Origin of the sequence: Haloarcula sp. DT43, from assembly GCF_037078405.1 — an archaeon.
GTDB lineage: Archaea > Halobacteriota > Halobacteria > Halobacteriales > Haloarculaceae > Haloarcula > Haloarcula brevis.
In genome coordinates this window covers 774555-827915 of sequence record NZ_JAYMGZ010000002.1, presented here as the reverse complement: position 1 = coordinate 827915, position 53361 = coordinate 774555, and the positions used below count along the sequence as shown (strand labels likewise).

The 53361-nt window shown below is 68.4% G+C and carries 60 protein-coding genes and 2 tRNA genes (2 of these 62 running past the window's edge); 32 read left to right on the top strand and 30 right to left on the bottom strand.

Annotated elements, in window-relative coordinates:
* Together VI123_RS11700 and VI123_RS11695 are read left to right on the top strand one after the other, a co-directional pair.
* Window positions 1–25 carry the 3' portion of a metal-dependent transcriptional regulator gene (locus VI123_RS11700; protein WP_336338220.1) on the top strand. It extends 668 nt beyond the left edge of the window, so 25 of the gene's 693 nt are visible here — the last part of the coding sequence; its start codon lies off the left edge, out of view; its stop codon occupies window positions 23–25.
* Entirely contained in the window at window positions 22–726 is a 705-nt protein-coding gene (locus VI123_RS11695; protein WP_336338219.1) for a TMEM165/GDT1 family protein, read from the top strand. Before VI123_RS11700 ends, VI123_RS11695 begins: the two co-directional genes overlap by 4 nt.
* A 296-nt stretch (window positions 727–1022) precedes the next feature.
* On the opposite strand, the gene VI123_RS11690 is transcribed toward VI123_RS11695, so the two are convergent.
* Genes VI123_RS11690 through VI123_RS11680 form a run of 3 tightly spaced genes read right to left on the bottom strand, consistent with a single transcriptional unit; the run spans window position 1023 to window position 3855 of the window.
* Entirely contained in the window at window positions 1023–1994 is a 972-nt protein-coding gene (locus VI123_RS11690; protein ID WP_336338218.1) for a metal ABC transporter permease, read from the bottom strand.
* Window positions 1991–2785: a metal ABC transporter ATP-binding protein gene (locus VI123_RS11685; protein WP_336338217.1), complete on the bottom strand. Its 795-nt coding sequence runs from the start codon at window positions 2783–2785 to the stop codon at window positions 1991–1993. The genes VI123_RS11690 and VI123_RS11685 overlap by 4 nt, the downstream gene beginning before the upstream one ends.
* Window positions 2785–3855, bottom strand: coding sequence for a metal ABC transporter substrate-binding protein (locus VI123_RS11680; protein ID WP_336338216.1), 1071 nt, complete (start codon window positions 3853–3855; stop codon window positions 2785–2787). The genes VI123_RS11685 and VI123_RS11680 overlap by 1 nt, the downstream gene beginning before the upstream one ends.
* A 150-nt stretch (window positions 3856–4005) precedes the next feature.
* Between VI123_RS11680 and VI123_RS11675 the strand changes: the two genes are divergently transcribed.
* The 3 genes from VI123_RS11675 (at window position 4006) to VI123_RS11665 (ending at window position 9124) form a co-directional block, all read left to right on the top strand.
* Entirely contained in the window at window positions 4006–4596 is a 591-nt protein-coding gene (locus VI123_RS11675; RefSeq protein WP_336338215.1) for a winged helix-turn-helix transcriptional regulator, read from the top strand.
* A gap of 129 nt (window positions 4597–4725) precedes the next feature.
* Window positions 4726–7323 carry a heavy metal translocating P-type ATPase gene (locus VI123_RS11670; RefSeq protein WP_336338275.1) on the top strand — a complete coding sequence of 866 codons (2598 nt, stop codon included), beginning with the start codon at window positions 4726–4728 and terminating at the stop codon, window positions 7321–7323.
* A 49-nt stretch (window positions 7324–7372) separates the two neighbouring features.
* Window positions 7373–9124 (top strand): ABC1 kinase family protein, encoded by a 1752-nt coding sequence (locus VI123_RS11665; protein WP_336338214.1) that lies wholly within the window; start codon window positions 7373–7375, stop codon window positions 9122–9124.
* Window positions 9125–9141: 17 nt separating this feature from the next.
* On the opposite strand, the gene VI123_RS11660 is transcribed toward VI123_RS11665, so the two are convergent.
* Entirely contained in the window at window positions 9142–10668 is a 1527-nt protein-coding gene (locus VI123_RS11660; protein WP_336338213.1) for a cryptochrome/photolyase family protein, read from the bottom strand.
* A gap of 169 nt (window positions 10669–10837) precedes the next feature.
* On the opposite strand from VI123_RS11660, the gene VI123_RS11655 reads away from it, so the two are divergent.
* Window positions 10838–11380, top strand: coding sequence for a halocyanin domain-containing protein (locus VI123_RS11655; RefSeq protein ID WP_336338212.1), 543 nt, complete (start codon window positions 10838–10840; stop codon window positions 11378–11380).
* Between the two features lie 77 nt (window positions 11381–11457).
* Here VI123_RS11655 and VI123_RS11650 read toward each other — a convergent pair whose 3' ends face one another.
* Window positions 11458–11820, bottom strand: coding sequence for a winged helix-turn-helix domain-containing protein (locus VI123_RS11650; protein ID WP_336338211.1), 363 nt, complete (start codon window positions 11818–11820; stop codon window positions 11458–11460).
* Window positions 11821–12044: 224 nt separating this feature from the next.
* Here VI123_RS11650 and VI123_RS11645 point away from each other — a divergent pair, with 224 nt between their 5' ends.
* Window positions 12045–12911, top strand: coding sequence for a halocyanin domain-containing protein (locus VI123_RS11645; RefSeq protein ID WP_336338210.1), 867 nt, complete (start codon window positions 12045–12047; stop codon window positions 12909–12911).
* 19 nt (window positions 12912–12930) lie between these two features.
* Here VI123_RS11645 and VI123_RS11640 read toward each other — a convergent pair whose 3' ends face one another.
* The gene (locus VI123_RS11640; RefSeq protein WP_336338209.1) at window positions 12931–13704 is read right to left on the bottom strand and encodes a fumarylacetoacetate hydrolase family protein; all 774 of its coding nucleotides are present in this window, start codon (window positions 13702–13704) and stop codon (window positions 12931–12933) included.
* 162 nt (window positions 13705–13866) lie between these two features.
* On the opposite strand from VI123_RS11640, the gene VI123_RS11635 reads away from it, so the two are divergent.
* From VI123_RS11635 to VI123_RS11620, 4 genes are read left to right on the top strand one after another with little or no spacing between them, the layout of a single operon-like run.
* On the top strand, window positions 13867–14601 hold the full coding sequence (locus tag VI123_RS11635; RefSeq protein WP_336338208.1) for a prephenate dehydrogenase: 735 nt from the start codon (window positions 13867–13869) through the stop codon (window positions 14599–14601).
* Window positions 14598–16052, top strand: coding sequence for a small ribosomal subunit Rsm22 family protein (locus VI123_RS11630; protein ID WP_336338207.1), 1455 nt, complete (start codon window positions 14598–14600; stop codon window positions 16050–16052). Before VI123_RS11635 ends, VI123_RS11630 begins: the two co-directional genes overlap by 4 nt.
* Before the next feature lie 36 nt (window positions 16053–16088).
* The gene (gene surE / locus VI123_RS11625; protein WP_336338206.1) at window positions 16089–16898 is read left to right on the top strand and encodes a 5'/3'-nucleotidase SurE; all 810 of its coding nucleotides are present in this window, start codon (window positions 16089–16091) and stop codon (window positions 16896–16898) included.
* A 6-nt stretch (window positions 16899–16904) separates the two neighbouring features.
* Window positions 16905–17828 carry a DMT family transporter gene (locus VI123_RS11620; protein WP_336338205.1) on the top strand — a complete coding sequence of 308 codons (924 nt, stop codon included), beginning with the start codon at window positions 16905–16907 and terminating at the stop codon, window positions 17826–17828.
* A gap of 2 nt (window positions 17829–17830) precedes the next feature.
* On the opposite strand, the gene VI123_RS11615 is transcribed toward VI123_RS11620, so the two are convergent.
* The gene (locus VI123_RS11615) at window positions 17831–19084 is read right to left on the bottom strand and encodes an alanyl-tRNA editing protein (protein ID WP_336338204.1); all 1254 of its coding nucleotides are present in this window, start codon (window positions 19082–19084) and stop codon (window positions 17831–17833) included.
* 219 nt (window positions 19085–19303) lie between these two features.
* Here VI123_RS11615 and VI123_RS11610 point away from each other — a divergent pair, with 219 nt between their 5' ends.
* The gene (locus VI123_RS11610; RefSeq protein WP_336338203.1) at window positions 19304–19438 is read left to right on the top strand and encodes a hypothetical protein; all 135 of its coding nucleotides are present in this window, start codon (window positions 19304–19306) and stop codon (window positions 19436–19438) included.
* 129 nt (window positions 19439–19567) lie between these two features.
* Window positions 19568–19708, top strand: a complete 141-nt coding sequence (locus VI123_RS11605) for a hypothetical protein (RefSeq protein WP_336338202.1) — start codon at window positions 19568–19570, stop codon at window positions 19706–19708.
* A gap of 59 nt (window positions 19709–19767) precedes the next feature.
* Here the strand turns inward: VI123_RS11605 and VI123_RS11600 are convergent, their stop codons facing one another.
* From VI123_RS11600 to VI123_RS11585, 4 genes are all read right to left on the bottom strand, one after another.
* Window positions 19768–20166: a hypothetical protein gene (locus VI123_RS11600; RefSeq protein ID WP_336338274.1), complete on the bottom strand. Its 399-nt coding sequence runs from the start codon at window positions 20164–20166 to the stop codon at window positions 19768–19770.
* A gap of 62 nt (window positions 20167–20228) precedes the next feature.
* Window positions 20229–21041 (bottom strand): HD domain-containing protein, encoded by an 813-nt coding sequence (locus tag VI123_RS11595; protein WP_336338201.1) that lies wholly within the window; start codon window positions 21039–21041, stop codon window positions 20229–20231.
* A gap of 41 nt (window positions 21042–21082) precedes the next feature.
* Entirely contained in the window at window positions 21083–21550 is a 468-nt protein-coding gene (locus tag VI123_RS11590) for a peroxiredoxin (protein ID WP_336338200.1), read from the bottom strand.
* A 60-nt stretch (window positions 21551–21610) separates the two neighbouring features.
* Window positions 21611–21856: a hypothetical protein gene (locus VI123_RS11585; protein WP_336338199.1), complete on the bottom strand. Its 246-nt coding sequence runs from the start codon at window positions 21854–21856 to the stop codon at window positions 21611–21613.
* 571 nt (window positions 21857–22427) lie between these two features.
* Here VI123_RS11585 and VI123_RS11580 point away from each other — a divergent pair.
* The 3 genes from VI123_RS11580 (at window position 22428) to VI123_RS11570 (ending at window position 24643) form a co-directional block, all read left to right on the top strand.
* Window positions 22428–22661: a twin-arginine translocase TatA/TatE family subunit gene (locus VI123_RS11580; RefSeq protein WP_336338273.1), complete on the top strand. Its 234-nt coding sequence runs from the start codon at window positions 22428–22430 to the stop codon at window positions 22659–22661.
* Between the two features lie 76 nt (window positions 22662–22737).
* Window positions 22738–22811: transfer RNA gene (locus VI123_RS11575), tRNA-Arg, on the top strand.
* A 200-nt stretch (window positions 22812–23011) separates the two neighbouring features.
* Window positions 23012–24643, top strand: a complete 1632-nt coding sequence (locus VI123_RS11570; RefSeq protein WP_336338198.1) for a GMC family oxidoreductase — start codon at window positions 23012–23014, stop codon at window positions 24641–24643.
* On the opposite strand, the gene VI123_RS11565 is transcribed toward VI123_RS11570, so the two are convergent.
* The 3 genes from VI123_RS11565 to VI123_RS11555 all read right to left on the bottom strand — a co-directional run bounded on the left by VI123_RS11565 (window position 24640) and on the right by VI123_RS11555 (window position 26491).
* Entirely contained in the window at window positions 24640–25218 is a 579-nt protein-coding gene (locus VI123_RS11565; RefSeq protein WP_336338197.1) for a metal-dependent hydrolase, read from the bottom strand. The genes VI123_RS11570 and VI123_RS11565 overlap by 4 nt on opposite strands.
* 73 nt (window positions 25219–25291) lie before the next feature.
* Window positions 25292–25744, bottom strand: coding sequence for a transporter (locus tag VI123_RS11560; protein WP_336338196.1), 453 nt, complete (start codon window positions 25742–25744; stop codon window positions 25292–25294).
* A gap of 48 nt (window positions 25745–25792) precedes the next feature.
* A complete protein-coding gene (locus VI123_RS11555; RefSeq protein WP_336338195.1) occupies window positions 25793–26491 on the bottom strand; it encodes a chemotaxis protein CheC in 699 nt (232 codons plus the stop codon).
* Between the two features lie 228 nt (window positions 26492–26719).
* Here VI123_RS11555 and hisC point away from each other — a divergent pair, with 228 nt between their 5' ends.
* From hisC to VI123_RS11535, 4 genes are read left to right on the top strand one after another with little or no spacing between them, the layout of a single operon-like run.
* Window positions 26720–27802: a histidinol-phosphate transaminase gene (hisC, locus tag VI123_RS11550; protein WP_336338194.1), complete on the top strand. Its 1083-nt coding sequence runs from the start codon at window positions 26720–26722 to the stop codon at window positions 27800–27802.
* Window positions 27799–28305 carry an adenylate kinase family protein gene (locus VI123_RS11545; RefSeq protein ID WP_336338193.1) on the top strand — a complete coding sequence of 169 codons (507 nt, stop codon included), beginning with the start codon at window positions 27799–27801 and terminating at the stop codon, window positions 28303–28305. The genes hisC and VI123_RS11545 overlap by 4 nt, the downstream gene beginning before the upstream one ends.
* Window positions 28302–28910: a CDP-alcohol phosphatidyltransferase family protein gene (locus VI123_RS11540; protein ID WP_336338192.1), complete on the top strand. Its 609-nt coding sequence runs from the start codon at window positions 28302–28304 to the stop codon at window positions 28908–28910. The genes VI123_RS11545 and VI123_RS11540 overlap by 4 nt, the downstream gene beginning before the upstream one ends.
* Window positions 28911–28952: 42 nt before the next feature.
* A complete protein-coding gene (locus VI123_RS11535) occupies window positions 28953–29483 on the top strand; it encodes a multiprotein bridging factor aMBF1 (protein ID WP_336338191.1) in 531 nt (176 codons plus the stop codon).
* Between the two features lies 1 nt (window position 29484).
* Here the strand turns inward: VI123_RS11535 and VI123_RS11530 are convergent, their stop codons facing one another.
* The gene (locus tag VI123_RS11530) at window positions 29485–30045 is read right to left on the bottom strand and encodes a response regulator (protein ID WP_336338190.1); all 561 of its coding nucleotides are present in this window, start codon (window positions 30043–30045) and stop codon (window positions 29485–29487) included.
* A gap of 124 nt (window positions 30046–30169) precedes the next feature.
* Between VI123_RS11530 and tpiA the strand changes: the two genes are divergently transcribed.
* Window positions 30170–30817, top strand: coding sequence for a triose-phosphate isomerase (tpiA, locus tag VI123_RS11525; RefSeq protein ID WP_336338189.1), 648 nt, complete (start codon window positions 30170–30172; stop codon window positions 30815–30817).
* Window positions 30818–30837: 20 nt separating this feature from the next.
* On the opposite strand, the gene VI123_RS11520 is transcribed toward tpiA, so the two are convergent.
* A complete protein-coding gene (locus VI123_RS11520) occupies window positions 30838–32667 on the bottom strand; it encodes an ATP-binding protein (RefSeq protein ID WP_336338188.1) in 1830 nt (609 codons plus the stop codon).
* Window positions 32668–32807: 140 nt separating this feature from the next.
* Between VI123_RS11520 and VI123_RS11515 the strand changes: the two genes are divergently transcribed.
* The gene (locus VI123_RS11515; RefSeq protein WP_336338187.1) at window positions 32808–33155 is read left to right on the top strand and encodes a hypothetical protein; all 348 of its coding nucleotides are present in this window, start codon (window positions 32808–32810) and stop codon (window positions 33153–33155) included.
* A 3-nt stretch (window positions 33156–33158) separates the two neighbouring features.
* Here the strand turns inward: VI123_RS11515 and dinB are convergent, their stop codons facing one another.
* On the bottom strand, window positions 33159–34499 hold the full coding sequence (gene dinB, locus VI123_RS11510; RefSeq protein ID WP_336338186.1) for a DNA polymerase IV: 1341 nt from the start codon (window positions 34497–34499) through the stop codon (window positions 33159–33161).
* Between the two features lie 360 nt (window positions 34500–34859).
* Between dinB and VI123_RS11505 the strand changes: the two genes are divergently transcribed.
* Window positions 34860–35174: a hypothetical protein gene (locus VI123_RS11505; RefSeq protein ID WP_336338185.1), complete on the top strand. Its 315-nt coding sequence runs from the start codon at window positions 34860–34862 to the stop codon at window positions 35172–35174.
* 284 nt (window positions 35175–35458) lie between these two features.
* Here VI123_RS11505 and VI123_RS11500 read toward each other — a convergent pair.
* The 3 genes from VI123_RS11500 to VI123_RS11490 all read right to left on the bottom strand — a co-directional run bounded on the left by VI123_RS11500 (window position 35459) and on the right by VI123_RS11490 (window position 37401).
* A tRNA-Gly gene (locus VI123_RS11500) sits at window positions 35459–35529 on the bottom strand.
* 140 nt (window positions 35530–35669) lie between these two features.
* Window positions 35670–36350: a class I SAM-dependent methyltransferase gene (locus VI123_RS11495; RefSeq protein WP_336338184.1), complete on the bottom strand. Its 681-nt coding sequence runs from the start codon at window positions 36348–36350 to the stop codon at window positions 35670–35672.
* 10 nt (window positions 36351–36360) lie between these two features.
* Window positions 36361–37401, bottom strand: coding sequence for a tyrosine--tRNA ligase (locus VI123_RS11490; protein ID WP_336338183.1), 1041 nt, complete (start codon window positions 37399–37401; stop codon window positions 36361–36363).
* Between the two features lie 145 nt (window positions 37402–37546).
* Here VI123_RS11490 and VI123_RS11485 point away from each other — a divergent pair, with 145 nt between their 5' ends.
* Together VI123_RS11485 and asd are read left to right on the top strand one after the other, a co-directional pair.
* Window positions 37547–37981, top strand: coding sequence for a hypothetical protein (locus VI123_RS11485; protein WP_336338182.1), 435 nt, complete (start codon window positions 37547–37549; stop codon window positions 37979–37981).
* Window positions 37982–38049: 68 nt separating this feature from the next.
* The gene (asd, locus tag VI123_RS11480; protein WP_336338181.1) at window positions 38050–39087 is read left to right on the top strand and encodes an aspartate-semialdehyde dehydrogenase; all 1038 of its coding nucleotides are present in this window, start codon (window positions 38050–38052) and stop codon (window positions 39085–39087) included.
* A gap of 73 nt (window positions 39088–39160) precedes the next feature.
* On the opposite strand, the gene VI123_RS11475 is transcribed toward asd, so the two are convergent.
* Both VI123_RS11475 and VI123_RS11470 read right to left on the bottom strand, forming a co-directional pair.
* Complete coding sequence (locus tag VI123_RS11475) at window positions 39161–39697, bottom strand: type IV pilin N-terminal domain-containing protein (RefSeq protein ID WP_336338180.1); 537 nt, start codon at window positions 39695–39697, stop codon at window positions 39161–39163.
* A gap of 110 nt (window positions 39698–39807) precedes the next feature.
* Window positions 39808–40761, bottom strand: a complete 954-nt coding sequence (locus tag VI123_RS11470; RefSeq protein ID WP_336338179.1) for a D-2-hydroxyacid dehydrogenase — start codon at window positions 40759–40761, stop codon at window positions 39808–39810.
* 216 nt (window positions 40762–40977) lie between these two features.
* Between VI123_RS11470 and VI123_RS11465 the strand changes: the two genes are divergently transcribed.
* Both VI123_RS11465 and VI123_RS11460 read left to right on the top strand, forming a co-directional pair.
* Window positions 40978–41499: a response regulator transcription factor gene (locus tag VI123_RS11465; RefSeq protein ID WP_336338178.1), complete on the top strand. Its 522-nt coding sequence runs from the start codon at window positions 40978–40980 to the stop codon at window positions 41497–41499.
* An 85-nt stretch (window positions 41500–41584) separates the two neighbouring features.
* Complete coding sequence (locus VI123_RS11460; protein WP_336338177.1) at window positions 41585–42943, top strand: NAD(P)/FAD-dependent oxidoreductase; 1359 nt, start codon at window positions 41585–41587, stop codon at window positions 42941–42943.
* A 356-nt stretch (window positions 42944–43299) separates the two neighbouring features.
* Here the strand turns inward: VI123_RS11460 and VI123_RS11455 are convergent, their stop codons facing one another.
* The 3 genes from VI123_RS11455 to VI123_RS11445 form a co-directional block, all read right to left on the bottom strand.
* Window positions 43300–44949, bottom strand: a complete 1650-nt coding sequence (locus VI123_RS11455; RefSeq protein WP_336338176.1) for a PAS domain S-box protein — start codon at window positions 44947–44949, stop codon at window positions 43300–43302.
* Between the two features lie 255 nt (window positions 44950–45204).
* The gene (locus VI123_RS11450) at window positions 45205–46059 is read right to left on the bottom strand and encodes a CPBP family intramembrane glutamic endopeptidase (protein ID WP_336338175.1); all 855 of its coding nucleotides are present in this window, start codon (window positions 46057–46059) and stop codon (window positions 45205–45207) included.
* A 52-nt stretch (window positions 46060–46111) separates the two neighbouring features.
* Entirely contained in the window at window positions 46112–46660 is a 549-nt protein-coding gene (locus VI123_RS11445; RefSeq protein WP_336338174.1) for a DUF1684 domain-containing protein, read from the bottom strand.
* A gap of 127 nt (window positions 46661–46787) precedes the next feature.
* On the opposite strand from VI123_RS11445, the gene VI123_RS11440 reads away from it, so the two are divergent.
* Complete coding sequence (locus tag VI123_RS11440; protein WP_336338173.1) at window positions 46788–47438, top strand: DnaJ domain-containing protein; 651 nt, start codon at window positions 46788–46790, stop codon at window positions 47436–47438.
* Between the two features lie 30 nt (window positions 47439–47468).
* On the opposite strand, the gene VI123_RS11435 is transcribed toward VI123_RS11440, so the two are convergent.
* Together VI123_RS11435 and VI123_RS11430 are read right to left on the bottom strand one after the other, a co-directional pair.
* Window positions 47469–48323, bottom strand: a complete 855-nt coding sequence (locus VI123_RS11435) for a UbiA family prenyltransferase (protein WP_336338172.1) — start codon at window positions 48321–48323, stop codon at window positions 47469–47471.
* Between the two features lie 52 nt (window positions 48324–48375).
* Complete coding sequence (locus tag VI123_RS11430; protein WP_336338171.1) at window positions 48376–48747, bottom strand: hypothetical protein; 372 nt, start codon at window positions 48745–48747, stop codon at window positions 48376–48378.
* A gap of 133 nt (window positions 48748–48880) precedes the next feature.
* Between VI123_RS11430 and VI123_RS11425 the strand changes: the two genes are divergently transcribed.
* Window positions 48881–49276, top strand: coding sequence for an OsmC family protein (locus VI123_RS11425; RefSeq protein WP_336338170.1), 396 nt, complete (start codon window positions 48881–48883; stop codon window positions 49274–49276).
* A 131-nt stretch (window positions 49277–49407) separates the two neighbouring features.
* On the top strand, window positions 49408–49854 hold the full coding sequence (locus VI123_RS11420) for a DUF5799 family protein (protein ID WP_336338169.1): 447 nt from the start codon (window positions 49408–49410) through the stop codon (window positions 49852–49854).
* On the opposite strand, the gene VI123_RS11415 is transcribed toward VI123_RS11420, so the two are convergent.
* Window positions 49851–50000: a DUF7557 family protein gene (locus VI123_RS11415; protein WP_008309953.1), complete on the bottom strand. Its 150-nt coding sequence runs from the start codon at window positions 49998–50000 to the stop codon at window positions 49851–49853. The genes VI123_RS11420 and VI123_RS11415 overlap by 4 nt on opposite strands.
* Before the next feature lie 119 nt (window positions 50001–50119).
* Between VI123_RS11415 and VI123_RS11410 the strand changes: the two genes are divergently transcribed.
* Both VI123_RS11410 and VI123_RS11405 read left to right on the top strand, forming a co-directional pair.
* Window positions 50120–50902: a class I fructose-bisphosphate aldolase gene (locus VI123_RS11410; protein WP_053968421.1), complete on the top strand. Its 783-nt coding sequence runs from the start codon at window positions 50120–50122 to the stop codon at window positions 50900–50902.
* A 3-nt stretch (window positions 50903–50905) separates the two neighbouring features.
* Window positions 50906–52033, top strand: a complete 1128-nt coding sequence (locus VI123_RS11405; protein WP_336338168.1) for a hypothetical protein — start codon at window positions 50906–50908, stop codon at window positions 52031–52033.
* 39 nt (window positions 52034–52072) lie between these two features.
* Here VI123_RS11405 and pfkB read toward each other — a convergent pair whose 3' ends face one another.
* Together pfkB and glpR are read right to left on the bottom strand one after the other, a co-directional pair.
* Window positions 52073–52981: a 1-phosphofructokinase gene (gene pfkB, locus VI123_RS11400; protein WP_336338167.1), complete on the bottom strand. Its 909-nt coding sequence runs from the start codon at window positions 52979–52981 to the stop codon at window positions 52073–52075.
* Window positions 52978–53361 carry the 3' portion of an HTH-type transcriptional regulator GlpR gene (gene glpR, locus VI123_RS11395; RefSeq protein WP_336338166.1) on the bottom strand. The gene runs 378 nt beyond the window's last position, so 384 of the gene's 762 nt are visible here — the last part of the coding sequence; its start codon lies beyond the right edge, outside the window; it ends in the stop codon at window positions 52978–52980. Before glpR ends, pfkB begins: the two co-directional genes overlap by 4 nt.

Genomic DNA, 53361 nt, shown 5'->3' with positions numbered 1-53361 from the left:
CGAAGACGGAGTGAGTCAGGCGTGAGCGACGCGACGTGGCTGACCGTCGTGGCGATAGCGGCCGGCGCGCAGTTGGCGGTACTGCCCGGCGAGAAGGTCCAGTTCATCATCGCCGGCCTGTCGACGCGGTTCAACCCGTTTCTCGTCGTCAGCGCCGCGGGGACGGCCTTCGCCGGCTGGACGGCCCTGGAGATATGGTTCGGCTCCGCGGTCACGTCGGTGTTGCCCGGTATCGTCCTCGAAAGCCTCACCGCCGGGATGTTCCTGCTGTTCGCGGTCCTGCTGGTCCGCAGTGCGCCGGCGGCCGGCACGACGCAGGAGCCGGCGTCCGGCTTCACGACCGACGGCGGGCAGCTAGACGTCCGCGTCCCCGTCCTCGACTGGCAGGTCCCGAACAAGCTCGGGGGCTTCCTGCCCATCTTCGCCATGATGGCCTTCGGCGAGTTCGGCGACAAGACCCAGCTCATCACCATCACGCTCGCCGCCCAGTACAGCGCTCACGCCAGCGCCATCTGGGCCGGCGAGATGCTCGCCATCATCCCGGTGAGCCTCGCCAACGCTCTCTTCTTCCACCGCTTCGCCCACCGCTTCAATCTGCGGACCGCCCACTTCGTCGGCGCGGCGCTGTTCCTGTTTTTCGCCGCGGACTTCGCCCTGAGCGTGACGATGGGGTTCTCGCTGTGGGAGACGATGGTGTCGGCCATCGCGGCGCAGGTGACCGGCTGAGAGAGCGGTTCCGCCGGCTCGACCGACAGAACATTTTTGCAGAGCGGCGGAGCAGTTCCGCGTGATGCCCTCCAGACGGAGCGCCCTCACAGCGGGAACGCTCGTTGCACTCTTGGGCTGTGCAGCGTTCAGTACGGGGAGCGCTCGACTCGCCGGAGTACGGCTGAGGAACACTGGGTCGGCGACACGGGAGTTCCAAGTCACGGTCGACCGCGTTCCGGTGACTCGCTCGTCGGCCGGCGTCCAGTCACCAACCGTGGCCTCTAGCGGCCATCGGCCCCGGTCGCGGTCGTAGCTCAGTCCCGACCGATACTGTCGAGTTCCCGCGTCTCGTCGGGGGCGGCCAGCGGCCGGAGTTTCCCGGCGAGGACCGCGAGGACGTAGATGCCCACCGCGACGAGAACGATGACGCCGCCGGCGGTCGCACCGGCGTAGTACGAGACCCCGATGCCGAGCACCACGGCCAGTTCGGCCAGCACAATCGAGACCAGCAGCGACTCCGAGAAGCTCCGGGACACCTGCGTCGCGCCGGCGACCGGGACGACCAGCATGGCCGCGACGAGGATGACGCCCATAATCTGCATCGCGCCGACGACGACGAGCGCCGTCAGCATCACCATGAGCCGGTTGTACCAGACGACCGGGAGTCCGGAGACGGCGGCGGCCGTCTCGTCGAACGTGACGTACAGCAACTGGTTCCGGGTGAGCGCGACCGTCCCGACGACGACAGCGAACAGCCCGAGCATGATGACCGCGTTCTCGGCCGAGACTGTCGAGAGGTTCCCGAAGAGGTACTGGTTGATGCCGACGGCCAGCCCACCGGCGTTGAGGCTGATGAGGACCGTCCCCAGCGCGAACCCAGTCGAGAGGACGATGGCCATCGACACGTCGTTGTAGGCGTCGGTCGCTTCGGAGATGAGTTCGATGAGCAGGGCCGCGAGGACGGCCACGACAACGGCGGTGAGGTACGGCGAGACGCCCAGTTCGAGGACGCCGTTCAGGAACAGTCCGACGGCGACCCCGGCGAAGGCCGTGTGCGCCAGCGCGTCCCCGATGAGCGCCAGTTGGCGGTGGACGAGGAAGGTCCCGATGAGCGGCGCGATGACGCCGACACAGAGACCGACCAGTATCGCCCGGTACATGAAGGTGTACTCGGGGCTGATGAGTTCCAGGCCGGTCAGGTAGTAGAGCCGCGTCATGGCCCAGTACCAGGCGTCGAGGACCGGGAGAAACACCTCGTGAACGCCGGCAGCGAGCGCGAGCATCATCGGCCGCCCCCGGCCAGCGACCGCGTGCCCGTCCCGAATGCCCTGGCCAGCGCCGCGCTGTCGGTGAACTCCGCCGAGGGGCCGTCGAAGTAGACCTCCCGGTTCAGGCAGACGACCCGCTCGGCGTGTTCGGTGACGGCCTGCAGGTCGTGTTCGATGAGCAGGACGGTGATGCCGTCGGCGTGCAGCGCGTCGAGCAGGTCGTAGAAGGCGTCGACCGACTCGGTGTCGACGCCGACGGTCGGCTCGTCGAGGACGAGCAGGTCGGCCTCGCCCGCAAGCGCCCGGGCGATGAACGCCCGCTGGCGCTGGCCGCCGGAGAGCTGGGTAATCCGCCTGTCGGCGAAGGCCGTCATCCCGACCGTGTCGATGGCCCCGTCGACGATGCGCCAGTCGGCCGCCGAGAGCCAGCCGAACCCGACGTGGGGGAACCGGCCCATCTTCACCACCTCGCGGACCGTTATCGGCATCTCCCGGCTCGTCCCGGCGCGCTGGGCGACGTATCCGACTCTGGCCCCGTCGTCGAAGGCCGTCGCGTCGACGCCGAACAGCTCCGCGGTGCCCGCGTCCGGTTCCAGCAGGCCGAGCACCAGTTGCATGAGCGTCGACTTGCCCGAGCCGTTCGGGCCGACCACGGCGACGTACTCGCCGGCGTCGATGCTGAGGCTGATGTCCTCGACGACCGGCGTGGACGTGTAGCCGAACGACACGTCCGAGAGTTCGACGACGGGTGGCCCGTCGGAGCCGGTCGCCGCTTCGCTGCCGTCACGGGGAGAGCGTCTGGGCACCATCACTCGAAGTTCCGCCAGGTCTCGTTCCAGCCGTCGGGGCCCGCGTCTTCGGGTGCCGTGTTGCCCAGGACGACCTCGAACGTCGGCATGTTTATGCGGTCGGCGATTTCCTCGTAGCCCCAGTCGTTTGCCACCCAGTCCTCGCGGACGCCGGCGTAGGGCGTCACCGGGTAGTAGGCCTCGACAGCCGTCTCGGCGAGCAACTGCCGCGCTGGCTTGCGGGTCTCGAAGACGCCGGCCCCGATGTACCGGATGTCGTTCTCCTCGATGACCGCCTTCGCCGCGGTGATGTCGGAGGGTTTCACGTCGCCACTGGCCGCGAGGTTGACCACGAGCGGGCGCATCTCGACGCCGTACCGGGTCCCGATGTACTGGAAGGCGTTGTGGGCCGCGAGCTGGACCACGTTCCGGTCGGCCCGGTCGAAGATGTCGGCGTAGTCCGCGTCGATGCGGTCGAGAACGTCCGCTTTGTACGTCTCTGCGTTGTCCCGGAGCGTCGCCTCGGCGGCCGGTGCGAGCGCGACCAGTCCTTCGGCGATGTTGTCGACCGCCTGCTTCGCACGTCGCGGGTCCAGCCAGAAGTGCGGGTCCTTGCCCCTGTCCTGGCCGACTCCCTCTTCGTCGCGGTCGAGGCTCGCCGCGAGCGATTCGAGTTCGATGCCCTCGCGGACGTTGATGCGTGCGGTGTCAACGTCGTCGTCTTCGAGCGTCTGAATCGCGCGGTCCGCCCACGGCTGGAAGTCCGGGCCGACGTGGATGAACGCGTCCGCGTCGATGATGTCCCGCGTGATGCTGGCGTCGGGCTCCCAGCCGTGGCCGTGGAGCCCGGTCGGGACCAGGTTCTCGACCGTAATCGGCGTGTTGCGGGCGATTTCGCGGGCGAAGTCGTAGAAGCTGAAAAACGACGCCACCGCGACCGGGCCGTCCGCACCGTCGTCCGCCGCGGCTTCGGCACCGCCGCCCGTCAGACAGCCGGCGAGTCCGGACGCGAGAGCGCCCGCTCCGGCACCGAGGACCTGCCTGCGGCTGAGTTTCCGCGAATGGTCGTTGGGGGGTTCGATAGCCATCATATGCGAATAGCTATCGCAGAAGAATATAATAGTTAGTATCTAACTTCAAGATTAGATAGGCCTAATACGCCACCCCTCGTCGCAGATACGTCCGCCGGGCCAGGTGCGGACGGACACAACGCATAAGCCGGCGCTGGAAGTTGGTCCGATATGCCCGGACTCGACGACACGGACCACGAGATTCTCCGGCTCCTGCTCGAAGACGCCAGGCGGCCCTACAGCGACATCGCGGACAGAGTGGACCTCTCTCCCCCCGCGGTCTCCGACCGCGTCGACCGACTCGCCGAGATGGGGTTGATACGCGGGTTCACCGTCGACGTCGACCGCTCGCTGCTGCGGGCCGGCGTGCCGGTCCTGATAGAAATCGACGCGAAGCCGGGCCGGGCCGCCGACATCGCGTCGTCGGTCGGCGACGCCGACAGCGTCGAGCGGGTCTACCGGACCGCCGGCGGCCGCGTGGTCCTGGTGGCGACCGTCCCCCAGACCGACGCCAGCGAACTGCTCGCGGACCACGTCGACCTGACGGCCGTGGACGGCTACGAGGTCCGACTGGTCGCGGACAGCGAGTGGACCGCCGGGCTGGGCGCGGCGGAGTTCGCCCCCGACTGCGCGGAGTGTGGCAACACCGTCGACGCAGAGGGCGAACAGCGCACGCTCGACGGGGAGCGGTACTACTTCTGCTGTGGCTCCTGTGCCGAGCGGTTCGTCGACCACTACGAGTCGCTGAAAGACGGGGCCTGAACTGGCAGCGTCGCTTTGGATTGTGGCGTCAGCGCCGTTTTGAGTTTGCATCCGAACTGACCGCCGCGGTTTGACCTTCGAATCGAAGGGGCAAACCGCATGAACGGGGAGGGCGTACAGTACTACAAGATGAGCAACCGGACCACCCGGCTCGAACTGACGGGAATGAGCTGTGCCAACTGCGCGAGCACTATCGAGGAGTCGGTGGGCGGGCTCGACGGGGTCGCGTCCGTCGACGCGAACTACGCCACCGACGGGGGGAGCGTCGAGTACGACCCCGACGTGGTATCGCTGGCCGACATCGTCGCCGCCGTCCGGGACGCCGGCTACGACGTGGCGACGGAGACGGCGACGGTCGGCATCACCGACATGTCGTGTGCGAACTGCGCAGACACCAACGAAGAGGCGCTGGAGGGGACCGCGGGCGTCATCGAGGCCGACGTGAACTACGCGACCGACGAGGCCCAGGTCACGTACAACCCGGCGGACGTGTCGCGCTCGGACCTCTACGACGCAATCGAGTCCGCCGGCTACACGCCCGTCCGGGACGACGGCGGGGACGACGACGGCGAGCAATCCGACGCCGACCGCCGTGCGGCTGCCCGTGACGAGGAGACGCGACGACAGCTCCGGCTCACGCTGTTCGGCGCGGTGTTGTCGGCCCCGCTCTTGCTGTTCATGGCGGACCACCTGTTCGCGCTCGGTCTCGTCGGCGAGACGATTCTGGGGGTGCCACAGGGCTGGGTCGCCTTCGCGCTGGCGACGCCGGTCCAGGTGCTGCTGGGCAAGCCCTTCTACGAGAACTCCTACAAGGCGCTGGTCAACAACGGTCGCGCCAACATGGACGTGCTCATCGCGCTGGGGTCCTCGACGGCGTACGTCTACTCCGTGGCCGCGCTGGCCGGGCTGATAGCGAGCACGGGGCTGTACTTCGATACGGCCGCGCTGATTCTCGTCTTCATCACGCTCGGGAACTACCTCGAAGCCCGCTCGAAGAGCCAGGCCGGGGCCGCAATCCAGCAGTTGCTGGAGATGGAGGCCGACACGGCGACGGTCGTCCACGAGGACGGCAGCGAGGCGGACATCCCCATCGACGAAGTCGAGGTCGGCGACCGGCTGAAGGTCCGGCCCGGCGAGAAGGTGCCGACCGACGGCGTCGTCGTCGACGGCGACTCGGCGGTCGACGAGTCGATGGTGACCGGCGAGTCCGTCCCGGTCGAGAAAGGCGAGGGCGACGAGGTCATCGGCTCGACGGTGAACCAGAACGGCGTCCTCGAAATCGAGGCGACGAAGGTCGGCTCCGAGACGGCCATCCAGCAGATAGCCGAGCGGGTCCGACAGGCCCAGTCCCGCCAGCCGGACATCCAGAACGTCGCCGACCGCATCTCGGCGTACTTCGTCCCGGCGGTCATCGGCAACGCCGTCCTCTGGGCGGTGCTGTGGGCGGTCGCGCCGGAGACGCTGGCCGCCGTCGTCGACGCGCTCCCGCTGTGGGGGCTGGCCGCGGGCGGCCCGGCCGGCGTCGGCGTCGCCGAGTTCGCCGTCGTCGTGTTCGCCTCCGCCGTCCTGATTGCCTGCCCCTGCGCCCTGGGGCTGGCGACGCCCGCCGCGACGATGGTCGGGACCGCCATCGGCGCGCGCAACGGCGTCCTGTTCAAGGGCGGCGACGTGCTCGAACGCGTCCGCGAGGTCGACACCGTCGTCTTCGACAAGACGGGGACGCTGACGGAAGGCGAGATGGAACTCACCGACGTGGAGGTCGTCGCCCCGGCCGCCGACGGGGGGACGCTCGAACCGGAGACCGAACTGACCGAGGCGTTCGTCCTCGAAGTCGCCGCCAGCGCCGAACGCGCCAGCGAACACCCGCTGGCCGAAGCCATCGTCGAGGGCGCGCGCGACCGCGGCATCGAGGTCGAGGACCCCGACGCGTTCGAGAACGTCCCCGGCCAGGGCGTGAAAGCGACCACGAGCCACGGCCGGGTCCTCGTCGGCAACCGGAAACTGCTGTCCGAGGCCGGCGTCGACACCGCGCCGGCGGAAGAGCGGATGGACGCGCTGGAACGCGAGGGCAAGACGGCGATGCTGGTCGCGCTGGCCGAGGACGCGACGGACGACCCGGACTACCGCCTCGTCGGCATCGTCGCCGACGCCGACACGGTCAAGGAGTCCGCGGCGGCGGCGGTTAGCGGTCTGCGCGACCGCGGGCTGGGCGTCTGGCTCATCACCGGCGACAACGAGCGGACCGCCCGCGCCGTCGCCGAGGAGGTCGGCATCGACCCCGACAACGTGATGGCCGACGTGCTCCCCGAGGACAAGGCCGACGCCGTCGACGACCTCCAGAGCGACGGCGACCAGGCGATGATGGTCGGCGACGGTGTCAACGACGCCCCGGCGCTGGCGGCCGCGAGCGTCGGCTGTGCCATCGGCTCGGGCACCGACGTGGCAATCGAGGCCGGCGACGTGACCTTGCTCCGGGACGACCCCGCCGACGTGGTGAAGGCCATCCGGATTTCCGAGGCGACGCTCCGGAAGATAAAGCAGAACCTCTTCTGGGCGCTGGGGTACAATACGGTGATGATTCCGCTGGCCTCGCTGGGGCTCCTCCAGCCGGTGCTGGCCGCCGCCGCGATGGCCGCCTCGTCCGTGTCGGTGCTCGCGAACAGCCTCGCGTTCCGCCGGTACACGCCGGATTCGGAGTACCGACTGCTCGGATTCCTGCGGCAGTGAGCGACCGTCTCCAGCAGACTCATCTGTCGCCGGGACGCACGTTCGAACAGTGACTGCCGAGGAGCGCGTCGCCGGCGAGCCGACGGGGGAGACAGTGTCACGGCCGGGCGGTATCGGCGTCCGGCTCCGGGCGCTCTGGCGGGCGCTCGTCATCGTCTGGCAGTTCGTCCCGCTGCTCTGGCAGTGGGGCCGGGACCGCAAGCGGTTCCTCATCTTCGGTCAGTCCCGGTCAGTGACCCCCGAAACACGGCTGCGGCGCGCTCGCTACCTGAAGGACACGTTCGTCGACCTCGGGCCGGCGTTCATCAAGCTCGGGCAGATGCTGTCGACCCGGCCCGACGCCCTGCCGCGGGCGTACGTCGACGTGCTCTCGGAGCTACAGGACAACGTCCCGCCGGACCCGTGGGCGACCATCGAGCCCGTCATCGAGCGGGAACTGGGCGGGGATGTCGACACGCTGTTCGAAGCGTTCGACACGACGGCCATCTCCGGGGCCTCGCTCGGGCAGGTGTACGAGGCGCGCGTCGACGGCCAGCGGGTCGCCGTGAAGGTGCTCCGACCAGCCATCAGAACGCGCGTCGAGTCCGACCTGCGCGTGCTGTCGACGCTGCTGCCGGTCCTCACCTACGGCGCGGACCCCGGGCAGGCGTTCACGCTGGAGAACCTCACCGAGGAGTTCGCGGCGACGGTGCGCCGGGAGATGGACTACGGCCACGAGGCGCGGATGCTCCGGGAAATCGGCGACAACTTCGCGGACGCGGACGACGTCGCCATCCCGAACGTCGTCGAGAGCCACTCGACGGACCGCGTGCTGACGATGACCTACGTCGACGGCGTGAAGATAGACGACGTGGAGCGCCTGGACGAACTCGGCGTCGACCGCCCCGCGCTCGTCCGCCGGCTCGAAGAGGTGTACATCCAGATGATAGTCGAGGACGGGCTCTTCCACGCCGACCCTCATCCCGGGAACCTCGCCGTCCAAGAGGACGGGACGCTCGTCTTCTACGACTTCGGAATGACCGGCTATCTCGGGCCCGGGACGCAAGACCAGCTACTTGACTTCTACGTCGGCCTGGCGTCCGACGACGTTGACCGCGTGATGGACGCCTTCGTGGCGATGGGCGCGCTGGACCCGACGGCCGACCGCGACGTGATGCGAGAGGCCTTCGACATCGTCATCGAGCAGTTCCGCGGCGAGGACATCAGCGAGTACCGCATCGAGCAACTGGTCGGCCAGTTCGAGACGCAGCTGTACGAGTTCCCGATGCGACTGCCACAGGACCTGGCGCTCGTGGTTCGCGTGACGACGGTCCTGGAAGGCGTCTGCCGGACGCTCGACCCCGAGTTCGACTTCATCGAGATAATCTCCGAGTACGTCAGACAACGGGGCGCTGGGGACGACATCCGGGACCGTCTGACCGCGGAAGTGCGGGAGACGCTGACGGCGTCGACCCGGTCGGCGGTGCGGACGCCACCGACGCTCGAGGACGTACTCGACAGGGCCGAACGCGAGGCGCTGCTCGTCGAGACCGTTCTGAAAGACTCAAACGGACTGGGGCGGGCACTCGCCAAGCGGCTCCTGCTCGGTATCGTCGCCAGCGCCGGGGTGCCGGTGAGCGCCTACCTCTACACCGTGAGCGGGCTCCGGCTCGCCGGGCTCGCGCTTGGCGTGAGCGCGGCGGTACTCGGGGTGCTCGCGTGGTCGTTCCGGAAGCGCAGCGGGCCGGCGCTGTCGACCCCGCAGTTCACCCGCCACGAGATGCAACAGCGGCGGGCGGTCGACTCCACGGAAGACGAGTAGCCGGGCGTCGCCACCGCTCAGAGCTCGCCGGCGGCCGCCAGCTCCCGGATTTCGTCGGCCCGGTCGCGGATGGCCGCCAGTTCCGCGTCGCTCTTGTCGTCGACGTGGCTGTACATCAGCCCCATCCGGTGGTTCGACCGAAGTGTCTCCTCGTTGCGGTCCAGGAAGTCCCAGTACAGCGCGTTGAACGGACAGGCCCCGTCGCCGGTCGTCTTGGTCTTGTAGTAGGGACAGGCCGAGCAGTAGTCGCTCATCCTGTCGACGTAGTTCGCCGACGAGGCGTAGGGCTTGGTGGCGAACACGCCCGCGCCGTACAGCCCCATCTCGACGACGTTGGGGGTCGTCACCCAGTGGAAGGCGTCGACGTAGCCGGCGTGGAACCACCGGTTGAGCTGGGCCGGCTCGACGCCGTAGACCAGCCCGAAGTTGGCGAGGAGCATCAGCCGCTCGATGTGGTGGGAGTACCCCCGCTTCCGGACGCCGTCAATCACGTCCGAGAGACAGGCCATGTCGGTGTCGCCGTCCCAGTAGAACGCGGGGAGGTCCTCGCTCGCGCCGAGCTGGTTCGCCGTCGCCAGGCCGGGCATCTCCCGGCGGTAGACGTGCCGGAGGAACTCGCGCCAGCCCAGCACCTGCCGGACGAACCCCTCGACGCTGTTGAGCGGCGCGTCGCCGTCCTCGTAGGCCGCGATAGCGCGCTCGACGACCTCGTCGGGACCCAGGAGTCCGAGGTTGAGCGACGTGGAGAGCAGGCTGTGGCTCATCGCCCACTCGGCGTCGAGCATCGCGTCCTGGTACGGCCCGAACGCGGGGAGCCGGTGCGTTACGAAGTGGTCCAGCGCCCGAACGGCCTGCCGGCGGGTGACCGGCCAGCGGAACGGCTCGGGGTCGGCCCAGTCGCCGCCGTAGGGCCGCTCGTCGTAACTCCCCTCGAAGGTCGTTTCGACCCACTCGACGACGTTCCGGGTCACGTCGTCGGGCTCGAACCGCGGGGGGTCCGGCGGCGTCCAGCCCTCGGGCGGCGTCTCCCGGTTCTGGTCGTCGTAGTTCCACTCGCCGCCGACGGGGTCGCCGTCCGCCATCAGGTAGCCAGTCTCCCGGCGCATGAACCGGTAGAAGTCCTCGTGGCGGTAGCGCCCGTCCCCGGCCCACTCGTCGAACTGGGCGGGGGAACAGCGGAACCGCTCGTCTGGGACGAACTCGATTGTGCCGCCGGCGTCGGCCACCAGCGATTCTAGTCGGGCCTGCGCGGACTCGGTCTGGGGCCGGTGGGTCACGAGCGTGTCGCCCGGATTCCCATCGAAGTGTTCCGCCAGCCCGTCCTCGAAGGTCTCCGCTCGACGGTACCGGACCGTCCGGCCGTCGGCCCGGAGGTCGTCGCGGAAGTGCCGCATCGCGCTGAACAGCAGGACCAGCTTGTGCGGGTGGTAGGGCAGTTTGCGAGCGAACGACGACGCCTCTAGCAGGAGCACCGGTTCGTCAGGTCGCCGAGCGACGGGGCCGGAGCGCCGGACGAGATGGTCGCCGCGGAGCCAGACAGTCATCTGTGAACGGACACTCCCATCGGGTGTATCGAGGGCCCGCGCCCGCATCAATCCCCGTCCGAACTGTGTCGGTATCCCGTCACCACACGGCCTCGTATCCCCGGTTATTGTTCCTCGACAAGCGACAGAAACGACCCGCTTATAAGTACACAGTCGTAAATTCGGACGCATGTTGGACGACCTCGACAGGCGGACGTTCATCCGCACTACTGCGGCCGTATCGGGCGCTGGACTACTCGCTGGCTGTGGCGGGTCCGGCGGCGATGGCGGTAGTAGCGACGGCGGCGACGGGGACGCCGAAGCTACCGAGGCCGAGACGACGGAGAGCGGCGGTGGAATGGAGACCGCCGAAGCGCCGGAAGAGGTGGCGAACTACGTCGGCGACTCGTCGAACTTCGACGGCTCCATGGTCGTGCTGACCGACCAAGACGAGGTCTCCGTCGCCGTCGGCGCCGAGGGCAACGGCGGCGCGTTCGCCTTCGACCCGCCGGCGATTAACGTCTCGACCGGAACGACGGTCGTCTGGGAGTGGACCGGCCAGGGGGCCGGCCACAACGTCGTCTCCGAGGGCGAGGGGCCGCTGGACTCGGGGTCGGCCGTCGCGGAGGAAGGGACCACCTACGAGTACACGTTCGAGGAGAGCGGGACCTACCTCTACAACTGCGTGCCCCACCGGGCGCTCGGGATGGTCGGCGCGGTCGTCGTCGAGTAACGCGGCCGGTGGCGTTTATTTTCCGCCCAGTGCGGAGCGGCGGGTAGCGAACCCGACGGCGAGTGACACGTCTCCAGTCACAGTTCCTCGCTGACGCGTGACCACAGGAGCGCGAGCCGGTCGCTGGGCCGCTCGTCGGCCGGCAGAACGTCGACGTCGAAGGCACCGTCCTCGTCGACTCCGACGAACACGCCGCCACAGTCCCGGACGTACGCCGTCGCGTGGTGCCCGTCGGCGCGCACGTCCGTCTCCTCGGCGACCAGGTCGGCTTCGCTCAACTGTTCGAGCTTCCGGTAGGTGCTCGTCTGCGGCAGGTCACAGGCCGCGGCGACCGCTTTCGCCGGCAGCGGCTCGTCGAGTACCCTGAGGATGTCACGACAGTCAGGGTCGGCGAGGGCGTCGAACAGGGCCTGCGTCTCGCTCGCGTCGTTGTGTGCCACGGGGAGCCTCTCAGGGGGGCGGTTCTGCGGGCGGTTCGGTCCCGATATGACGGGGCAGCGACGTGAAACCTGTGGATGACCGACGACCTTCGATACCCAAGCGTCGGCCTCCGGATGCCGTCCAGTATATAAACCACCGTCGGATAAAGGGCGACCGTTCGTTTCCAGAATCTGGAAAGGAGACACCCCCTTTTGTATCACGGGGTGAGAACGGCTAGCGTGCCATGCGACTGCCCTCCACCCGCAGACAGTTCCTCGCGAGCACAGGGTTGACAGCACTCGCCGCCACCGCCGGCTGTGTCTCCGCCGTGGGGTCGGACGCAGCCGCCGACAGCGGAACCGCGACCGGGACGGCGACGCCCGAGCCGACGCCGGAATCCCTCGACGACTGGCTCGACGACGCCAACGGCTACGACGGCGAGCCTGCCCGCTTTGGCCCCGCCGCCCGGCCGACGGTGATGGTCGGCGAAGAGACGGACGACGGCCTGGCCTTCGACCCGCCGGTCATCGAGGTCCCGCCGGGGACGCTCGTCCGGTGGGACTGGACCGGCCACGGCGGCCAGCACAACGTGGTCGCCCTCGACGGCCCCTTCGACAGCGGGCGGACGAACGCCCAGCCCGGGACGGGGTACCGGTACTTCTTCGAGGAGCCCGGCGAGTACCGCTACGTCTCCGAACCGCACCGCGAGGACGGCATGCAGGGTGCAGTTCTCGTCAGAGAGCCGCCGTCCTCGGGCAACGAAGCGGTCGACGAGTGGCTCGTGGCGTCGAGTAACTTCGACGGCACCATCGCCGACCGCACCGACGCCAGCACCGTGACGGTCACGACCGGCGCGGACGGCAACGGTGGCCGGTTCGCGTTCGACCCGCCCGCACTGCGAGTCGCGGCCGGCACGACCGTCCGGTGGGACTGGACCGGCCACGGCGGCCCGCACAACGTCGTCTCGAAGGGTGACGGGCCGCTTGACTCCGACCTCGTCGCCGAGGGGGACAGCGCGTACGAACACACCTTCGAGGAGTCCGGGACCCACCTGTACTCATGTAAACCACACGAGGGACTCGGGATGCGGGGCGCGGTCGTCGTAGAATAACGCCGCGGGCGTCGTCGGCCTACGGAATCTTGACGCTGTGTTTGAGCGTGCCGACGCCTTCGATTTCGACCTCGACCTCGTCACCGTCTTCCATCGGGCCGACGCCTTCCGGCGTGCCCGTGGCGATGACGTCGCCGGGCTCTAGGGTCATGTACGAGGTTATCTCCGCGATGAGTTCGGGGACCGAGAAGATGAGGTGCTCGCGGGAGGAGGACTGTTTCGTCTCGCCGTTGAGCCGGAGTTCGATGCTGGCGTCCTCGGGGACGTGTTCGGGCGTGGCGACGAGCGGGCCGATGGGGCAGGCGTTGTCGAAGGCCTTCCCGCGGACCCAGTTCTGTTCCTGGCGCTGGTCGTCGCGGTTCGAGATGTCGTTGACGCAGGTGTAGCCCGCGACCACGTCCATCGCGCCGGACTCGCTGACGTTCTTGCACTGCTCGCCGATGACGACCCCGAGTTCGGCCTCGTAGTCGATGCGTTCTTTCCCCGAGGGCAGCGTGAGGTGCTTGCCGTGGGACGCGATGGCGTTTGGCGCTTTGAGAAACAGCATCGGCCGGTCCGGAAGGTCCGAGTCCATCTCCTCGGCGTGGTCGGCGTAGTTTCGCCCGATGCAGACGACTTTCGTCGGCTCGCAGGGCGGCAGGATGTCCACCTCGTCGGGGTCGTAGGACTCGTCGCCGAAGGCGATACGGCCGTACGGTCCGGCGGCGGCGGTGACGACGGGCTCGCCGTCCTCGACGGTCCAGCGGCCCCCCCGGACGTTCCCCGCGGTATCACGGAATCGAACGCGCTTCATGTCACCGTTCTCTCAGGGCCGACAGATAAGCGTTTAGGAGGGGAAACCGTATCACGGCGGGCGATTCGACGGCTGTCTACCCGGGCATCGTCACGTGCGGTGCCCCGCCGGTCGGGCGTGTGACCGAACGGCTTTTGAGACGGGCCGGGCTACGCTGGGCCGATGAACGTCCTCGTCGTCGGTGCCGGCGCGATGGGCCGGTGGTTCGCGCGCACAGTCCGGACCCGCGCCGACGCGTCCGTCGCCTTCGCCGATGTCGACCAGTCGGCCGCCGAAGCCGCCGCTGACGCGGTCGGCGGGCGCGCAGTCGAAAACGACGCCAGCGAGACCTTCGACGTGGTCTGTGTCGCGGTGCCGATGCCCGTCGCCGGGGCGGCCATCGACGAGTTCGCGCCGCTCGCCACGGGCGCGGTCGTCGACGTGACCGGGAGCATGGCGGCCCCCATCGCGGCGATGCGCGAGGCCGTGCCCGACGGCCAGCGGCTGAGCCTCCACCCGCTGTTCGCCCCCGAGAACGCGCCCGGCAACGTCGCCGTCGTCGCCGACGCACCGGGTCCCGAGACGGAGGCCGTCGTCGACGCCCTCGCCGCGGCCGGGAACAACTGCTTCGAGACGACGGCGGCCGAACACGACGAGGCCATGGAGACGGTCCAGGCCAGCGCCCACGTGGCCGTGCTCGCGTTCGCGATGGTCGACGACGACGTGCCCGACCGGTTCCAGACGCCGGTCTCGGCCGGCCTGTTCGACCTCGTCGAGCAGGTCACCGGCGGCGACCCGCGGGTGTACGCCGACATCCAGGACGCCTTCGACGGCGCGGACGCCGTGGCCGACGCGGCCAGGGAACTCGCCGACGCCGACGCGGACACCTTCGAACAGCTGTACGAGCGACTCTCATGAACCAGGACACACGCCGGCAGATACGCGAGAACGCCCAGTACCTCCGGAACGTCCGGCCGCTGGACCCCGAGGAGCTACAGGAGTACGTCGAGGGCCAGCCCCACCCCGCCGTCGTGCGGCAGGTGCTCCGCGAGGAGGCGTTCGACCTCGGACTCGTCGAGCGCGAGGACGGGACCTTCGTCCCGGCCCCCGAGAAACGGCTTTCGGTTGACTTCCACGGCGTCGAGCGGTTCCCCGACCGCTACGAGCAGGCGGTGCTGGACCTGCTGACGGAGTGGGGCGGGCTGGAGTGGGACAGCGGCGAGAGCGGCGACCAACTCCGCGAGCGCATCCGCGACATCAAGGAGCGGTATCTCCGCGGGCAGGCCGTCGAGTACGACGAACTGACGGCGCTTGGCTACGCGGTGTATCACCTGCCGGACTACTACGCCGTGGCGAAGTACGTCCTCGCGGCCCTCGCCGCGGACGGCCTGCTCCCCTCGCAGCTCCGGGTGCTGGACGTGGGGGCCGGCGTCGGCGGCCCGGCGCTGGCCCTGCGGGACCTGCTCCCCGACGACGCCCTGCTCGACTACCACGCTGTCGAACCCAGCGCCGCCGCGGACGTGCTAGAGCACCTCCTGGAAGACAGCGGCGGGAACGTCCGCTGGGAGATTCACCGGGAGACGGCGGAGGCGTTCGACCCGGCGTCGCCGTTCGGAGGCGACGGCAGTGGTGGGACTGGGGACGGGGATGGCGACACCGGGTACGACCTCGTCGTCTTCTCGAACGTCCTCAGCGAACTCGACGACGCGGCGGCGACGCTCTACCGGTACGTCGAGGCGCTCGCCGACGACGGGACGCTACTGGCGCTGGCCCCGGCCGACCGCAACACGGCGATACAGCTCCGAACGGTCGAGCGCGAGGTGGCCGACGGCGGCCCGGCGACGGTGTACGCGCCGACGGTGCGGCTCTGGCCACACCAATCGCCCGACGGCGAGTCGTGGTCCTTCGACCGCAAGCCGGACATCGCGGTCCCGACGATGCAAAAGCGCCTCGACGACGCCGGTGGCGGCACGGGCGAGTTCGTCAACACGGACGTACAGTTCGCCTACAGCGTCCTGCGCACCGACGGGAAGCGAAAGCACGACGTGACGCCGGACCGGGGCATCCACGCGCCGATGGCCGACGCCGAGAACTACGTCACCGACCGGGTGAACTTCCTCGGGGTCAAACTCAGCCACGACCTCGCCGAGCGGGAGGGCGCGAACCCGCTGTTCCTGCTTGGCGACGGGAGCCAGAAAGTCGACCACTTCGCCGTCCTCACGGAGCCGTCGATACTGAACGAGGACCTCCGGACGGCCGACTACGGCGACCTGCTGTCCTTCGAGAACGCCCTGGTGCTCTGGAACGACGACGAGGAGGCCTACAACGTCGTCGTTGACGGCGAGACGGTCGTCGACCGGGCCCGGTAGCGGTGGGCTTTTCTCGGGGACGGCCCGACGGTGGGTATGGACGAGCCGACGATTCTGCTGACGAACGACGACGGCATCGAGAGCGCCGGTCTGCGCGCGCTGTACGACGGGCTCTCGACGGTCGGCGACGTGACCGCGGTCGCCCCGGCGGAGGACCAGAGCGCGGTCGGCCGGGCCATCTCGCACGAAGTGACCGTCCACGAGCACGACATCGGCTACGCCGTCGAGGGGACCCCCTCGGACTGCGTCGTGGCGGGGCTCGAAGCGCTCGTCACCGACGCCGACCTCGTCGTCGCGGGCTGTAACCGCGGGGCGAACCTCGGCGCGTACGTCCTCGGCCGCTCGGGCACCGTCAGCGCCGCCGTCGAGGCCACCTTCTTCGACGTGCCTGCGATGGCCGTCTCGATGTACATCCCGGTCCGCGAGGACGCCGCCTTCGCCGACATCGAGGCCAACGGCGACAGCTACGGCGAGGCCGTCAAGGCGACGACCTACCTGGCCGACCACGCCGTCGGTGCCGGCGTGTTCGAGCAGTGTGACTACCTGAACGTCAACGCCCCCGTCGCCGAGTGGGGCGACGCGGAGATGGCCGTCACGCGACCGTCCCGGGTCTACGAGATGGACGCGGTCAGGGAGGGCGACGCAGTGACCCTCCACGACCGCATCTGGGAACACATGGCCGAGGGCGACATCCCCGACCCCGAGGGGACCGACCGCCGCGCCGTCGTCGACGGGAAGGTCAGCGTCTCGCCGCTGACCGCCCCGCACACGACGGAACATCACGAGGCACTCGACGCCATCGCGGAGACATACGAGCCGGACGACGACGGCGAGGCGACCGACTGACGGCCGATGCGGTTCCGCAACGCCGTCCTCTTCGTCGCGCTCGCTATCGCCTGGGGGAGCGCTTTCACCGCCATCAAGGCCGGGCTGGAGTACTTCCCGCCGATACTGTTCGCGGCGTTTCGGTACGACCTCGCCGGACTGGTGATGCTCGGCTACGCGGTGTACGCCACCGACCAGTGGGTGCCCCGGAGTCGCGCCGACTGGGTCGTCGTGGGTATCGGCGGCTCGCTGCTGATTGCGGCGTACCACAGCTTCCTGTTCGTCGGCGAGCAGGGGACCACGAGCGCCGCCGCCGCTATCGTCGTCAGCCTCTCGCCGATTCTCACGACCGGGTTCGCGCGGGCGTTCCTCCCGGACGAGCGGCTCACGGCGCTTGGCACCGTCGGCCTGCTCGTCGGCTTCGTCGGCGTCGGCGTCCTCAGCGACCCCGACCCGGGGAACCTCCTCGACCCACGGACCGTGTCGCTGTTTCTGGTATTTCTCGCGGCCGCGTCATTCGCCCTCGGGAGCGTGCTGACCCGCCGGTTCGACGACGACCTGGAAATCGAGACGATGGAGGCGTGGTCGATGCTGCTCGGTGCGGCGCTCATGCACGGCGTGAGCCTCGGTGCCTCCGAGTCGGTCGCCGACGTCCAGTGGACCGCCGAGGCCGTGGTGGCCCTGCTGTATCTGGTCGTCGTGGCCAGCGCGCTGGGCTTTCTCATCTACTTCGACCTGCTGGAGCGGCTCGGCCCCATCGAAATCAACCTCGTCTCCTACGCCGCGCCGGTCGTCGCCGCCGCCACCGGACTGCTGTTCCTCGGCGAGACGCCGACGGTCTACACGGGCGTCGGGTTCGCCTGTATCCTCGTCGGGTTCGGGCTGTTGAAGCGGGACGCGCTGCGGAACGAACTCGCGCGGTTCGGCGGGACGCCGGGGCGGGGGGACTGAGGTCAGTCGCCGCCGTCGGCCGCCGTGTCACGGATGAACGCGACGACGTCGCCACCGTCGGCGTCGAGTCCGCCGCCCTGTGCGACGGTCGGCCGTCCGCCGCCACCGCCGCCGAACTCCGCGGTCACGCGGTCGACCACCTCGCCGGCGTCGACGTCGCCGGTCGTCGCAACGCCCACGTACTGCCCGTCGTCGGCCACCAGCGCGGCCACGTCGACGGCGTCGCCGACGGCGCGCTCGGCCCGGTCGGCCAGCCCGTTCGCGTCGAGTCCGGTGACGGTGCCGACGAGCCACCGCTGTCCGTCCGCCTCGACGGCGTCGTCCCGCAGGTCAGCGACGCGGGCGTCGACGAGGCGCTCCCGGAGCGTCGCCACGGTGTCCCGGAGGTCGTCGCGCTCTGACTGCAGGGCCGTCACAGCGTCCGGGAGTTCTGCGACGTTCGTATCCAGCGCTCGTGCGGCCCGCCTGGACTGCTCGTGTTCGGTCGCCCGCTGGCGAATCGCCCGCGGGCCGACGGCGAACTCGACGCGGGTCAGCCCCTCGCCGGGGTTCGACCGCGAAAGCACCGCCACCGGCCCGATTTCGCGCGTGTTCCCGACGTGTGTCCCGCCGCAGGCCGCCACGTCCCAGTCCTCGATGGTGACGACCCGGACCGTCTCGCCCTCGATTCCCTCCTCTGTCTTGGTGTTGAACGCGATGTCGTCGCGGCCCAGCGCCTCGTCGCGTGGGATTTGCTCCCAGGTCACGTCGTAGGACTCCCAGACAGCGCGGTTGGTCAGCCGTTCGAGTTCCGCGAGCGTCCCGTCGTCGATTTCGGTGGTCGTCTCGAAGTCCACTCGCACTTTTCCGCCGACAGCGGGGCCGAAGTCGTCGTCGCCGTCCTCGTCCGGGACTGTCGCGCTGATGTCGAAGCCGCCGTAGCCGAGGTCCGCTAACACCCGGCGGCCAGCGCCGTAGAGGACGTGACTGGCCGTGTGGGCGCGCATGCAGTAGGTCCGAAACGCCGCGTCGACGGAGCCTTCGACCGACTCGCCCGGCTCGAAAGTCGGCGGTTCGGCCAGTTCGTGGACGATTTCCCCGTCCCGGTGTCGCACGTCGACGACTTCGACGCCGCCGAGTGTGCCCCGGTCGGCCGGCTGGCCGCCGCCCTCGGCGTAAAAGTACGTCTCCGAGAGCACGACGTCGGTTGCCTCAACACGGTCAACGGTCGACGTGAACGTCGTCACAGTGGGCTCGGCCGCAGCTCTTCCCGTCATCGGGCGTGGCTACGGCGGCCCGGACAAAAACGTCTGGGCGTCACTCGGCGAGCGAGCGGCCGGGACCAGTCGCCCGACAGTCCGGTAGTTCCCGCGGGTACAGTGGCCGACGTAGGGACTGACTTACGACGCCGCAGGAGCGATAAGACGCCGCGTTACGCTGGCTCGGCCCGGATACGGAGTCACTACTTAACTGCCCGGCGAGGGCACGTGTCGCCCATGTTCGGGAGTGGGGTCCTGTCGATGGTGCTCTGGCTCGCAGTGGGGTGGCTGCTCGCGGTCGGACTGTTCGTGGCGCTCCTGTACGCGTCCGGCAAGCGGGACCGGGAGGACAGCCGCGCCAGTAGCGAATAGCCCGTCGGGCGGGACCGCGGCGTCTGACGCTCGGCTGACGAGGCCGCCGGAAAGCCCGTCCAGTCTTGCGGTTTTCACTTTCACCGCGAATTGCCCGGCTATATGACCCCCGGCCTCCTGTCGAACAGTATGATTGAGCGGTTACGCCGTGTCGTGGGGAGTCGACAGCGGTCGCACCTCGAGTGTCGGCGCTGTGGAACCACCATCGAGACGGACGACGCCACCTGTCCGGCCTGTGGCTCCGGCAACATCGCGCAGTACGATTTCTGACCCCGCCGGTCGCGACTCGTCGGCTGGTCGGACAGCGAGTAGCGAAGGAGTACCGAGGCCTACTGCTCGACGGGCTCCCACACGTCCGAGGAAATCTTCGCCTCCGCGTTGTCGGGATGTGTCACCGTCAGCCGGTCGCCGGACTCGATAGCGATGAGGTCGACCGTGTTGGTCTCCGCGTGGTTCCGCGTCGGGTAGGTGAACGGTCGTGACCGCGTCGGGAGGTCACCGACCGACGGGCACTCGGGGGGCACGACCACGTCGTCGGCGAACCCGTCGGTGTGGACCTTCGACTGTGGCTTGTCTCGACCACGCGTGTCGAGCCACTGGAGGCATCGCTCCCCGAGCGAAGTGGTCTCGATGGCTGAGCGCACCCGGTGTCTGGCCCGTGCCAGCAACGAGGGGGGCGGCACGTCGCCGTCGGCCGTCCGACACCGGACACCCCGTGGCTCATCCATGGGTGTGAGACTCATACGCAAAGCTAGGGAAGCACGGTACAAAACCGTTGTGTCGGTCGGGCTCAGAGTTCGATTCGCTCGACTATCTGGTTGCCGTCCTCCCGGGTGTTGAGCGCGACGATGCGGACGTGTTCCTCCAGGCCCGAGTCCCTGAGCTTGGCCTTCAGGAGATTGTCGACCTGATAGACGCCGGCCGCGTTGTTCATCGCAATCTCGACGAGGACGGGGTAGTCCTCGCCCGTGGTCAGCGTCACCGTCTCGATGGCCTGGCTGGAGACGGTGTCGATGCCGCGGCCGCCGCGCTTGTACGGAATCCGGGAGCGGCCACGCTCCATGTCCAGGGCGTCGGCGACGCGAACGACGCCGGCCTCCAGGGTCAGGGGCGTCTCCTCGGTGTGGTGACAGAGAATCGCGTGGAGCACCTCCCCCTTTACCTGGACCGCCCGGCGGACATCGTAGAACTCCGGCAGGACGTCGTCGAGGATGTCGGCCGCCAGCGGAATCGAGTAGTACGGGTGCGAATCGCGGTGGACGACGTGCCCGATGTCGTGTAGCGTCGTCGCCAGCGCGATGATGACGGCCTCGTCCGCCTCGTCGAGGCCGTGGTCGGCCGCGCCGTTGAACTCGACGCCCCCCTGCTTGAGGAGGTCGTACAGGCACAGCGCCCGGTTCCGGACGATGTCGATGTGTTTCGCGCCGTGGTCGTTGTACCGCTTGCGGGCGACGGGATTGATGTTCTGTGCGTCGAGGTACGCCTGAATCTCCTCGTCGGTCGTGACGGTGTCGAGAACGGCGTTCAGCCGTCCGTCAGGGAACGCGTGGTCCGCCTCGGGGTCGTAGATACGGCCGCTGGTGTCGTCTCTGTCGACGCTCATACGACTACCCAGACGGTCCACCGCGAAAAATCCCCCACCGCTCAGGTGGCGGCGTCGATGACCTCGTCGTAGTCCGGTTCGACGCCGGGGTCGTCGCTGACCCAGGCGTACGTGACTTCCAGGTCCTCGTCGACGACGAAGACGGCCCGCTTGGCGACGTTCGGGACGCCGAGGGCCTCGAAGTCCATCGAGATGTCGTAGGCGTCGACTATCTCGCGTCCGGAGTCACTGACGAGGTCGAACTCCAGCCCCAGTTCGTCGCGGAACGCGTTCTGTGAGAACGGCGTGTCGATGCTGACGCCGTACAGCGTTGCCCCCGCCTCGGTGAGTTCGTCCAGTCGGTCCTGGAACGTGTTCATCTCGTGGCTGCAGACGCTGGTGAACGCCCCCGGGAAGAACGCGAGGACGACGGGGCCGTCCGCGACGGCCTCGGACAACGTTACCTCGTCGATGTCGCCGTTTGCTATCGGTGCCGTGAAATCGGGCGCAACGTCGCCGACTGATACCATAGTGGCGACCTGGGTCGTGGCAGGTAAAACCCTTTCCGACCCGGACGAGTTCGGCGGCTGTCAGAACTGCGCGAACTTCGCCGTGACCTCGTCTATCCACTCCGGCAGTTCGCGGTCCGCGAGCGTCCCGTCCGCGTCCCGGGTCGTGACGACGTCCGCGATTTCGCCCTCCCGCGTGACGTCGAGTCGCCACACGCCGTCGGCCTCCACGTCGACCCGAACGACGTCCTCGCCGACGGGTTTTATCGGTCGAATCGTTACCTCCTGCCCGCTCCTGACTTCCATCGTGTGACTGTCGGCCGGCATCCGGTGTCCCCAAGCGCCCGACGGCAGTTATAGGTCGGGGGGTACACACCGCCGGTAAACGGCGGTTTAACCGACGGATAATAAACTAACAGTCCCGTGTCGTCGCGGATGCGGGCACACACCCGCACCCGAACAGACCACGCACGCAGACATGGCCACGGACATCGTGTCACCACAACCCCCACAGCCACCACCTGGTTCCGTGGACATGTCGCGGTCCACCTGTTGACGTGCCTACCGCGCCGACGATGCCGGAGACGCGGTGTCTGGTCTCGCCGCTTCCGGTCCACCCCGATTCGCCCACATCCCCCACCGGGCCCCGCCGTCGGTTCCCGGCGGGGCCGTTCCACCGCCACCCAGAGGGGCCTGTGTCTCGCATCCGTTCCGGACGGTTGCTCGGCGCTCTCGCCTCTCGTGCTCCGCCAGAACGCGATGGCGGGGTCGCTACGATGCCGGTGTAGACTGACGGTGGTGAGTCGCCTGCAGGACCCTCCTGAGCAAAAAGGTTATAATAGCAACCACGTAACCTTCGGACACAATGTTAGGGACATCCGGAGTACTGTTCCCGGGGATGCCCGGGACGACGGAGATGATGGTCATCCTCCTCATCGCCGTCCTGCTGTTCGGGGCGAACAAGATTCCGAAACTGGCGCGGTCGACCGGCGAAGCCATGGGCGAGTTCCAGAAGGGGCGCGAGGAAGTCGAGCAGGAACTCGAAGAGATGCGCGATGGCGGTGCTTCCGAGGGGAGCGACGCCGTCGACACGACCGAGGCAACCGAGACGACGAAAGAGACCGAGACGTAACCCGGCCACTTCTCCGTTTTCAGCGTCCCGTAGTGATAACGAAAGGGCTTTTCACCGCTCAAGCGACCACCCGATAGGGCGTGTGGCCTAGTGGACCAGGGCGAGGGGTTCCTAACCCCTAGAACGCGGGTTCGAATCCCGCCACGCCCGCTTCGTGGTTTCTCGCGTCCGCTCGAAACACACTCGCGGCCGTGGCGTAGCTCGCAAACGCTCAGCGTTTGCTCACTCCCGCCACGCCCGTGCAGCGACCGAAGTGAGCGAACCGGCGTGAGTGGATTCTAATCAGGAAGGTCACGCACAGCACTTGAGATGCCAACGTATAAGTTTAGGCTTGCCTAACTCCTGCTGAGATGGACCGGGAGCCGTCCGACCGGGCGGACGTGTGCGTCGTCGGTGCCGGCCCGGCAGGCGCACTCGTCGCGAGCCGACTCGCCAGCGAGGGGCAGCGCGTGGTCGTGCTGGAGGCCGGGCCGCGGTTCGACAGGGAGCGGCGCGACGAGCAGATGGAGGCGGCGATTCGCCCCGGCGACCACGGCTCCGTCTGGGGGATGGGCGGCGACCGCGACGCCTTCAGCGCGAGCGGCGAGCAGTACTACCCGCTGAACGTCGCCCGGGTGAAAGGCGTCGGCGGGTCGACGCTGCACTGGCAGGGGATGGTGATGCGGCTGCACCCGTCGGATTTCGACGGGAGCCACGACACCGACGACCCCGCGTGGCCCATCGGTTACGACGACCTGCGGCCGTACTACGCCGACGCCGAGCGGGCGCTGGGGGTCGCCGGCGACGCGGACAACCCCTTCGCGCCGCCGCGGGACGGCGCGTATCCTCTGCCCGGATTCCCGCCGTCGTACAGCGACTCGCTGTTCGCCGAGGCCTGCGAGCGGCTGGGCATCACGATGCACTCCGTCCCCAACGCCCGCAATTCAGAGCCCTACGACGGCCGGGGGCCCTGCGTCGGCTACGGGACCTGCCAGCCGGTCTGTCCCTCGGGGGCGAAATACGACGCAAGCGTCCACATCGAGGACGCCGAAGCCGAGGGGGCCAGAGTCCTCGACCGCGTGCCGGTCCAGCGCCTGGAAACCGACAGCGGCGGCCGCGTCGAGGCGGCCGTGTACGCGACGCCAGACGGGACCGAACACCGCCAGACGGCCCGCGAGTTCGTCGTCGCGGCGGGCGGCGTCGAGACGCCGCGGCTCCTCCTGCTGTCGGCGACCGAGAACCATCCCGAGGGGCTGGCGAACGGGTCCGGGCTGGTCGGCCACTACTTCATGGACCACCTGTTTGCCGGGGCCGGCGGCACGCTCGACCGCGAGACGCGCCAGAACCACGTCGGCTTCCTCACGAGCGAGTGCCACCAGTTCTACGACGACCCCGGTCAGGCGGTCGAGCGGGTCGCGGACGGCGAGACGCTGGTCGCGGCCGCCGACGGGGCGCTGTCGCCGCTGAAACTGGAGTTCCTGAACTACGCCGGCCCGTCGCCGGTCGAACTCGCCCTCTCCGGCGAGGAGTGGGGCGACACCCTGCTGTCGAGCCTCCGGGACGCCTACGGCAACAGCATCGCCATGGGCGGGCTGGTCGGCCAGCCGCCGCGGAAGGGGAACCGCGTGACGCTGGACGCCTCGACGACGGACGACCACGGGAACCCGGTGCCGGACGTCCAGTGGTCGTGGGGCGACCGGCTGGAGCGGTCGCTCTCGCGGGCGAACGAGATTCAGCACGCGATTCTGGACGAGCTCGGCGTCGACGTCTCCTGGACGGTCGGGCCGGAAAACACCGGCCCGGCGTACCACCACATGGGGACGACGCGGATGGGGACAGACCCCGAAGAGAGCGTCGTGAACCCACAGCTACGGACCCACGACGTGGCGAACCTCGCTATCGCGTCCTCGTCGGTGTTCGTCACCGCCGGGTCGATGAACCCGACGCTGACCATCGCCGCGCTCGCGCTGAAGTGCGCCGACCACGTGTCCGAGCGGCTCTAGTCGGAAACCGCCGCGACCAAAGCCTTGCTTCGCCGAGTGACCGACCGGAGTCCGGGCGCGCCCTGGACGAGCCACACGGCGACGGCGAGGCCGAACAGCCCGAACTGGAACAGGACGTACGGCTCGACGGAGAGCGACGCGAACTGCTCGACGAAGGAGGTATCGTTGGCGTATGGCGGCGGTGGCCGGAGTGGCCAGACCAGGAACCGGAGCCACTGGACCTGCGTCAGGTCGCCGCCGAGTAGCCCGGCCACCGCCGTCGGGCTCATGTCCGTCAGCGTGTGCTCGAACGCGCCGAGAGTGAACGCAACCGAGAGGTCCGTTCGGCGATACCACGCGGCGACGCGGTGCAGGACCACGGCGAGCAGGAGGAGGGTGAACAGCGAGTGGGCGAGGGACCGCCCCGACGGCAGGACGCCGAGCGTCCAGGCGAGCGGTTTGTCAATCAGGTCCGGGAACTGCGACCCGACGGCCAGCGCCGTCAGCGTCCCCGCGGTTTGGCGACGGCTCGGGTCAGAGCGGGCGTAGCCGACGTAGACGAGATAGGCGACGGCGAGGTGTCCCCACGGCCACATTGGGTTCCGATATGCAGGACAGCGGTTTGTATCTGCTGTTACCCGCCAGTGTGACGCCCGAAACGGTCGGCGTTCAGTACAGGCCGAGAATCGCGCCGGCGTCGAGCAGGAGCAGGATTGCGACGGCGGACGCCCCGAGCAGGAACGGGCGCGCGTTCCGGGCCGGTTCGCGGACCTTCTGCTGGTCGAAGCCCTCGCTGAGCTTCGACGCACCGACTTCGACGAGGCCGGCCAGGACGAACCACAGGACTATCATCGTGATGACGAGGTGGCCCCGACCGGTCCCCGTCAGCGACTCGGCGGTGTAGCGGGTCGCCGCCAGATGGCCGCCGGTCAGAAACAGGAGCAGGGCGCTCGTCCGGGAAACGGTCCGGAGCTTCCCGGTAATCGCCGATAGCGGCCCCGGCGACGAGTCGCCGTTCAGCGCCGTCGGGAGGACGGCGTAGGTCATGAACAACACGGTGCCAGCCCACAGCGCGGCGAATATCAGGTGGACCCCGAAGACAGCCGCGTTTACGACACTCATATGCGGCGGTTGGACGCGACCCCCTTCAACGTCGTGGGTTCGACGCGGTCACTCGGAGGTGTCGAAAGCGTCGAGGGCGTCCGCGTCACCGGACATGTCCATCTCCCTGACCGCGTCGGTATCGGCCGAGATGTGCGTCTCGCGGTCCGTGTCGTAGTCCAACTGGTCGATGAGGTGGACGAACGAGCCGGGGTCGGGGATGAGGAAGATGCGGAGCGAGAACGCCACGTCGCTCTCCTTGATGTCGACCAGCGAGTCGAGGACGATGGTCAGGGAGTCTCGGCGGACGTGCGAGAGGGCCTTGTCGGCGATTTCGGTCGCGTCGTCCTGGACGACCGTCGGCGTCCCCATGTTGATGGTCGCGTCCAGCGTGTTCGCGATGCCGTCGATAAAGCCCGAGGTGAGGATGTTGCACATCTCCTGGAGCGCGGACTCGTGGAGTTGCGTGAACCCGTCGTCGACGCTGGACCCGGTCATCAGCTCGGCGATTTCGGCGGCCGTCTCCGTCTCGAATGTCATCAGGAACACGCCGTAGGGCGGCTCAGTCAGCCGGACGCGGGCGCTGTAGATGGTGCCCTGGCCCATCTCGGTAGCGATGTCCTCCGGCTGGACGAACGAGAGGCTCTTTATCTCGACGGCTGCGTCGACGCCGGCCAGCGTGGCAAGCGAGTCGGCGACCTGCTCGGCCCCGTCCTGGATGAGCCGCGTGATGAGTGTGAGCTTCCGAATATCGATGAGAAGCGGCATTGGACGCTATCAGGACCTATGGTGTGTTACCGTTTTCGGTGACCCCAGGCGACCCACCGTAACGCTCATTATCGCTGGCTAGCAGGACTTCGACGGGGAGCGTGCCAGTCAGTGGCTCACCCGTCGGCGACGGGTGAGACTGGCCGATTTCCGTGCGAGAACGGCCGCCGAACGACGCCCACGCCCGATGTGAGCACGCTTAAGCCGTCCCGTCCGTTTTGCACAGCCATGGAACCACGGGACCTCTCCGCTCACACTGTCTACCGGGCAGGTCGCGGCATCGAGGAGGTCGCCCGGGAACTCGGTCTCGACCCGGACGACATGGTGAAGCTGGCGTCGAATGAGAACATGTACGGGCCGAGCCCGAAGGCCGTCGAGGCAATCCGCGGGGCGGCCGAGCGGATGCACTCCTACCCGAAGGCCTCCCACGCCGACCTCGTCGACGAACTGGCGGGGCTGTGGGACGTGACGCCGGAGCAGGTGTGGCTGAGCAACGGCGGCGACGGCGCGCTGGACTGTCTCGCCCGCGCGATGCTCGACCCCGGCCAGGACGTGCTCGTCCCGTCGCCGGGCTTCGCATATTACGCGATGAGCGCCCGCTACCACCACGGCGGAGTCAACGAGTACACGCTCTCGAAGGCCGACGACTTCGCCCAGACGGCCGACACAGTCCTGAAAGACTACAACGGCGAGCGAATCGTCTACCTCACCAGCCCGCACAACCCCACGGGCGCGGAGTTCACGACCGACGCGGTCCGGACCATCGCCGAGGAGACCGACGAGCAGACCCTCGTCGTCGTCGACGAGGCCTACGGGGAGTTCACCGAGACGCCGAGCAAGCGCCCGCTGCTCGCCGAGCGCGACGACGTGGCGCTCCTGCGGACGTTCTCGAAGGCCTACGGGCTGGCGGGCGTCCGACTGGGCTACGCGGTCGTTCCCGAGGACTGGGCCGACGCCTACGCCCGCATCAACACGCCCTTCTCGGCCAGCGAACTCGCCTGCCGGGCCGGGCTGGCGGCGCTCGACGACGACGACCACGTCGAGCGGTCCGTCGAGACGGCGTCGTGGGCCCGCGAGCACATCCACGACGAACTCGCGGCCCACACCTGGGACGGCGCGGGGAACTTCGTGCTCGCCGAGGTGGGTGACGCCTCCGCCGTCGCCAACGCCGCACAGGAGCGGGGCGTCATCATCCGCGACTGCTCGTCGTTCGGATTGCCGGAGTGTATCCGCATCACCTGCGGCACGCGCGAGGACACCGAGCGCGCCGTCTCGGTGCTGAACGAGGTCATCGAGGTGGTCGAGGCGTGAGAGTCGCCGTCACCGGGACGCCTGGCACGGGCAAGACCACGGCGACGGAGCGTCTCGACACTGACCTCGACGTGTGCCACCTGAACGACGTCATCAAGGACGAGGGGTTCTCGACGGGCGTCGACGAGGACCGCGGCAGCCTCGTCGCCGACCTCGACGCGCTATCCGAGTGGCTGGACGGGCGCGATGACGTGCTGTTCGAGTCCCATCTCGCCCACCAATTCGAGGCCGACCGGGTCGTCGTCCTGCGAGCGCACCCCGACACCGTCGTCGAGCGCCTCCGCGAGCGTGGCGACGACGACGCGAAGGCCTACGAGAACGCCGAGTCCGAGGCCCTCGACGTGATTCTGGGCGAAGCCGTCGAGGAACACGGCGTCGAGTCGGTGTACGAAATCGGGACCACGGACAGGACCCCCGAGGAGGTAGCGAGCGAGATTCGGGCGGTCGTGGACGGTGAGCGCGAGCCCAGCGCGGGGACCGTCTCCTACATCGACTGGCTATGACCCTGGACAAGTTCCGCCCGCTGGCCGACCGCGCGCTCGGCCCGTTCGTCAGCGCCGCGAAGGTGGCCGGCCTCTCGCCAAACGGCGTCAGCGTCATCGCCTTCCTGCTTGCGCTCGGTGCGGGCGGGGTGTACGCCGTCGCGGCGCGGGAACCGCTGCTGTATCTCGGCGGGGCCGTTCTCGTCTTCCTGAACGGCTGGCTCGACCTCGTGGACGGGGCGCTCGCCCGGGAACTGAACGTCGCGTCCTCGGGCGGGGACCTGCTGGACCACGTCCTCGACCGCTACGCCGACATCGGCATCATCGTCGGCCTCGCCGCCGGTGTCGGGCAGTGGGCGCTCGGCATCGCCGCCGTCACCGGCGTCCTGATGACCTCCTACCTCGGGACACAGGCCCAGGCGGTCGGGCTCGACCGCGTCTACGGTGGCCTGCTCGGGCGAGCCGACCGCCTCGCGCTGGTGGGCGTCGTCACGGGCGTCGCGGCGTTCGTCCGGCCGTCGCTGGCGGATCTGACGCTGGTCGGCTGGCTGCTGGTCGTCTTCGCCGTCGTCGGCCACGTCACCGCCGCCCAGCGGTTCTATCACGCGATGGCCGGGCTCGACTAGGCCAGCGCACCATTTATACCGCGGCCCGTCCAAGCCGACGGTATGGTTCAGTGCGAGATGTGCGGCAAGGAGGTCTCATCTCCCAACCGCGTCAAAATCGAGGGGGCCGAACTCGACGTCTGCGACGAGTGTACCGACTTCGGCACGGAGGTCAAGACGGAGGAGACGTCGTCGACGTCGACGAAGTACTCGACGTCGTCTTCTTCCTCATCGTCGTCGAGTTCGTCCTCCACGTCGAGTTCGTCTGGCGGTGGCGGGTCCGGCGGCCGCCGCCGGGACATGTTCGACGAGATGGACGAAATCGCACAGGATTACCACGAGCGCATCCGCGAGGGACGGGAGGCACAGGGACTCAGCCAGGAGGACCTCGCCAAACAGCTCAACGAGAAGGCGAGCCTGATTCGAAAGCTCGAACAGGGCAACTCCCTGCCCAGCGACGACGTCCAGCGGAAGCTCGAAAGCGCGCTCGACATCTCACTGAGCGCCGGCGGCAGCGCCGACGAGACGGAGTGGTCCGGCGGCAGCAGCGACGGCGAGTACACCCTCGGCGACGTCGTAAAGCGGAAGGACTAGATCACAGCTGGAGGTCGTCTTTCTCGACGTCGAGTTCGTCGGCGAGTGACTCGACGTCCGACGAGATGGTCTCGATTTCGGCTTCGAGTTCCTGGTACCGCGTGCTGTCGTCCAGCTCCCGGCGGGTCTTCTCGACCTGGAGGACGTTGCGCTTGAGCTTCTTCGACGTGAGCGTCTGGAGGCGCTCGTTGTACTCCCGTATCTTGTACAGTCGGTCGACGACTTCCCGGAGGTCGTCGCGGGTGACGGGCTTGACCAGGTAGTCGTCGACGCGCATCTCGATGATGTCGAAGTCGGGGTCGACGGCGGTGACCATCGCGACGCGGCAGCGCAGCCCCCGCTCCTCTATCTGTGCGAGCACCTCGTTGCCGGAGACGACCGGCATCCGGCGGTCGAGCAGCACCACGTCGACGTCGGGCGACAGCAGCTCCAGGCCCTCCTCACCACTGTAGGCCGTCTGGACGTGGTACTGACCGGAGAGATAGTCGGTGTACAGGTCCGCCAAGTGCTGTTCGTCCTCGACTATCAGAACGGTCGGTGTGTCGTCATCCCCTGCTGTCACGGCTTGTCTCCCTTGGGTATCTCGCCCGGACAGTAATAATTGTCTCCCCACGAGGGCAGGGTGTCGGGGACTGGCAAACGGCGGCTTCGCAACCTATTTCCCGACAGCAACCGGTGCGTTTCGTATGTTCGTCCTTGTCAATCTGAAGGCGTACCCGTGTGACCCAGTGGAAGTGGCGACCGCCGCCGCCGACGTGAGCGACGACGCCGGCGTCCGCGTCGCCGTCGCCCCGCAGGCCGCCCACATCGACGCCGTCGCCGAGACCGGCGTCGAGACGTGGGCCCAGCACGTAAGCGCCGTCGAACACGGTAGCCACACCGGCAGCACACTCGCCGAGGCCGCCGCCGACGCCGGGGCCGTCGGGACGCTGCTGAACCACTCGGAGAACCGCCTCAAGCTCGCCGACATCGACGGCGCGCTCGACGCGGCCGACCGAGCGGACCTGGAGACCATCGTCTGTGCGAACAACCCGGCCCAGATCGGCGCGGCCGCCGCGCTCGACCCCGACGGCGTCGCCGTCGAGCCGCCCGAACTCATCGGAACCGGCACGCCCGTCAGCAAGGCCGACCCGGACATCGTGACCGGCGCTGTCGACGCTGCCGCTCGCGTCAACGGCGACGTGGACGTCCTCTGTGGCGCGGGCATCTCGACCGGCGAGGACCTCGTCTCCGCGAGCGACCTCGGCGCGAGCGGCGTCCTGCTGGCCAGCGGCGTCGCCAAGGCTGACGACCCGCGCGCGGCGCTGGAAGACCTCGTCGAACCGCTGCTGTAACCAGAAGTTTTTCCGGACATTCAGGCGCTATCGGCGTCGGCGAACGCGGCTTCGAGCCGTGAGACGGCCGACGCCACCTCGTCGTCGTCGAGCCGGCGGTCGCTCTCCTCCCGGACCAGCGCCGCCAGCCGGGCATCGTACTTCCCGCGGCCGACGTGCTCGACCAGCCCGCGGAGCCGGAGCTCCCTGTTTCGCGCGTAGGCCGCCGTCCGGTCGCCGGAGCCGCCGGCCGAGAAGTGGGCGTTCAGCGGCGTCCCGGGCCCCTGCTCGTGGTAGTACGCGAGCATCCGGCGGGTCTTCCGTTCGAACTCCGCGATGTCGGCCCGCAGGTCGGCGTAGACAGCGGGACCGTCCGAGTCCGCCGCTTCATCGTCGGCAGCAGCGTCGTCCCCCGAACCCGCCTGTTCGGCGTCGACGGCGTCGGCGATGGCCGCGCGAATCGCCTCGTCGTCGGCGGCGGCGTCCGCGTGCCCGTCGACCGACACGGCCGCCACGCCGTCGTCCGCGCTGGCCCCGTCGGCCGCGACGTCGGCGTCCGGCGCGTGGCCGTTCGTCGTCGCACCGTCGCTTGCACTGCCGCTGGCCGCCTCGCCGCCGCCCCCGCCGTTCATCGCGGCCCCGTTCTCGGCGAAGGCGCTGAACGCGTCGCCGAACCCGCCGCCGGACGTCGCGTCGGCCGTCTCATCCGGTTCCGGGGGCTGTTCGTCGTCGGCCGCTGGCTCACCGTCTGCCTCCGGCGCGTCGGCGAAGCGTTCGCGCTTGCGGCGCATCTTCCCCTGCTCCGTCCGGCCGGGGTTGTAGTCCTCGGCCTGGTCCAGCATCGCCTCGGTGAACTGCTCGGCCATCCGAGAGAGGTCGCGGGCGTCCTGCAGTTCCGCCTCCAGTTCGGCGATGCGGGAGTTCTTCTTGTCCAGTTCCTCGCGGAGTTCCTTGACGCGGTTCTCCGTCTCCTGTTGCTCCTCGCTTATCGTCTCCAGTTCGGAGACGAGGTCGTCGCTGACGGATTTCAGCTCCGGGCGCTCGAAGTCGTCGAGGCCGGGGGTCGCGCCGGCGTCGAAGGTCTGCTTGCGGTGGAACTGCACCCGGCGGACCTGCTCGGCCCAGTCGTTCATCATGAACGCCTCGCCGTCGTCCAGGTCCTCGACGGCGTCGGCGTACTGGCTGTCGAGGATGCGCCCGACGACCTTCGTGTCGTTGTTCCAGGTCAGCCGGTGCCAGACGAGCCAGTCACACTGGGTGATGTAGTCCTTTTTGACGTCGGCGGGGCGCTGGCTGATGCCGACGATGCCCAGCCCGTGCTTGCGGCCGCGCTTCCCGATTTTGATGAGCATCTTCCCGACCTCGCCCATCGACCCCTTCTCGGGCATCCACTCGTGGCACTCCTCGACGAGCATCAGGAACGGCTGTTTCTGCTTCTTGGCCTTGGCGAACAGTTGCTTCGCGACCTCTGTCAGCAGCGTTTCGGCCTCCTCCTCGTCGAGAAACGACGAGATGTCCAGGATGATGGGGACGTTCTGTTCCAGCGCCAGCGAGGCTATCTTGCCGGCGTGGTCCTCCGTGACCTGGATGTCACACTCCTCGTCGCCGCCGACGTGGAGTATCTCGTACTCCTCTTTCAGGCCGTAGTACTCGCCGTCGATGTCGACGACGAGCAGGCCGAAGCCGTTGTCAAGGAGCTTCTCGGCGATGACGCTCGCCGTATTCGACTTCCCGGACCCGCTCTTGCCGGTGACGAACCCGCGGCCGGTCAGCAGTTCGACGACCGGCAAATCGACGCTCTCCCCCGGTTCCCCGGCCCCACCCGGCCCCGCGCTCGTCGTCGCGACGGTTATCTGTTCGGTCTCGGCCATGCGTTACTGTGGGAACGGAGACGCTCGCACCCCATAACTCTCCGTCAGACGCGCATCAACTGTGGAACAGGTTCGCGGCGGGGGAGGGTAACGGCTATTGTGGTGGCACGCATTCACACACTCGTCGGGTGGGGCTGTCCATGGACAGATACGAGACGTTCGTCGAGGACGGAATCGTGTACGTCGGGAGTGCCGACGGGCCCCTGGAAGTGGCACCGCTGGACGACATCGTCGCGGCCGCCGGTGGCCCGGCCTGGACCATCTCCTACTCCGACGCGGAGAAGGAGCGCTACGCCGGCATGGACACGAGCGACGAGGGGCTGGTGGTAGACGTGGTCGACATGCTGCACGCGATGACACACAGCCGTCGGTTCGTCGACACGCTGGCCGCACACCCGACGGAGGTCCCGGCCGACGACACCATCTCGCCGCGAGCCGGGCTGTTCGTCGGGAAACTGCTGGAGAACCTGGAACACGGCGTCGCCTGACGCTCAGAAGTCCGCGAGCGTCGTCTGACCGGGCGGGAGCGGTGCGTGTGCCCCGTCCGCTTCCTCGTCCGCCGGTTTTCCGGCGCTCTCGGTGTCCTCGTCGTCGTCAGCGAAGGTCCCGAGCCCGACCTGGCTATCGTCGTGTTCTGCCGCCGGCTCCGAGTCGCCGGAGCCACCGGCCGACTCCTCGGCGGCCCCGCGGCCGAACCCGTCCAAGTTCGCCTGCTCGCCGGCCGAGAAGTCCAAGTTCGAGACCCGGACGCCGACCTTCCGGACCGGGTCGTCGTCGAACTCCCCGAGCAGGTCGAGCGCGACGCGTCTGACCAGGTCGGCCTCCTCGACCGGGCCGGGGAGCGAGCGGGCGCGGGTGTTCACGTCGAACGGCGGCGTCACGACCTTGATGCCGATGGTCTGGTAGCGCGCGCCCTTCCGCCGGGCGCGGTCGGCGACGGCGTCGGCGAGGGTGCGGACCTGCCGGCACTTGGCCTCGGAGTCGGTCGTCGCCTCGGTGAACGCCGACTCCCGCGAGAGGCTCTTGGGGTCGCCTTTCGGCGTGACCGACCGCTCGTCCTCGCCACGGGCGTAGCGGCGTATCTCGCGGCCGCGCTCGCCGAAGCGCTCGGCCAGCAGTTCCGGGTCGGCGGCTGCCAGGTCGCCCGCAGTCTGGATGTCCAGTGCGCCGAGTTCGCTGGCAGTGACCGGGCCGACGCCGTGGACGTCCTCGACGGGCAAGTCGGCGAAGAACTCCCGGACGGCCCCCGGTTCGACGACGACCAGCCCGTCGGGCTTGTCGCGGTCGCTCGCCACCTTCGCGGCGCTCATCGTCGGGGCGACGCCGACGCTCGCCACCACGCCGACCGCCGACTCGACGGCGTCTTTCAGGTCACGCGCCCACGAGTCGACGGTCTCCCAGGAGACCCGGTCGGTGACGTCCAGGTACGCCTCGTCGATGCTCACTTCCCGCACTACGTCCGCCTCGGCGTGGAGTATCTCCCGGACGTCCGCGGCGACGGACTCGTAGAAGTCCATGTCGACGGGGCGGTAAAACCCCGCGTCCTCGACAGCCAGGTCCGGGTCCTCGACCGCATCGACCTTCCGGGGGAGCCGCTCCAGGGCCTCCGAGATGGCCATCGCCGACTCGACGCCGTAGGCCCGCGCCTCGTAGCTCGCCGTCGCGACGGCCCCGTGGGTCGCGCCGCTCTCGTAGCCCATGCCCACGACGAGCGGTTCGTCCCTGAGCGCCGGCTCCCGCCGCTGTTCGCAGGCGGCGTAGAAGCAGTCCATGTCCACGTGCGCGACTATCCGCTCGGGGCTGCTGGTCCCGGGGAGCCGCGCGGCGTCCATACCCGAGGCTACGCGTACTGGCAGAAAACACCACCGGGCCGATGGCTGGTGTGACGGAAACGGCCGAAAACGGGAGCCTGGAAAGTGGTGGGGTGGGGGTGGGGTGTCAGATACGCTGTACGCCGTGGTTTCGGAACGATGCGGTGCCGGTGGAGTGGCCACGCTCCACCGGCGGTGGTCGTCCGCCGATGCCAATCCCGGATGGTACGACGGTCGTTCCCGCCGGGAGCGTCGGAAGCTCCATGCTAACAATGGTCATGGAGGCACTTCAATGTTGGCAGGCGGTATCGTCGACTGGTGCGTTCCGCGGCTCGGGTCCGCTCGAAACGCTTTCGGTCCTCTCCCTACGACTGCGAGGTAATGACGGAACTGACGGAGTCGCTCCCGGACAGACCGCTCTCGACGAGCGAGATTTCGGCCCTCGAAGCCCAGCACGACGACTACGGGTTCGCGCCGGTCGGGTTCTTCCCCGACCTCGACGTGGTGGCCGCGTTCGTCGTCATCATCGACGGAGACCGGGGGTACAGCCTCGGCTACGACCGCGACGGCGACGGCTGGGTCGTCGTCGAATCCTTCGAGGACGGCCAGGACTTCGCCGGCGTCACCGAGCGCCTGCAGGAGTGGCTTGGCGACGACTGGGCGGAGTTCGAGGAAGCGACCGTCGAACCGGAGTGAGACCGGCGCAGCGAGGCCAACTCAGCGGACCCTGAGGGGTGTCACCGTCTCGGCTGGTCGCCACTGACGACCGCCGAATGGAGCGGCCGGGACGTGCCTCCGACCGGGAACCCCACCGTCGCTGGGCTGTCCGTCGTACAAATATCTCACCGATGGCGGAGTCGCTCGCGTCGAGAAATGCGGCGGCCGGGATTTGAACCCGATGGCGAGACTCGCTTCGTTCGCCTCGCGTGATTCAAGTCCCGCTGTAGAGCATTCGCTCGTCACGTCCGTTCCTCGCAGAATGCGGCGGCCGGGATTTGAACCCGGGCCATGAGCTTGGAAGGCTCAGGTCCTACCACTAGACCACCGCCGCACAGCGCTTCGCTTCTCCGCGGCGTCGTTCGCAAATCCGTTGGACTTGCTCACCACCGCCGCACGCTCACTCACGCATCCTGATTCTTTCGAATCGGGACCGCCCGAGTGCGAACGTATACCCTCATAGATGGAAGGCGATTAAGTGCGTTTCCCTTCCGGTTCGACGACGCCGTAACAGTTACCGCTGGACAGCTCCAGTGACACCAATCGGAGGTCGCTGGCGGCGACGTCGCGCTCGAACTCGGCCGGCGCGTAGATGTGGTAGAACCGCGGGACGGTCTCGCCCCCGGGGAGCGTCCAGTCGACGGTGGTGTCGAAGCCGGTCCCGGCGTCCGCCGCGGCGTCGAAGCGGTCGTGGGCCGTGCTCCACGCGCTGACGAGCGCCCGCGCCCCAGGCGCGAGGGCGCGGGCGAGTTCGTCCAGGCTGGCGCGGCGGGCGTCCCGCGACGGGAGGTGGTGCAGGGTCGCGACGTACACCGCGAGGTCGACGCAGTCGTCGGCGAGGGGCAGTTCGACCGCGTCGCCCTGGACGAGCGCGACGTCATCACCGACGCGGTCGATAGCGGCCGTCAGGAGCGCGCGGCTGGCGTCGAGGCCGACGACGCGGTCCGCGATTCCGGTCAGCAACTCGGCGTGCCGGCCGTTGCCACAGCCAAGGTCGAGCGCCGTCCCGCACGGCGGAGCCTCGGCGACGAACGACTCCACCTCCGGCCAGGCGTACTCGCGGGTCTTCGAGAAGTGGTCGCCGATGTCCTCGTAGGTCCGGCGGACGGCGGCCCGCGAGCGCGCCGGGTCGTCGCCGGTGTCGGGGGACGGCATCGCTCTGCGGTTACTCCGCGTCGTACTTCTCGGGGTAGGCCTCGGCGAGCAGCGCCCCCTCGTCGGCCAGGCGCTCCCGAACCGGGTCGATGACGTCCGAGATAGCGCCCGCGGCCGAGGGCTTCAGGTCCGCGGGGTGGAGTTCGCCGCTGACGAAGTCCGCCTCGACCTCGTCGTAGCTCTCGTAGGTCAGGTCGCCGCCGTACTCCTCGGGGCGCTCGACGACGAAGGACTCGTCGCGGACGTCCAGCACCGGGAACACGAGGTGTTCGAGGTACTCCAGCACTCCGTTCTCCTCGACCTCGCCGGCCGGGCAGTACGCCTGCCCGATTTTCTCGTCGACCTCGTCGGGGCTGTCGGTGAGGTTCACTTTCGAGGCCTCGTCGGAGGCGCTCATCTTGCCGCCGGAGAGGCCGGACAGGAGCGGCGCGAACAGGCAGACTGGCGACTCGCCGCCGTGGTCGGGGAGAATTTCGCGCGAGAGCATGTAGATGCCGCGCTGGTCGACGCCGCCGTAGGCGATGTCGGCGTCGAGCGCCTTCACGTCCAGGGTCTGCATCAGCGGGTAGATGAGCCCGCCGAGGTTCGGGCTGTCGGACTCGCGGACGACCTCGCTGGCCGCGCGTTGCGTGCGCGAGATGGTCGTCTCGGCGGCCATCCGGTACATCTCCAGCGTGTACTCCTCGTCGAGCTGGAAGTCGGTCCCCCGGACGAAGGTCACGTCGTCGGGGTCCGCGCCGGCCGCCTCAATCATGCCCTCGATGGCCGTCTCGTAGTAGGTCGAGCGGGCGTCGAGCAGGTCGAACGGCGACTTGTTGTCGTCGAGGTGGGCGTGCAGGTCCGCGATGAGCACCGTCACGTCGACGCCGGCCCGCAGGAAGTCCGCGAGCTTCCGCATCGTCGTGAAGTGGCCGATGTGCATCTCGCCGGTCGGCGCGTAGCCGATGTACGCCGACGGGTCGCCGTCCTCGAACAGTGCCCGCAGTTCGTCCTCGGTGACGACCTCCGTCGTGTGTCGCGTCACCAGGTCGAGTCGCTCGGCGGTATCCATACCGCAGTGTGGCCGGTCCGGCGATTAAAACGTTCCTGTCCGGTGTGACGCGCTGTCGAGGTGGGACGTACTGTTTTATATCAGTAGCCGGCCAGCTACCGCCCGGCTACGATGGGTCCAAATACGCCCAGCCCAACGTTCGTACATGTACACGGGGAAGACGGAGAAGGCCTGCTGTCTGTGTGGGAACCCGGACACCGAGACCCGTCTGGACCTGCCGCCCCGGGCGGTCCCGCTGCTGAAACACGCCGACCCCATCGCCTGGCAGGACATCGTCGGCGAGGTGTCCATCTACTTCTGTGGCTCGGACTGGGAGACGGTGCGTGACCTCGTGTTGGAGACCGGGATGAGCCCGCTGTCCCGGTGTAACGCCGCCCGCGCCTCCTTCGACCTCCGCGAGGACTTCGAGGCGCTGCTGAACGACATCCGGGACGAGCCCGACCACACGGAAATCGAGGCGGAGATGCGCGCCGAGGCAGCGGAGACGCTGGCGAACCGCGACGACCCGTACGTCGAGGAGCGGGACCTCGTGGAGGCCCGCGTCATCGAGTGGGTGTTCGAGGACACCGACCGCGAGTAGCTCAGCGCGGACGGCGGAACCGCTTCGTATCCAAACTGTTTTGACCACCCATAGCCGTGTGTCAACCGATGACTGTACGCGTAGGTGTACTCGGTGCGACGGGTGCTGTCGGGCAACGGCTCATCCAACTGCTCGACCCCCATCCCGAGTTCGAAATCGCAGCACTGACAGCCAGCGACGCGAGCGCCGGCGAGACATACAAGGACGCCGCCAAGTGGCGCGTCAACTCCCCGATTCCCGAGGACGTGGCCGGACTGGAAGTGCGCGCCACCGACCCGGACTCGGTGCCCGACGACGTGGACCTCATCTTCTCCTCGCTCCCGTCCAGCGTCGGCGCGGAAGTCGAGCCGGAGTTCTGTGAGGCCGGCTACGTCGTCTCCTCGAACTCCTCGAACGGCCGGATGGACGAGGACGTGCCCCTCGTCATCCCCGAGGTCAACGCCGACCACGTCGACCTGCTCGAAGTCCAGCGCGACGAGCGCGGCTGGGACGGCGCGCTCCTGAAGAACCCCAACTGCTCGACGATTACGATGGTGCCGCCGCTGGCCGGCCTCGACCGCGAGTTCGACCTGACCGACGTGCGCGTCTCGACGCTGCAGGCCGTCTCCGGCGCGGGCTACTCCGGCGTCACCTCGATGGAAATCATCGACAACGCCATCCCCCACATCGGCGGCGAAGAGCAGAAGATGGAGAGCGAGTCGCGCAAACTGCTCGGCTCGTTCGACGGCGCAGAGGTCCACCTCAACGAGATGGACGTGGCCGCCTCCTGCAACCGCATCCCGACGCTCGACGGCCACCTCGAGAACGTCTGGGCCGACACCGCAGAGGACGTCTCCGCGGCCGACGCCGAGGCCGCGATGGAGTCGGTGACCGGCATCGACCTGCCGTCCTCGCCCGAGAAGCTCATCACGGTGTTCGACGAACCGGACCGCCCGCAGCCCCGCCTCGACCGCAACGTCGAGGACGGCATGGGCGTCGCGGTCGGCGGGTTCCGCGAGACGACCGACGGCGTCCAGTTCAACTGCCTCGCACACAACACCATGCGCGGTGCCGCCGGCGCGAGCGTGCTGAACGGCGAACTGCTCGACAAGCGCGGCTACTTGTAACGGTCACGGTCACGAGGGCGGTTTTTTAGCTCGACACAGACGGCACAGAGACGGTGGCCCGTCCGGCCCGACGTCAGCACCAGTCCGGGACGCCATCACCGTCGCTATCGGAGGGCGACCCCGGCGGGAGCGCCGGGTCCGACGGGGCCTCCCACGTGTTCAGTTTGAGCGTGTCGCCGTCGTCGTCCGTGAGGATAATCCGGTACGTGTCCCCCTCCGCACAGATAGGGTCCAGCGCCGAGTCGCTGTCGAACCCGTCGAGGTGGACGTACTCGCCGCTCTTGACCTCGGGGCCGCCCGTCCAGACGTCGCTCCAAGTCACGCTGTTGCCGGACTCGTCCCGGATGACGATGTTGTCGCCGTCCACGGTCCGCCCGACTTCGTGCGTGATGGTGACGTAGGGGCGGTCGGCCGCGTTGTCCCCGCCCGAGGCGACGTACTCGGCTTCGAACCCGCCCGCGGGGGCTGGCTCGCGGAGTTTCCCCTCGAAGCTCATCGCCAGCGACGCCAGCACGGCCGCCAACAGAATCCCAATCGCCACCAGCAGAACGACGCCGATGACCGGTGAGACACCGCGGTCAGACCCGGACGGGCGGCCGTGTCGGCACATACACCGGATGCGTGCCGAGCGCTCTTAACCGTACAGCAGCTGTTTCAGAGCGTGATAACGCGGTCCACGGGACGGGTCCGCGGCGGGTGACAGCCCCGCCGAACCCCCGTTTACAGCGCTATCTGGTTCCTGAGCCCGTCCCACTCGCCGGTTCGCTCCGCCCGTCGGACGTTCTCGGCGACGATATCGGCCAGCCGCTCGTAGTAGCTGGGCGTGTGGCCGGCGTTGTGTGGCGTGACGAGGACGTTCTCGAAGTCCCACAGCGGGTGGTCGCCGGGCAGCGGTTCGGGGTCGGTCACGTCTAAGGCCGCGCCGTCGATATGGTTTCGCTGGAGCGCATGGACGAGCGCGTCGGTGTCGACGACCGGGCCGCGGGCGACGTTGGTGAGCACCGTGTCGGGGTGCATCGTCTGGAACACCTCCTCGTCAATGAGGTGGCGCGTCTCGTCGGTGAGTGGGCAGGCCAGCCCGACGTACTCGGTGTCGGCGACGGCCTCGTGGATGTCGTCGAAGCCGTACACCTCGTCCGTCGGGCCGCCCTTTTCCGGCGAGTAGCGGACGCCGACGGTCTCCACGTCGAACCCCTGCACGCGGTCGACGATGGCCTGCCCGATTTCGCCGAGACCGACCACACAGACGCGGCTGCCGGCGAAATCGTCGGTGTGGAACGACTGCCAGGCGTGGTCGCGCTGGTGGCGGCGGGCGGTGAAAAAGCCCCGAGCGAAGGCGAGCCAGGACCCGACGACGTTCTCGGCGACGTTCGGGCCGTGGACCCCGGAGGCCGTCGTCAACGCGATGTCGCGGTCGGCCAGCTCCGACAGCGGGAGGTGGTCGTATCCAGCGTACGTCCCCGCAAACAGCTCCAGGGAGTCGGCGGTATCGACCAGCTCCGGCGAGACGTCGTTGCCGGTCAGGACCGTCGCGCCGGCAATCAAGTCCCGCTCGGCGTCGGGCGTCTCCGCGACGGCGATGTCCCACTCCGGCAGCCGGTCCCGGAGCGCTGTCGCGTACTGGTCGACCGGCATCCCGTGAACGTCGTATCGCATCACGACGATGTCGGCCATCGAACCCCTCCTGTGGCGTAGGGAACCATATCGTCTGTTCCACCCGCGCCCCTCAAAACAGTGCCGACAGTCCGCCGGCCGTAGGTAGGGACACTTATTGGTTACCTCACACGTAGGGAACGGATGATTTGGCAGCCTGAATTTGTAAAATTTGTAGTAATAGTGCGCCGATATCTTAGCATATTTGTAGGATGACCTTCGTATGGTTTCGAAGGCATGGGGAGACCGACGAGCGTTGCGGTAATCGACGACGACGAGGACTACAGACAGCTCTACAAGCTCTGGCTTCCGGAGGCGTACGAGGTCACAGAGGCGAGTGACGGGCGCACTGGGTTGCGGCGTATCGACGATTCCGTCGACGTCGTGCTGCTCGACCGGCAGATGCCGGAACTGAGCGGCGAGACGGTCGCCTCGAAGCTCCGGCAGCGGCCCGCCGCGCCCGCGGTCGTGATGATAAGCGGCGTGGAACCGGACGTTGACATTCTGGAGATTCCGGTCGATTCGTACCTTCGAAAACCCACCGACCGGGACACCCTGCTGTCGGTGCTCTCGACAGTTCGCACCCGGCGCGAGTACGGGACGGAGCGGCGGAAACTACTGGGACTCGCCGACCGACGGGCCACCGTCGCCGACGCGGTTCGGGCGACGGCGCTGGCGGAGAGCGACGCGTACCAGCGGGCCGTCGAGCGACTGGAGCGACACGACGTGGGACTCGCCGACGCGGCGTCGGAAGGGTGACGCCAGTTGGGTCACGCGAGGGCGTCAGACCGCGGATTCGACCCAAGACAATAGGTTTTAGCGGGCGCGGGACACCGTAGCGGGTATGGAACACGTAGACGTCGCCATTGTGGGCGGCGGTCCGGCCGGCTCGTCGGCGGCCGAGGCTGCAGCCGACCACGGGGCCGACGCCGTCCTCCTCGAAAAGGGGGTCCCCAGGGCCGACCGCGAGGGGACGGGACCGGACTCGACGGACGCCGCCGGGCTACTCGACTACTGGTTCGACATCATGGACATTCCGCGGTCGGAGTTCCCCGAAGACGTGGTGTTGAGCGAACTCGACGGGGCGAAGTTCTACGGCCCATCGACCGAGATGACGCTCACCGAGACCGGCATCGACGCGACCACCGACGGCTTCGGCGTCACGTTCCACCGGGCGCGGTTCGACGACTGGCTGCGCGAGCGGGCGACGGCGGCAGGCGCGGACTACCGCGTCGGCGTCAGCGTCACCGGCGTCGAGACCGACCTGCGGAGTTCGCCGCGACACACCGTCCGGCTGGCCAACGGCGAGGACATCGCCGCCGAGTACGTGATTCTCGCCGACGGCCCCCAGCGGACCGTCACCGGCGGGGCGCTCGACCAGTTCCTCCCGGACGACCGGACGATGGCCGACATCATGCCCTCGAACGAGGTCAACCACATCGCCTACCAGGAACATCGCCGGATGCCCGAGGAGCTGTTCACGCCGGAGTTCATCGAGTTCTGGTGGGGCATCATGCCCGGCCACACGGCCTATCCGTGGATTTTCCCGAACGACCCGCCGGTCGCTCGCATCGGCCTGACGATGCCCATCGGGCTGGACATCGACGACTACGACCGCAGCGAGTGGGCCCTGCTCAGGGAAGACGACAACAGCATCCCGCAGGGCCGCCAGTACATCGAGCGCCTGCTCGAACGGGAGTTCCAGGCCTACGACCTCGACGACTTCCCGCTCGCGGAGGACCGCGGGAAAGCCCGCGGCACGGAGACGTATCCCATCTCCTCGACCCGGCCGATAGAGTCCCCCGTCGGCGCGGGCATCGCCGTCACCGGCGGCGCGATGGGCGCGACCTCCGCCTTCCACGAGGGCGGCGACCACGTCGCCGTTCGCACCGGCAAAATCGCTGGCCGCCTCGCCGCGACCGGCAGCCTCGAACGGTACAACGACGCCTGGCACCGGGCCATCGGCGACGAAATCCTCCGGAACGTCACCTTCGCGGACATGGTCCGAGACTGGCGGCCCGCCGACTGGGACCGGGCCTTTACCACCGCCAACGACCTGATGGACGCCCGCGGCATCAAGGCCGACGCCGCGCTCAGGGGCGGCCTCCACGGGCTGGAGCTGGTCGTCCGCTACAAGTGGGGGAAGTTCGGCTATCGGAACGGCAAATACGTCCAGGTGCGCGAGGACGACTACGCCGTCTGAGCGTCAGCCTTAGGTGTGCCACCGGCGAACTACGCCTGCGTGCCTTCAATCCCCGGCTGAGACCCGTCACCGGGACGATGACGACCCGGAGAACCCGGGCACGCGACATAACCGCGGGTCACACCGCACCCGGTCGCCGTATCCGGCGACCCGCCAGACGGTCGAAACCGACTGGCCGTTCGGTGATTACGACTCAATCACCCGCCCGGCACGAGGGTTTGCCGGCTGACGTGGCACACCGCCGAGGATGATGCCGGACGTTAGTGTTCCGGGCGACAGTCACCACCTGCCGGAGCCACGGGCCCACACCGGTGCCACGGTCGTTCTCACGCTGGTCGCTCCCGTCGGCTCGAACGTCACTCCTCTGCAGGCCACTGAATCCGGCTGTCGCGTCGGTCGAGTTCGTGTTTCAGCCACCCCGTGAGCAGTTCGACGAACGATTTCTCCGCCGGTCTGAACTGGTCGGGACGGGGGTCACGGGCGACGAAACAGACCGTCCCGAACGGGTCGCCGTCGATTTCGATATCCGCGCCGACGTAACAGCCGAGGCCGAACCGCCGGTACGCGGGGTCGTCGGTCAGGTCCTGACGCTCGGCGTCGTACACCGAGACCGTGCCGTCGGGGTCGGCCGTCTGCCGGCGGCACGTCTCGGAGAGTGGTATCGTATCGCCCGGGGCGACGAGCGGCGGGTCGCCGGCGACGGCGAGTATCTCGTGTGTGTCTGCCTCGCGGTCGTAGGCGACGAGGTAGCCCTGGTCGAGACCCAGATACTCGACGCCGAGTTCCAGCGCGTCGACCAACCGCTGCTCGAACCGCCGGTCCGTGTCGTTCGTGACCTCGTAGAGTGCCTCGCGGTAGCGTTCGGCCCGCGCCTGGAGGCGCTCCCGCTCTATCCGGTCCGTGATGTCCTTGGTCACTTTTGCGAAGCCGCGGAGTTCGCCGTCCTCCCGGAGCGCCGTGACGGTCACGTCGGCCCAGAAGGTGCTGCCGTCCTTCCGGACCCGCAGTCCCCGGTCGGTGGCCTGACCGTGCTCTCGTGCCGCCCGTAACAGTCTGTCCGGGATGCCCTCGGCCACCTGCCGCTCCGTGTAGAACGTCGAGCAGTGTTCGCCGAGAATCTCGGCCTCCGCGTACTGCGTAATCTGTTCCGCGCCGGCGTTCCACGACCGGACGCGGCCGTCGGGGTCGAGGAGGAACATCGCGTAGTTCTCGACCGCGTCGACGAACAGTCGGAACCGCTCGCGCTCGTGTCGCAGTTGCCGGCCGAGTTCCTCCCGCTCGGTCCGGTCACGCACCACACAGACCGCGCCGTCGTTCCCGATGCTCGCGACGGTGTGTTCGCCGACGAACTGCGTCCCATCGGCGCGTTCGAGACGGGTCTCGCCCGTCCACGTCCCGTTCTCCTCGACGGCCGGGAGAATCTCGTTCTCGACCGTTTCGAGGCTCTCCGCCGAGTGAACCGTCTTCCAGTGTTCGCCCAGGAGGGCATCGCGCTCGTAGCCGAACGTCTCGGCGTAGGCGTCGTTCAGGTAGGTGAACCGGCCCTCGTGATCCAGTGTGGCGATGCCGTCCCAGGCCTCGTTCATCGCCCGGTGGTCCCGCATGACCTGTAGTTCGTCCCTGCGGGCTTCGACGGCGTTTTGGACCCTGTTTGCCAGCACGGTGTACTGTGAGGTCCCCGACTCCTTCTGGATGTAATCCGTGACGCCCGCGGAAATCGCCTCGGCCGCTATCTCCTCGCTGCCCTTCCCGGTGTAGAGGATGAACGGGAACTTCGGCGCGTCCGCGCGTATCCGTTCGAGGAGTTCCAGCCCGTTCATGCCGGGCATGTCGTAGTCGCTGACGATGCAATCGTACGTGTCTTGCGGGCGGTCCGCGACGACATCGTCGGCCCGCATCGCGGTGTCGACGCTGGCGCAGTCCATGGCCCGTTCGAGATACTCCGCAGTCAGTTCGGCGAGACCCGGTTCGTCGTCGATGTGGAGCACACGGACTCGACCAGCCATCTGTCTGCGTATTGTGCAAAAAGACTAATAAGACATTTGTCACTCGATCTGAACGTGGCTCAGTCGAGCCCGTCCGTCAGCGACGGACCGTCCACGATATCGGCGGCGACGCTCCCGAAAAACGACCGTAGAGACAGTGAAACGGAATTATCGTTATCGACTCGCCGGAAAGTCGTCGCCGTCCCTGCTGTTGCATGTCTGATGACTGATCACCTAGATTACAAATGGGCGTTGCGGACGTCCCGAGCGGGCACATCAGAACAGGCCAGGGGTGCCAGCGGCCTCGGAGAGTTCGCCGCTGTACCGCACGGTGACGTACAGGCCGGTAAACAGCGTCGCGTTGTACGCGCCGTGGATGAGCGACGGAACGACGATGTTGTCCGTGTACTCGTAGGTCGCACCGAGGATGAGGGCCGGGATGAGCAGAGCGCTTATCGAGACGAGTTTGCCCGTGACCGAACCGCCGCTGAGAGCGGGGTAGTGGATGCCGGCGAAGATGACGCTCGCGATAGCGACGCCGACGACCGGGCCGAACCGGTCCCGGATGCGGCCCTGGACGACGCCGCGGAACAGCAGTTCCTCGCCGGGGCCGATGAGGAGAAACGAGGCGGGAATCAGCAACAGGAGGACCTCGGGGTTCTCCATCCCTATCTCCGCCGCCTGGTTCGCCGCCGGTTCGATTCCGAACAGGGAGACGAGCGTCGTGATGATGACGGCGACCACCACGAGCGCGCCCATCGCACCGGCGTAGCCCAGCACGACGATACCGACTTCGCGGAGACTCGGGACGGCGATACCGATAGTGAACTCGTCGTCGTCCGCGGAGTAGGAGAAGAGCTCCCGAATTTTCGCCCGGACGACCGGTCTGAGCTTGATGTAGGTGTACGCGATGACCGGACAGCCGATTCCCTGGACCGTTATCAGCCCGAGTACGAGCGTCTGGACCGTCGTTATCTGGATTCCGGCCCCGAACGACAGGGCGGCGGCGACGGCGAGCAGCAGTATCGAGCCGAAGCCGAGCCCTATCACCCCCAACAGGAGCGCCGAGAAGAGGGTAAACCCGTACTGGAAGGCCTGGAGGACCGGACGGTCGCGGGTCGCCGTTGCCATATCACGTCTTGGTCGTGGTACTGTGTAAACAGTTTGGTGTCGTGCCCGCCGCTCAGTCGGTCCGTTCCCCGGCGGTCACCGCGGTTTCGAGCCAGTTCGACTCCGGCGGCAGCGGGCAGGAGAAGGTGTCGCTGTAGGCACAGAACGGCGAGTACGCGAGGTTGAAATCCAGCGTAATCTCGTCGCCGTCGGCCAGGTCGCGGTCGGGTTCCAGTTCCATGTACCGGCCGCCGTCGTAGCTCTGTTGCCCGGTCGTCTTGTCGCGGAAGGGGACAAACAGCGTCCGGGACTCGTCGGCTGCCTGCCGGAACGCGTGGAGTTCGCGGGCCTCGCCGTCGAGGTCGAACGACAGCGTCGCGACGTGGAGGTAGCGCACCGTCCGGTCGTCGCTCGTCTCCAGGTCGACCGAGTCCGGCGTCTCGTGGACGGTGACCGTCGCCTCGACGCGGTACTCGGGGTCCGGGTCGAAGTAGCTGAGTCCGTCGAAGTCGTCGCGCTCCTCCGGCGGAATCGGCGACTGCCGGTGGTCCGCGAAGAAGCGGTCTTTCTCCGCCCGGTTGGCTTCCAACTGTCTCGCCCAGTCCTCGGTGTCTTCGTCCATACGGGGACAGAGGCGGTCACGCAGTTTCAGTCCGGCGACTCGGTGAGAGGCGAGCGATATCGGGGGGTGAGGGAGTGAATAGTTTATTATAGGTCTGGTTCGACTGGCGAACCACACAGGGGTGTGTATGGAAGCGACGTTCTACGGCATTCTCGGGGTGGACCCGGATGCCACCGAAGAGACGATAGTCCGCGCCTACCGGGAGCAGACGAAGGCCCACCACCCGGACGTGAGCGACGACCCGGACGCGAGAGAGCGGTTCAAGCGCCTCACGCGAGCGAAGGAGGTGCTCACGGACGAGGCCGAGCGGGAGCGGTACCACCGACTCGGCCACGCCGCGTACGTCGGCGAGTACGGGAGCGGCGCGGACGGAGGCACAGTCACGGGCAGCGCCAGCGACGTCGCCCGGCAGTACGTCGACCGGGGGACCGACGCCGATACCGCGAGCGGGGCGGTGGACGCGGCACGGCGCTCACAGACCCGCGGCGGACGCACGGGCTACGGGACCGCCGCGGAGTACTACAGGCCCGGGAAGCGGGTCCGGCCGGCGCAGTCCTCGGGAGTCGGGACGCTGCTGGAGTCGGTGCGTCGCGTCGGGCCGTGGCTGTTCGTCCACCTGGCCCTGCTGGGCTGTGCGCTCACCGCAGCCGTCGTGCTCGCGGTCGGTGGTCTCGCGGGGGACCTCTCGCCGGTCGTCGCCGGCGTCATGGCCGCCTCGATGGTGGCGATATCGTTCGTCGTCTCGGCGACCCACGTGCTCACGTCCGTGTCGGGCTGACCGACGCAACGCGAGCGCCGGACCGAGGGCTCAGGCCAGCGGCCGGAACCACACCGCGGTGACGAGGACGGCCAGGAGGAGGTACGACCCGCGAATCAGCAACATCGTCGCGGTCTCGGGGTCGCGCCGCTGGGCGACGGCCGCGACCGCTCCGAACACGAGCGCGGCGGCGGCCGCGCTCGGCGGGATGCCCGGCAGCGCCACGGCCAGTCCCACGACGCCGAGCAGGCCCGCCCCGAACAGTCCGAGCGCGAACCGCCTGGCGCGCTGTCGGCCCAGCACGACGGCGACGGTCCGCTTCCGTATCGACCGGTCGTAGTCGTAGTCCTGCTCGTCGTCGATGATTTTGATGCCCGTCAGCAGGAGGAGGAACACGGCCGCGAGGCCGACGGCCCGCGGCGTCAGCGTCGTCACCTGGGCGTAGTAGCCCCCCAGCAGCGCCAGCGCGATACCCGCCGGGTAGCCCATCGTCGCGCCGACGGGGTTCATGTCGAGTTGCGGCGCGTGCGTGTAGCCGATGACCCAGGTCGGAACCGTCAGCAGCGCCGCGCCGGGACCGGCAAACAGCGCCAGCCCGGCCACACAGAGTGCGAAGCCGACGGCGGCGGCGACCAGCGCCGCGCGGCAGCCAGTGGGAGTGAGGGGGTGGTCGTCGTCCTCGCCGCGGACGTGGAAGTCGACGTAGCCGTCCTTGACGTGGGCCGTGTAGACGGCGAAGAACATCGCGCCCGCGTGGAGCGCGGCGACCGGGGGCCAGAAGCCTCCCGAGAGCAAGCCGCCGAACAGCGAGGTCGCGAGCGGCGGCAGCATGAACACCGGGTGCACCTGCGACGCCAGAGCACTCGCGGCCGCGAGCGGCCCCGTCTCGTGTCGGGCGAGTGCCATACGCACCCAAGGTACGGCTGTGTGAAAAAGCCCCAGCCGCGTTGTTTCGGTACTACCGCCAGTTCGACCGGTCCAGCACGAACCCGGAGATGTGCGAGGCCAGTTCCCGCGCGGCCGCCTCCGTATGCGCGTGGAGTTCGCCGGACACCGGCCCGGCCTCGCCGCCGACGCCCTCCGTCTCGGATATCGGGTCCGTCGCGGTCGGGTACGGCCGCCGGGAGCGGACCCGGTCCCGGAGCGCCTGGACGGTGGCGTCCGAGAGCTCGTAGGACAGGTGCTGGAGGTCGTACCGGACGATGAACCCACGGGTGGCGTCCCGGACGGCGAGGACCGGTTGCCCGCGGTCCCGGCAGCGCTCCCAGATTTCGCGCTGCTGGTCCCGCGTGGCGTACACCGGCACGTTCGACGGTGCGAGGTGTTCCATCACCCACACGTACGGGCCGGAGGGGTATTACGTTTCGGCAGTGTCGCCGCCGGCGGGGTGGCCGGTCCGTGCCCGCAGCAGGACGTGCCACGCAGGAAACGTTTAGGGGGAGGGATGTGACCGTCGGAATGCTATGGCAGACATCGAAGTCGAGAGCACCTGCGAGGAAGGGTACACGGTAGAGAGTGTCATCAACGGCGAGTGGGAGCTCGTCGTCGACGCGCTGAGCGAGAACGGCCCGTCGCCGAACGAGGTGCTGGCGGCCGACTACGCCTCCTGTTACATCCCGGCGCTACGCGTCGCCGCCGACAAGTACGGTCACGGAGACATCGGGACCGTCGACGTCGAGGTCGCCGCGGAACTCGACGAGGACGACGACCTGGAGTCCATCGACTTCCACGTCGAGGTCGAGGCGTCACTGGCCGACGAGGAACAGGACATCGTCGAACTCGCGGAGGATATCTGTCACGTCCACTCGGCGCTACGGGAGGACCTGCACGCCGATATCTCCATCGAGTCTGGCGTCTGAGCGGCGACGTCGTTTTCCGGCGCTCGTGGCTCGACAGTGACCGCTCCGGACGCGGCGGGCGGCCGCTGCGGAACTGCCGGCAACGCACCGAGCGGGAAACGCTCATACCGCCGGCCCGCAAACACCTGTCTATGAGTGACTCAGACTGGACCGACCGCATCGCCGGCGAACGGATGGCGGTCGACCAACGGTTCAACGAGCAGGTCAAAGCGTCGTCGTTCTCCAGCCAGCAGTGGGGGCTGGTGATGACTGCCGTCGAGTTCGAAATCGAGAACCCGGGCGACCCTGACGCCGCACGTATCGTCGCCGACACGTCGAAACTCTCCAGCGTCATGCCGGAGATGGAACGGGTGGCGAACCAGGGGCCGATGGGCGGCCCCGGCGGCGACCAGGGCGGCTCCGGGGGCGGCCTCCTCTCGGGCGTCAAGGACGCGCTCGGCCTGGGCGGGTCCGGCGGCGGGACCAAGGAACAGGAGGAGGAGGCGGCACAGCTCGCACAGGCGTACGCGGAGAAGCTACAGGAGAAACTGGAGTCGAACGGGCGCTGGCAGTCCGTCTGTGAGCAGGCCCAGGGTTAGTACTCGTCGCCGCCGTGGAACAGCGTCAGCTCCTCGGCCTCGTAGATGTTGATGAGCTCCGTCACGATGTCGTCGTACGATTCGTCCTCGACGCGCAGGTCGTCGAGGCGGTCCACCGTCTCGGCGTCTAGCTCCACGGATGGCATGTCCCGACTTATCAGTGGAACGTACTTAATTCCCGGCCTCGGTCAAAAACAAACGCGAACAGTAGTAACAAATCAGAACCGAAAACTGTTAATGGTCGTTCTCGGTAGAAAGAGAACACATGCGACCACTGGGTGACTCACCGCTCGTACGGAACGACAAGACGCTCGTGCTGGCACACGACCACGGGCTGGAACACGGTCCCAAGCAGTTCAGCGGCGTCGAGGAGCGCCTCGACCCCCGCGAGGTGTTCGAGATGGCGACCCACGACGCCGTGACGGCCCTGGCCGTCGGCAAGGGCCTCGCCGAGACGTACTACCCGAGCTACGAGGACGACGTGAACCTGCTGGCGAAGCTCAACGGCGGCTCGGACCTCTGGATGGGCGACCCGTACTCGCCCCAGAACTGGTCAGTCGACTACGCGGCCGAGCTCGGTGCCGACGCCATCGGCTACACCATCTACCCCGGCGTCAACCGCGAGACCGACATGTTCGAGGACTTCCGGCCGGTCCAGGAGAACGCCCGCGACCACGACCTCCCCATCGCCATGTGGTCGTACCCGCGCGGCCAGGCCATCAAGGAGCACCGCAGTCCCTCCACCATCGCCTACGCGGCCCGAATCGGCCTCGAACTCGGCGCTGACTTCACGAAGGTCAAGTACCCACGCGACAAGGAGGCGATGGCCCACGCCGTCCGCTCGGCCGCCGACAACCGCGTCCTGCTCTCGGGCGGGTCGAAAACCTCCGACCGTGACTTCCTCGAACTCGTCGAAGACTGCATGGACGTCGGCGTCGCCGGCCTCGCCGTCGGCCGCAACGTCTGGCAGCGCGACGACCCCTACGACATCCTCGACAAGCTCGAAGGCGTCATCTTCGAGGACGCGACCGCCGACGACGTCCTGTAGGCCATGGACGAGGAGACGCGCCGAGCCGTCGCCGCAGCGGACGAGGCGTTGCCCGACAGCGACGCGCTGCCCGACGCTCTCGACACCGGCCGAGTCGTCTTCGGTTTCGACGGCTACCTCGACCGCGTCCGGGAGGTCGTCGCCGACCGCATCGACCCTGAGAGCCACGAGCGACTCGCCACGCTGGAGGGCTTCGGCGACCGCATCGAGCGCTCCGTGGCCGCCGACAGCTCGCTGTCCTTCGAGTGGCTCCAGCAGGGCAACCGGACCGGGGGCCACACCAGCCACCTCGCGCGGGCCTTCGGCGGCTGGTCGTTCGACCCGGTGATGGTCGGGATGTACGGCGACCCGGTCCACGACGCCTTCGAGTCCGAGTTCGGCGGCTACGAACTCCACTCGCTGGGCGAGCCCGGCGTCACCGACGCCGTCGAGTTCGACGACGGGAAGCTCATGCTCACCGAAATCGGCGACACGATGACGCTGGACTGGGCCGAACTCGACGCGGCCTTCGGCCACGACCGGCTGGCCGAGACACTCGACGGCGCGAGCCTGTTAGGGACCGGCTACTGGTCGGAGACCCCGGACCTGCCGACGGTCTTCGACGGCCTCCGGTCCATCTGGGGCGACATCGACGACCCGCCGGAGACTGTCCTGGTCGACCCCGGCGACGTGCGGAAGCTCGACGCCGACCGCCTGCGCGCCGGCCGGGAGGCCCTCGGTCGACTGGACGAGGTGACAGACGTGGTGGTCACCTCGAACCGCGCCGAGACAGGCGTGCTCGCGGACGCCTACGCGGGGGAAGGGGAACGCTCGTTCGCCGAGGACGCCGAAGCGGTGTTCGAGGCGCTCGCGCCGACCTGGTTCGTCGGGCACGGCGTCGAACGCTCCGTCGTCGTCTCGCCGGCGGGTACCGACAGCGTGGCCGTCCCAGCCGTCTCGGACCCGGAACTGACGACCAGTTCCGGCGACCACTTCAACGCCGGGCTCGGTCTCGCCCGCATCGCCGGCCTCCCCCCGGCCGCCGCGGTCGTCGTCGGCAACGCCGTCGCCGGCTACTTCGTCCGGACCGCCGACCAGCCGTCGCTGGCCGACGTGCGCGCGTTCGTCGACGACTACCTCGAGAAGTTCTGACGCCCCGTTCGGGGTTCTATTGCTGTGAGAAGCCGCGTCCTACAGCCGCCGCACCGTCACGCCGTCCCGGAGCGTTTCGATGTCGTCCAGGTCGGGGACGGCCGTGCCGGCCCGCTGGACGACCTGTGCGGAGACGGCGACGCCGGTCCGGAGCGCCGTCTCGTCGTCCGCGCCGGCCTCCCAGGCGCTCAGGACGCCCGAGAGGAGCGCGTCGCCGGCCCCGACGGTGTCGACGACGTCGACGTCGAGCGCTTCGGCGTACAGCCGGCCCGCGTCGCCGACGAGGACCGCGCCGTCCGGGCCGAGGGAGGCCAGCACGCGGTCGAAGCCTCGCTCCCGGAACGCGTCGGCCGCGTCCGCACACCCCTCGACGGTGGAGACGTCGGCCCCGGTCGCGTCGCCGAGTTCGGCGCGGTTCGGCTTGCAGAGCCCGTACTGCGCGTCGAGGTCCCGGAGCACGTCGCCGCCGGTGTCGACGACAGTCTCCCAGTCGCCGCCGGCCGCGATGCGGTCGATGGCCTCGGGGGACAGCCCCGGCGGTAGGCTCCCACCGACGAGCACGCGGTCGGGGTCCTGTGCCGCGACGCGATCAAGCAGGTCGTCGACGACCGACGCCTCGACGGTCGGTCCGGTCTGGTTCAGTTTGTACTCCTCCGCGGCCGCGATAGCGGTGGTGTTGAGCCGGGTCGTCCCGTCCACGTCGACGAAGGCCGTCCCGACGCCGTCTTCCTGTAGCGTCTCTCTGATGAACGTGCCGGTGAACCCGCCCAGCAGCCCCGTCGCGACGCAGGGCCGGTCCATCGCGGTGAGCAGTTGCGCGGCGTTGATTCCCTTCCCGCCCGCGTCGAACTGCGCGCTGTCGGCCCGCATGACGCGGTCGGGGGCCATCTGTTCCTCGAACTGGACGGTCTGGTCGACCGCGGGGTTGTAGGTGACGGTGACAATCATGTGCTGACCTCCTCGACGGGCACGTCGGCGTCCGCGAGGGCTGTGGCGAGTGCCCCCGACGGGCTGGCGTCGGTGACGAGCAAATCGACCTGGTCCAGGTCGGCGAAACTGACGAAGCTCCGGTCGCCGAACTTCGACGCGTCGGCGACCAGCACGACCCGGCGAGCGCGTTCGACCATCAGTTCCTTGACGGCCGCCTCGTCCTCGTTGGGCGTCGACAGCCCGGCGGCGCTGTCGAGAGCGTTGGTCCCCAGGAACAGCAGGTCGAAGTTCATCCGCTCTATGGCACGCTCGGCCGTCGGGCCGACGAGCGCGCGGGTTCGGGGCCGCAGGCTCCCCCCGGTGAGTTTGGCGTCGACCTCGTGCTCGGCGAGCTCCGT

What these genes read in the sequence shown, in the direction of transcription:
- VI123_RS11690 (WP_336338218.1), bottom strand. Translation starts at nt 1,994, where the DNA reads ATGATGCTCGCGCTCGCTGCCGGCGTTCACGAGGTGTTTCTCCCGGTC.
- VI123_RS11685 (WP_336338217.1), bottom strand. Translation starts at nt 2,785, where the DNA reads ATGGTGCCCAGACGCTCTCCCCGTGACGGCAGCGAAGCGGCGACCGGC.
- VI123_RS11680 (WP_336338216.1), bottom strand. Translation starts at nt 3,855, where the DNA reads ATGATGGCTATCGAACCCCCCAACGACCATTCGCGGAAACTCAGCCGC.
- VI123_RS11675 (WP_336338215.1), top strand. Translation starts at nt 4,006, where the DNA reads ATGCCCGGACTCGACGACACGGACCACGAGATTCTCCGGCTCCTGCTC.
- VI123_RS11670 (WP_336338275.1), top strand. Translation starts at nt 4,726, where the DNA reads ATGAGCAACCGGACCACCCGGCTCGAACTGACGGGAATGAGCTGTGCC.
- VI123_RS11660 (WP_336338213.1), bottom strand. Translation starts at nt 10,668, where the DNA reads ATGACTGTCTGGCTCCGCGGCGACCATCTCGTCCGGCGCTCCGGCCCC.
- VI123_RS11655 (WP_336338212.1), top strand. Translation starts at nt 10,838, where the DNA reads ATGTTGGACGACCTCGACAGGCGGACGTTCATCCGCACTACTGCGGCC.
- VI123_RS11645 (WP_336338210.1), top strand. Translation starts at nt 12,045, where the DNA reads ATGCGACTGCCCTCCACCCGCAGACAGTTCCTCGCGAGCACAGGGTTG.
- VI123_RS11640 (WP_336338209.1), bottom strand. Translation starts at nt 13,704, where the DNA reads ATGAAGCGCGTTCGATTCCGTGATACCGCGGGGAACGTCCGGGGGGGC.
- VI123_RS11635 (WP_336338208.1), top strand. Translation starts at nt 13,867, where the DNA reads ATGAACGTCCTCGTCGTCGGTGCCGGCGCGATGGGCCGGTGGTTCGCG.
- VI123_RS11630 (WP_336338207.1), top strand. Translation starts at nt 14,598, where the DNA reads ATGAACCAGGACACACGCCGGCAGATACGCGAGAACGCCCAGTACCTC.
- surE (WP_336338206.1), top strand. Translation starts at nt 16,089, where the DNA reads ATGGACGAGCCGACGATTCTGCTGACGAACGACGACGGCATCGAGAGC.
- VI123_RS11620 (WP_336338205.1), top strand. Translation starts at nt 16,905, where the DNA reads ATGCGGTTCCGCAACGCCGTCCTCTTCGTCGCGCTCGCTATCGCCTGG.
- VI123_RS11615 (WP_336338204.1), bottom strand. Translation starts at nt 19,084, where the DNA reads ATGACGGGAAGAGCTGCGGCCGAGCCCACTGTGACGACGTTCACGTCG.
- VI123_RS11610 (WP_336338203.1), top strand. Translation starts at nt 19,304, where the DNA reads ATGTTCGGGAGTGGGGTCCTGTCGATGGTGCTCTGGCTCGCAGTGGGG.
- VI123_RS11605 (WP_336338202.1), top strand. Translation starts at nt 19,568, where the DNA reads ATGATTGAGCGGTTACGCCGTGTCGTGGGGAGTCGACAGCGGTCGCAC.
- VI123_RS11600 (WP_336338274.1), bottom strand. Translation starts at nt 20,166, where the DNA reads ATGGATGAGCCACGGGGTGTCCGGTGTCGGACGGCCGACGGCGACGTG.
- VI123_RS11595 (WP_336338201.1), bottom strand. Translation starts at nt 21,041, where the DNA reads ATGAGCGTCGACAGAGACGACACCAGCGGCCGTATCTACGACCCCGAG.
- VI123_RS11590 (WP_336338200.1), bottom strand. Translation starts at nt 21,550, where the DNA reads ATGGTATCAGTCGGCGACGTTGCGCCCGATTTCACGGCACCGATAGCA.
- VI123_RS11585 (WP_336338199.1), bottom strand. Translation starts at nt 21,856, where the DNA reads ATGCCGGCCGACAGTCACACGATGGAAGTCAGGAGCGGGCAGGAGGTA.
- VI123_RS11580 (WP_336338273.1), top strand. Translation starts at nt 22,428, where the DNA reads ATGCCCGGGACGACGGAGATGATGGTCATCCTCCTCATCGCCGTCCTG.
- VI123_RS11570 (WP_336338198.1), top strand. Translation starts at nt 23,012, where the DNA reads ATGGACCGGGAGCCGTCCGACCGGGCGGACGTGTGCGTCGTCGGTGCC.
- VI123_RS11565 (WP_336338197.1), bottom strand. Translation starts at nt 25,218, where the DNA reads ATGTGGCCGTGGGGACACCTCGCCGTCGCCTATCTCGTCTACGTCGGC.
- VI123_RS11560 (WP_336338196.1), bottom strand. Translation starts at nt 25,744, where the DNA reads ATGAGTGTCGTAAACGCGGCTGTCTTCGGGGTCCACCTGATATTCGCC.
- VI123_RS11555 (WP_336338195.1), bottom strand. Translation starts at nt 26,491, where the DNA reads ATGCCGCTTCTCATCGATATTCGGAAGCTCACACTCATCACGCGGCTC.
- hisC (WP_336338194.1), top strand. Translation starts at nt 26,720, where the DNA reads ATGGAACCACGGGACCTCTCCGCTCACACTGTCTACCGGGCAGGTCGC.
- VI123_RS11540 (WP_336338192.1), top strand. Translation starts at nt 28,302, where the DNA reads ATGACCCTGGACAAGTTCCGCCCGCTGGCCGACCGCGCGCTCGGCCCG.
- VI123_RS11535 (WP_336338191.1), top strand. Translation starts at nt 28,953, where the DNA reads ATGGTTCAGTGCGAGATGTGCGGCAAGGAGGTCTCATCTCCCAACCGC.
- tpiA (WP_336338189.1), top strand. Translation starts at nt 30,170, where the DNA reads ATGTTCGTCCTTGTCAATCTGAAGGCGTACCCGTGTGACCCAGTGGAA.
- VI123_RS11520 (WP_336338188.1), bottom strand. Translation starts at nt 32,667, where the DNA reads ATGGCCGAGACCGAACAGATAACCGTCGCGACGACGAGCGCGGGGCCG.
- VI123_RS11515 (WP_336338187.1), top strand. Translation starts at nt 32,808, where the DNA reads ATGGACAGATACGAGACGTTCGTCGAGGACGGAATCGTGTACGTCGGG.
- dinB (WP_336338186.1), bottom strand. Translation starts at nt 34,499, where the DNA reads ATGGACGCCGCGCGGCTCCCCGGGACCAGCAGCCCCGAGCGGATAGTC.
- VI123_RS11505 (WP_336338185.1), top strand. Translation starts at nt 34,860, where the DNA reads ATGACGGAACTGACGGAGTCGCTCCCGGACAGACCGCTCTCGACGAGC.
- VI123_RS11495 (WP_336338184.1), bottom strand. Translation starts at nt 36,350, where the DNA reads ATGCCGTCCCCCGACACCGGCGACGACCCGGCGCGCTCGCGGGCCGCC.
- VI123_RS11490 (WP_336338183.1), bottom strand. Translation starts at nt 37,401, where the DNA reads ATGGATACCGCCGAGCGACTCGACCTGGTGACGCGACACACGACGGAG.
- VI123_RS11485 (WP_336338182.1), top strand. Translation starts at nt 37,547, where the DNA reads ATGTACACGGGGAAGACGGAGAAGGCCTGCTGTCTGTGTGGGAACCCG.
- asd (WP_336338181.1), top strand. Translation starts at nt 38,050, where the DNA reads ATGACTGTACGCGTAGGTGTACTCGGTGCGACGGGTGCTGTCGGGCAA.
- VI123_RS11475 (WP_336338180.1), bottom strand. Translation starts at nt 39,697, where the DNA reads ATGTGCCGACACGGCCGCCCGTCCGGGTCTGACCGCGGTGTCTCACCG.
- VI123_RS11470 (WP_336338179.1), bottom strand. Translation starts at nt 40,761, where the DNA reads ATGGCCGACATCGTCGTGATGCGATACGACGTTCACGGGATGCCGGTC.
- VI123_RS11465 (WP_336338178.1), top strand. Translation starts at nt 40,978, where the DNA reads ATGGGGAGACCGACGAGCGTTGCGGTAATCGACGACGACGAGGACTAC.
- VI123_RS11460 (WP_336338177.1), top strand. Translation starts at nt 41,585, where the DNA reads ATGGAACACGTAGACGTCGCCATTGTGGGCGGCGGTCCGGCCGGCTCG.
- VI123_RS11455 (WP_336338176.1), bottom strand. Translation starts at nt 44,949, where the DNA reads ATGGCTGGTCGAGTCCGTGTGCTCCACATCGACGACGAACCGGGTCTC.
- VI123_RS11450 (WP_336338175.1), bottom strand. Translation starts at nt 46,059, where the DNA reads ATGGCAACGGCGACCCGCGACCGTCCGGTCCTCCAGGCCTTCCAGTAC.
- VI123_RS11445 (WP_336338174.1), bottom strand. Translation starts at nt 46,660, where the DNA reads ATGGACGAAGACACCGAGGACTGGGCGAGACAGTTGGAAGCCAACCGG.
- VI123_RS11440 (WP_336338173.1), top strand. Translation starts at nt 46,788, where the DNA reads ATGGAAGCGACGTTCTACGGCATTCTCGGGGTGGACCCGGATGCCACC.
- VI123_RS11435 (WP_336338172.1), bottom strand. Translation starts at nt 48,323, where the DNA reads ATGGCACTCGCCCGACACGAGACGGGGCCGCTCGCGGCCGCGAGTGCT.
- VI123_RS11430 (WP_336338171.1), bottom strand. Translation starts at nt 48,747, where the DNA reads ATGGAACACCTCGCACCGTCGAACGTGCCGGTGTACGCCACGCGGGAC.
- VI123_RS11425 (WP_336338170.1), top strand. Translation starts at nt 48,881, where the DNA reads ATGGCAGACATCGAAGTCGAGAGCACCTGCGAGGAAGGGTACACGGTA.
- VI123_RS11420 (WP_336338169.1), top strand. Translation starts at nt 49,408, where the DNA reads ATGAGTGACTCAGACTGGACCGACCGCATCGCCGGCGAACGGATGGCG.
- VI123_RS11415 (WP_008309953.1), bottom strand. Translation starts at nt 50,000, where the DNA reads ATGCCATCCGTGGAGCTAGACGCCGAGACGGTGGACCGCCTCGACGAC.
- VI123_RS11410 (WP_053968421.1), top strand. Translation starts at nt 50,120, where the DNA reads ATGCGACCACTGGGTGACTCACCGCTCGTACGGAACGACAAGACGCTC.
- VI123_RS11405 (WP_336338168.1), top strand. Translation starts at nt 50,906, where the DNA reads ATGGACGAGGAGACGCGCCGAGCCGTCGCCGCAGCGGACGAGGCGTTG.
- pfkB (WP_336338167.1), bottom strand. Translation starts at nt 52,981, where the DNA reads ATGATTGTCACCGTCACCTACAACCCCGCGGTCGACCAGACCGTCCAG.